This window comes from Pseudomonas sp. H3(2019), from assembly GCF_007713465.1.
GTDB lineage: Bacteria > Pseudomonadota > Gammaproteobacteria > Pseudomonadales > Pseudomonadaceae > Aquipseudomonas.
Genome location: NZ_VMSG01000021.1, coordinates 57,672 through 108,569, shown reverse-complemented (window position 1 = coordinate 108,569; position 50,898 = coordinate 57,672). Strand labels below are relative to the sequence as shown.

Annotated in this window: 42 protein-coding genes and 1 pseudogene; 18 read left to right on the top strand and 25 right to left on the bottom strand. The window is 59.0% G+C overall.

Annotated features, from left to right (window positions below):
* Together FPT12_RS20515 and FPT12_RS20510 are read left to right on the top strand one after the other, a co-directional pair.
* Positions 1–527: pseudogene (locus FPT12_RS20515) on the top strand (hypothetical protein); the annotation flags it as partial.
* A 122-nt stretch (positions 528–649) separates the two neighbouring features.
* Positions 650–3,421 (top strand): RHS repeat-associated core domain-containing protein, encoded by a 2,772-nt coding sequence (locus tag FPT12_RS20510; protein ID WP_145019258.1) that lies wholly within the window; start codon positions 650–652, stop codon positions 3,419–3,421.
* 109 nt (positions 3,422–3,530) lie between these two features.
* On the opposite strand, the gene FPT12_RS20505 is transcribed toward FPT12_RS20510, so the two are convergent.
* The 13 genes from FPT12_RS20505 to yaaA form a co-directional block, all read right to left on the bottom strand.
* Complete coding sequence (locus FPT12_RS20505) at positions 3,531–4,982, bottom strand: mannose-1-phosphate guanylyltransferase/mannose-6-phosphate isomerase (RefSeq protein ID WP_145019255.1); 1,452 nt, start codon at positions 4,980–4,982, stop codon at positions 3,531–3,533.
* A gap of 102 nt (positions 4,983–5,084) precedes the next feature.
* Positions 5,085–5,738 (bottom strand): alginate O-acetyltransferase AlgF, encoded by a 654-nt coding sequence (locus FPT12_RS20500; RefSeq protein ID WP_145019252.1) that lies wholly within the window; start codon positions 5,736–5,738, stop codon positions 5,085–5,087.
* A gap of 14 nt (positions 5,739–5,752) precedes the next feature.
* Complete coding sequence (locus FPT12_RS20495; RefSeq protein WP_145019249.1) at positions 5,753–6,928, bottom strand: alginate O-acetyltransferase; 1,176 nt, start codon at positions 6,926–6,928, stop codon at positions 5,753–5,755.
* An 11-nt stretch (positions 6,929–6,939) separates the two neighbouring features.
* The gene (locus tag FPT12_RS20490; protein ID WP_145019246.1) at positions 6,940–8,418 is read right to left on the bottom strand and encodes an MBOAT family protein; all 1,479 of its coding nucleotides are present in this window, start codon (positions 8,416–8,418) and stop codon (positions 6,940–6,942) included.
* 212 nt (positions 8,419–8,630) lie between these two features.
* A complete protein-coding gene (locus FPT12_RS20480; RefSeq protein ID WP_145019240.1) occupies positions 8,631–9,755 on the bottom strand; it encodes a mannuronate-specific alginate lyase in 1,125 nt (374 codons plus the stop codon).
* An 8-nt stretch (positions 9,756–9,763) separates the two neighbouring features.
* Entirely contained in the window at positions 9,764–11,212 is a 1,449-nt protein-coding gene (locus FPT12_RS20475; protein WP_145019237.1) for an alginate O-acetyltransferase, read from the bottom strand.
* An 11-nt stretch (positions 11,213–11,223) separates the two neighbouring features.
* Positions 11,224–12,816 (bottom strand): mannuronan 5-epimerase AlgG, encoded by a 1,593-nt coding sequence (algG, locus tag FPT12_RS20470; protein WP_145019234.1) that lies wholly within the window; start codon positions 12,814–12,816, stop codon positions 11,224–11,226.
* A 26-nt stretch (positions 12,817–12,842) separates the two neighbouring features.
* Positions 12,843–14,327: an alginate export family protein gene (locus FPT12_RS20465; RefSeq protein WP_145019231.1), complete on the bottom strand. Its 1,485-nt coding sequence runs from the start codon at positions 14,325–14,327 to the stop codon at positions 12,843–12,845.
* Positions 14,324–15,748, bottom strand: a complete 1,425-nt coding sequence (gene algK / locus FPT12_RS20460; RefSeq protein WP_178098824.1) for an alginate biosynthesis TPR repeat lipoprotein AlgK — start codon at positions 15,746–15,748, stop codon at positions 14,324–14,326. The genes FPT12_RS20465 and algK overlap by 4 nt, the downstream gene beginning before the upstream one ends.
* Positions 15,749–15,757: 9 nt before the next feature.
* Complete coding sequence (locus FPT12_RS20455; protein ID WP_145019228.1) at positions 15,758–16,927, bottom strand: alginate biosynthesis protein Alg44; 1,170 nt, start codon at positions 16,925–16,927, stop codon at positions 15,758–15,760.
* Positions 16,928–16,962: 35 nt separating this feature from the next.
* Positions 16,963–18,444, bottom strand: a complete 1,482-nt coding sequence (alg8, locus tag FPT12_RS20450; RefSeq protein ID WP_178098823.1) for a mannuronan synthase — start codon at positions 18,442–18,444, stop codon at positions 16,963–16,965.
* A 73-nt stretch (positions 18,445–18,517) separates the two neighbouring features.
* The gene (locus FPT12_RS20445; protein WP_145019222.1) at positions 18,518–19,834 is read right to left on the bottom strand and encodes a nucleotide sugar dehydrogenase; all 1,317 of its coding nucleotides are present in this window, start codon (positions 19,832–19,834) and stop codon (positions 18,518–18,520) included.
* Between the two features lie 804 nt (positions 19,835–20,638).
* The gene (yaaA, locus tag FPT12_RS20440; RefSeq protein ID WP_145019219.1) at positions 20,639–21,418 is read right to left on the bottom strand and encodes a peroxide stress protein YaaA; all 780 of its coding nucleotides are present in this window, start codon (positions 21,416–21,418) and stop codon (positions 20,639–20,641) included.
* Positions 21,419–21,597: 179 nt separating this feature from the next.
* Between yaaA and FPT12_RS20435 the strand changes: the two genes are divergently transcribed.
* From FPT12_RS20435 to moaE, 5 genes are all read left to right on the top strand, one after another.
* The gene (locus tag FPT12_RS20435; RefSeq protein ID WP_145019216.1) at positions 21,598–22,722 is read left to right on the top strand and encodes a polysaccharide deacetylase family protein; all 1,125 of its coding nucleotides are present in this window, start codon (positions 21,598–21,600) and stop codon (positions 22,720–22,722) included.
* Positions 22,723–23,071: 349 nt separating this feature from the next.
* Positions 23,072–24,463 (top strand): PhoH family protein, encoded by a 1,392-nt coding sequence (locus tag FPT12_RS20430; RefSeq protein WP_145019213.1) that lies wholly within the window; start codon positions 23,072–23,074, stop codon positions 24,461–24,463.
* Positions 24,464–24,613: 150 nt separating this feature from the next.
* On the top strand, positions 24,614–25,087 hold the full coding sequence (gene moaC, locus FPT12_RS20425) for a cyclic pyranopterin monophosphate synthase MoaC (protein WP_145019209.1): 474 nt from the start codon (positions 24,614–24,616) through the stop codon (positions 25,085–25,087).
* Positions 25,084–25,326 (top strand): MoaD/ThiS family protein, encoded by a 243-nt coding sequence (locus FPT12_RS20420; RefSeq protein WP_145019206.1) that lies wholly within the window; start codon positions 25,084–25,086, stop codon positions 25,324–25,326. The genes moaC and FPT12_RS20420 overlap by 4 nt, the downstream gene beginning before the upstream one ends.
* A 3-nt stretch (positions 25,327–25,329) precedes the next feature.
* On the top strand, positions 25,330–25,779 hold the full coding sequence (gene moaE, locus FPT12_RS20415) for a molybdopterin synthase catalytic subunit MoaE (protein ID WP_145019203.1): 450 nt from the start codon (positions 25,330–25,332) through the stop codon (positions 25,777–25,779).
* Positions 25,780–25,880: 101 nt separating this feature from the next.
* Here the strand turns inward: moaE and rhlB are convergent, their stop codons facing one another.
* Positions 25,881–27,368 carry an ATP-dependent RNA helicase RhlB gene (gene rhlB / locus FPT12_RS20410; RefSeq protein WP_145019200.1) on the bottom strand — a complete coding sequence of 496 codons (1,488 nt, stop codon included), beginning with the start codon at positions 27,366–27,368 and terminating at the stop codon, positions 25,881–25,883.
* A gap of 96 nt (positions 27,369–27,464) precedes the next feature.
* Positions 27,465–28,121, bottom strand: a complete 657-nt coding sequence (locus FPT12_RS20405) for an alpha/beta hydrolase (protein WP_145019196.1) — start codon at positions 28,119–28,121, stop codon at positions 27,465–27,467.
* Positions 28,122–28,587: 466 nt separating this feature from the next.
* Between FPT12_RS20405 and FPT12_RS20400 the strand changes: the two genes are divergently transcribed.
* From FPT12_RS20400 to FPT12_RS20375, 6 genes are all read left to right on the top strand, one after another.
* On the top strand, positions 28,588–29,619 hold the full coding sequence (locus tag FPT12_RS20400) for an amino acid ABC transporter substrate-binding protein (RefSeq protein WP_145019193.1): 1,032 nt from the start codon (positions 28,588–28,590) through the stop codon (positions 29,617–29,619).
* A 65-nt stretch (positions 29,620–29,684) separates the two neighbouring features.
* Entirely contained in the window at positions 29,685–30,866 is a 1,182-nt protein-coding gene (locus FPT12_RS20395) for an amino acid ABC transporter permease (RefSeq protein ID WP_145019190.1), read from the top strand.
* 10 nt (positions 30,867–30,876) lie between these two features.
* A complete protein-coding gene (locus tag FPT12_RS20390; RefSeq protein ID WP_145019187.1) occupies positions 30,877–31,974 on the top strand; it encodes an amino acid ABC transporter permease in 1,098 nt (365 codons plus the stop codon).
* A gap of 11 nt (positions 31,975–31,985) precedes the next feature.
* Positions 31,986–32,750, top strand: coding sequence for an amino acid ABC transporter ATP-binding protein (locus FPT12_RS20385; RefSeq protein ID WP_010444394.1), 765 nt, complete (start codon positions 31,986–31,988; stop codon positions 32,748–32,750).
* Positions 32,751–33,057: 307 nt separating this feature from the next.
* On the top strand, positions 33,058–33,717 hold the full coding sequence (locus tag FPT12_RS20380; protein ID WP_145019184.1) for a FadR/GntR family transcriptional regulator: 660 nt from the start codon (positions 33,058–33,060) through the stop codon (positions 33,715–33,717).
* Positions 33,707–35,023, top strand: coding sequence for a CynX/NimT family MFS transporter (locus FPT12_RS20375; RefSeq protein WP_145019181.1), 1,317 nt, complete (start codon positions 33,707–33,709; stop codon positions 35,021–35,023). Before FPT12_RS20380 ends, FPT12_RS20375 begins: the two co-directional genes overlap by 11 nt.
* Before the next feature lie 7 nt (positions 35,024–35,030).
* Here FPT12_RS20375 and FPT12_RS20370 read toward each other — a convergent pair whose 3' ends face one another.
* The 6 genes from FPT12_RS20370 to FPT12_RS20345 form a co-directional block, all read right to left on the bottom strand.
* Complete coding sequence (locus FPT12_RS20370) at positions 35,031–35,681, bottom strand: DUF1120 domain-containing protein (RefSeq protein ID WP_145019178.1); 651 nt, start codon at positions 35,679–35,681, stop codon at positions 35,031–35,033.
* An 84-nt stretch (positions 35,682–35,765) separates the two neighbouring features.
* The gene (locus FPT12_RS20365; RefSeq protein ID WP_145019174.1) at positions 35,766–36,386 is read right to left on the bottom strand and encodes a DUF1120 domain-containing protein; all 621 of its coding nucleotides are present in this window, start codon (positions 36,384–36,386) and stop codon (positions 35,766–35,768) included.
* An 84-nt stretch (positions 36,387–36,470) separates the two neighbouring features.
* The gene (locus FPT12_RS20360; RefSeq protein ID WP_145019171.1) at positions 36,471–37,613 is read right to left on the bottom strand and encodes a DUF1120 domain-containing protein; all 1,143 of its coding nucleotides are present in this window, start codon (positions 37,611–37,613) and stop codon (positions 36,471–36,473) included.
* A gap of 10 nt (positions 37,614–37,623) precedes the next feature.
* Positions 37,624–40,092, bottom strand: a complete 2,469-nt coding sequence (locus FPT12_RS20355) for a fimbria/pilus outer membrane usher protein (RefSeq protein WP_145019168.1) — start codon at positions 40,090–40,092, stop codon at positions 37,624–37,626.
* A gap of 137 nt (positions 40,093–40,229) precedes the next feature.
* Positions 40,230–40,946 (bottom strand): fimbria/pilus chaperone family protein, encoded by a 717-nt coding sequence (locus tag FPT12_RS20350; protein WP_145019165.1) that lies wholly within the window; start codon positions 40,944–40,946, stop codon positions 40,230–40,232.
* 74 nt (positions 40,947–41,020) lie between these two features.
* On the bottom strand, positions 41,021–41,650 hold the full coding sequence (locus FPT12_RS20345; protein ID WP_145019162.1) for a DUF1120 domain-containing protein: 630 nt from the start codon (positions 41,648–41,650) through the stop codon (positions 41,021–41,023).
* A 339-nt stretch (positions 41,651–41,989) separates the two neighbouring features.
* On the opposite strand from FPT12_RS20345, the gene FPT12_RS20340 reads away from it, so the two are divergent.
* The 4 genes from FPT12_RS20340 to FPT12_RS20325 all read left to right on the top strand — a co-directional run bounded on the left by FPT12_RS20340 (position 41,990) and on the right by FPT12_RS20325 (position 44,600).
* A complete protein-coding gene (locus FPT12_RS20340; protein ID WP_145019159.1) occupies positions 41,990–42,622 on the top strand; it encodes a response regulator in 633 nt (210 codons plus the stop codon).
* Between the two features lie 123 nt (positions 42,623–42,745).
* Positions 42,746–43,216 carry a nuclear transport factor 2 family protein gene (locus FPT12_RS20335; protein WP_145019156.1) on the top strand — a complete coding sequence of 157 codons (471 nt, stop codon included), beginning with the start codon at positions 42,746–42,748 and terminating at the stop codon, positions 43,214–43,216.
* Positions 43,217–43,255: 39 nt separating this feature from the next.
* Complete coding sequence (locus tag FPT12_RS20330; protein WP_145019153.1) at positions 43,256–43,576, top strand: GIY-YIG nuclease family protein; 321 nt, start codon at positions 43,256–43,258, stop codon at positions 43,574–43,576.
* 88 nt (positions 43,577–43,664) lie between these two features.
* Positions 43,665–44,600 carry a glutathione S-transferase family protein gene (locus tag FPT12_RS20325; RefSeq protein ID WP_145019150.1) on the top strand — a complete coding sequence of 312 codons (936 nt, stop codon included), beginning with the start codon at positions 43,665–43,667 and terminating at the stop codon, positions 44,598–44,600.
* A gap of 19 nt (positions 44,601–44,619) precedes the next feature.
* On the opposite strand, the gene FPT12_RS20320 is transcribed toward FPT12_RS20325, so the two are convergent.
* Together FPT12_RS20320 and yejK are read right to left on the bottom strand one after the other, a co-directional pair.
* Positions 44,620–44,970, bottom strand: a complete 351-nt coding sequence (locus tag FPT12_RS20320) for a glutaredoxin family protein (protein WP_054593884.1) — start codon at positions 44,968–44,970, stop codon at positions 44,620–44,622.
* Entirely contained in the window at positions 44,970–45,974 is a 1,005-nt protein-coding gene (gene yejK, locus FPT12_RS20315) for a nucleoid-associated protein YejK (RefSeq protein ID WP_054593883.1), read from the bottom strand. Before yejK ends, FPT12_RS20320 begins: the two co-directional genes overlap by 1 nt.
* 395 nt (positions 45,975–46,369) lie before the next feature.
* Here yejK and FPT12_RS20310 point away from each other — a divergent pair, with 395 nt between their 5' ends.
* On the top strand, positions 46,370–46,651 hold the full coding sequence (locus tag FPT12_RS20310) for an HU family DNA-binding protein (protein ID WP_007905514.1): 282 nt from the start codon (positions 46,370–46,372) through the stop codon (positions 46,649–46,651).
* A 103-nt stretch (positions 46,652–46,754) separates the two neighbouring features.
* Here FPT12_RS20310 and rlmF read toward each other — a convergent pair whose 3' ends face one another.
* Positions 46,755–47,777 carry a 23S rRNA (adenine(1618)-N(6))-methyltransferase RlmF gene (rlmF, locus tag FPT12_RS20305; protein WP_145019147.1) on the bottom strand — a complete coding sequence of 341 codons (1,023 nt, stop codon included), beginning with the start codon at positions 47,775–47,777 and terminating at the stop codon, positions 46,755–46,757.
* Positions 47,778–48,029: 252 nt separating this feature from the next.
* Positions 48,030–50,876, bottom strand: a complete 2,847-nt coding sequence (locus tag FPT12_RS20300; RefSeq protein ID WP_145019144.1) for a valine--tRNA ligase — start codon at positions 50,874–50,876, stop codon at positions 48,030–48,032.
* Positions 50,877–50,898: the final 22 nt, after the last annotated feature.

Below are 50,898 nucleotides of genomic sequence, written 5' to 3'. Positions count from 1 at the left end.
GCAGTGGCATCAATTTAACGGGGAGTTGGTGTCCGGTTTTGAAGGGGCAAGTCCACTTACTGGAAAGAACCAACTTTGGCGGCAAGGTGTACCGGACAGATCTACGTGAGCCTGAAGAGATACTACGGGAGGGGTTCAACCCTACAGGGGACTTCACAGCCATTTCAAACATGCTCAATAACCCCAGTCGCAATCATGGAAGAGACGCCCTGGTTGTGGCTGAGACCCTTGAAGGAGCAATTTTTTATGCTACTCAAGGGAGTCTTGATCCCTATTTTTACGAAATAGATGCCTCCGACGTGGGAGGAGTGTCGCTGCTTGAAAACCTGGTATTAAACAAAGAAGGAATGCTTGCACATCTTGAGGTCGGCCCGGATGGCAGTCTGTCCGATCAGACGGGATTGGCCAACAGAATGCATGAAGCACATTTGAGCTTCGATGATCTGAAACTTCAAGGGCGCCCTATTGTTCCATTGGGGCGACTGACAAAGGAAGTGGAACACATGCGCCATATCATGAACCTCTGAGTAGTCATCCTGGCCACCGATCGGCACTGTAATTTCTGACAGTAGCCATTATCGCCTGCAATAAGTTACATCCTGTAAGCAAACAAGGGTGAGGATGCGCTATGAAGGCTAGGACCATTGGTATGCATTTCAAGACACCCCGACTCGCAGTCAATGATCCGCGAGGCTTGCCTGTATGCGCAGTGGACTTTTATCGGGGTGAAGAAGGGGCTGCGGCGCAAGCACGGATCAGTCGTAGCGTGTTCGATAAGCTTGGACGTGCCATCGAGCAGTGGGATCCGCGGCTGGTGAAGGACGCTTCGGCCCCGGCCAACCTGGCCAACATATACTCCCTGTCCGGCAAGGCGCTGAGCACGACCAGCGTCGATGCCGGCTGGCGGGTCAGTCTGTTGGGGGAGGCGGATCAGCCGGTGCAGGGCTGGGATGGTCGGGGCAGTCAGCGCTGGACTGAATACGACGATCAGTTGCGACCGCTGGCGCTGTTCGAACAGGCCGTTGATGGCGAGCCTTTGTGTACCGAGCGTTACGGCTATGGCGGGGCTGATCCAGCATTCGCCGCGCACAACCAATGCGGGCAACTGATTCGTCACGATGACCCGGCTGGCACCCAGCTGTTCGCGGCGTTTGGCGTGAACGGCGGACTGCTGGAGCAGACGCGGCATTTTCTGCGCGCGCTGGATTCCGCCGACTGGCCGGAGCCTGTGGCGGATCGTGACTCGCTGCTTGAACCCGGCGCCGGGGCAACGAACCGCTCGCGCTTCAACGCGCTGGGCGAGGCGATCGAGCAGACCGATGCCCAAGGTCACCGACAGCTGTTCAGTCAGACCGTCGCCGGTCAGTTGCACGAGGTTCGGCTACAACTGGCGAAAGACACCGCGCCGACAACCCTGGTCAGCGCCATCCAGTACAACGCTCACGGCCAGACCGAGCGCGAAACCGCTGGCAACGGTGTGATCACCACACTGGAGTACGGTTTGGCGGATGGTCGCCTGAGTCGGCTTCAAGCCAAACGTAGCAACGATGTCCTGCAAGACTTGCGCTATGAATACGATGCGGTGGGCAACGTGCTCAGTATCGAAGACGCCGCGCTGCCGATTCGCTATTTCGCCAACCAGCGTATCGAGCCGATCAACCATTACCGCTATGACAGTCTTTACCAGTTGATCGAAGCCACCGGTTGGGAGGTGGGTGCTGCCAACCAAGGCCCATCTTTATCCACGACCGCCAATCCCGCCGCCGTTGGCCATTACCGCCAGACCTATCGTTACGACGCCGGCAACAACCTGCTGGAACTGACCCACGAGGGCCCGCAAAGCCATGGCCATCGGCTGGTCGCGGCGGCGCACAGCAATCATTGTTTGCCGGTGCTCGATAACGTGGAGCCGACCGAGGAGGACTTTCGCCAAGGTTTCGACGCCAACGGCAATTTGCTCAACCTGCAACCGGGGCAAGCCTTGAGTTGGGATTTGCGCAACCAGTTGCGCGAAGTTCGATCAGTAGAGCGCGACTCCGGTCCTGACGATAGTGAGCGTTATATCTACGGCGCCGACGGCCTGCGCGTGCGCAAAGTCCGCTCGACGCAAACCAAGACCCAAACGGTGACCACAGAAGTCCGTTATCTGCCGGGCTTGGAACTGCGCACCCACAGCGGTACCGGCGAAGCGTTTCATGTAATCAACGTGCAGACCGGGCGCGGCAGTGTGCGGGTGTTGCACTGGGAAGCGAAGCGCCCTGCGGAAATTGCCAACGACCAGCAGCGTTACAGCCTGACCGATCATCTTGGCTCGGCCACGTTGGAGCTGGATCAGGACGCGAAGATCATCAGCCAGGAACGTTACTACCCATTCGGCGGCACGGCGTGGGCGGATGGCGAGGCGGTGCAGGTCAGTTATAAAACTGTGCGGTATTCGGGCAAGGAGAGGGATGCGACGGGGTTTTATTATTATGGGTTTCGGTATTACGTGGCGGGGTGGCAGCGCTGGTTGAATCCGGATCCGGCGGGTCAAGTTGATGGGCTTAATCTTTATAGGATGGTTGGAAATAATCCGCTTGGTTACACAGATACAAGTGGACTGGAGTTAGAGCCTACTAATAAAAAAACAGACCGGTTTGTTTCGAAAAGCGCTAATGAGATGGTAGTGGATGTGGATATTTTTAAAAGGTTTTTCTTTAGGGCGAGGTTGTCGCAAACAAGGGTAAAGGTATTGGATGAGGGGTCAGGTATATATGAGGTTAGTGATGATTTTGAGGTTGTCGAAGTTGGGGTAGGCTCTAGGGAGGAACTTCTTAGGCGAAACCGAAAAGGCGTCGTGGCCAGCAATGAGGTGAAAGATACGTTGAAGGGTTACAGACAAAAATATACAAACTTGATGAGCGAATCCAGTCATAAGTGGTATGAGTGGGGTGGGGACGCTGCGAAGCAGAGAAGAAATTATACGGCTGGAGAGTATGTTTCTCGGCAATTTGAGACGTGGTTTATTCGGGGTGAGCAAACGCGGCAGATGGAGGTGGATCTTGGTGGGGCGCCGAATAACAGGCTGTTTGCATTAATTAAAAAGTCTGATCGGGTTAAAGAGCCTGCTGATAGAAAATTGTATGGCCTCACTCTGATATCTTTGAGTCGCGAGGAGGGTAGTAATGATACTGATCTGGCAGTCGACTTCACTATTATTGACCCTGATTCGCAACTAGGCAGTACGCAATTGCATCATGCGGTGAGCGAAGTGGGTACTTCGGAAAACACATTGAGGCTCCGTGGAGCCGGAACGTACTTGACAATGAACGCTTTGAGTCAAGTTGATAGAACTGTCAACATGAAAACAATTCGAGCAAACGCTATAAACCCTCGTTCGGCAGCTATTGCCATGGGGTGGGGAGAAAGCTCGCCCTACTAAACCGGACACCAACTCCCTCGTTAAACGGACACCAGCAAAAGCCCCCACCCAACCCACTGCGGATAGGAACGCAGTCGGCTGGACGGGGGCTTCCTATTTTACCGTTCACTCATTGCGCGATGGTTTTCACCGAAACCCCACGCTCAATCGGCGTAGACCGACCATAGATATCCTCAAACCGCTCGATATCGTCTTCGCCGAGGTAGCTCCCCGATTGCACTTCGATAATCTCCAGCGGAATCTTCCCCGGATTACGCAAACGGTGGACCGAAGCGATCGGGATGTAGGTCGACTGGTTCTCGGTCAGCAGGAACACGTTTTCGTCGCAGGTCACTTCGGCGGTGCCGCTGACCACGATCCAGTGTTCGGCGCGGTGGTGGTGCATTTGCAGCGACAGGCACGCGCCCGGTTTGACCGAGATGTGCTTGACCTGAAAGCGTCCGCCCATGTCCACCGAGTCGTAGGAGCCCCACGGACGGTAGACCTCGCAGTGGTTCTGGGTTTCGCTGCGGCCTTGTTCGTTGAGGGTGTTGACCATCTGCTTGACGCCTTGGACCTTGTCCTTGTGGGCGATCATCATGGCGTCCTTGGTTTCGACCACCACGATGTTCTCAAGGCCAATCACCGACACCAGTTTTCCGTTGCCGTGGATCATGCAATTGCGGCTGTCCTGGATCACCACATCGCCTTTGGTGACGTTGCCGTTGGCGTCTTTTTCATGCACGTCCCACAGCGACGACCAGCAACCGACGTCGCTCCAGCCAGCCGAGAGTGGCACCACGCAGGCGCGCCGGGTTTTTTCCATCACTGCGTAGTCGATGGAATTGTCCGGGCAGCAGGCGAAGGTGGCGTCGTCGAAGGTGAGGGTGTCGGCGTCCTGTTCACTGCGCTCCAGGGTCAGCAGGCAGGTGTCGTAGATGTCCGGGTCGTGTTTTTTCAGCTCTTCGAGGAAGCGGCTGGCGCGGAACAGGAACATGCCGCTGTTCCAAAAATAACCGCCGGCCTCGACGAACTCGGTGGCGCGTTTCACGTCGGGCTTTTCGACGAAATGCGAGACGCGGCTGACGCCTTCGGGCAGCAAGGCATCGTTAGTGGATTTGATGTAGCCGTACCCGGTTTCCGGTTTGGTTGCCGGTACGCCGAACAGCACCAGTTCACCGCGCTCGGCAGCCACGGTGGCCAGAGCCAGGGCGCGTTGCAGGGCTTTCTGGTCTTCCAGCACGTGGTCGGCCGGCAGCACCAGCATCAGTTCGTCACGACCTTCATTGACCAGCATCATCGCGGTCATCGCCACGGCGGGTGCGGTGTTACGGCCGAAAGGCTCCATGAGGATGCGCTGGGCTTCCAGTTTGCGGCTGCTCAGTTGCTCGTTGACGATGAAACGGTGGTCCTTGTTGCAGACCACGATCGGGCTGTCCATGCCGTCGAACACCAGGCGCTCGAGGGTTTGCTGGAACAGCGTTTGTTCGCCCGTCAGGGCGAGGAATTGCTTGGGGAACTGCTTGCGCGAAAGCGGCCAAAGACGTGAGCCGCTACCACCTGACAAGATCACTGGAATCATGGTGTTACTCCTATTAAATGCAGTTAGGAGCTGCAAGCTACAAGCGGCAAGTTGAAAGCTCTTCACTTGCAGCTTGAGGCTTGTAGCTATTAGCTCGCGCGATTAGCGTGTCGAGACCGGGCGTTTTACCCAGACCGGCGACAGGCTGCTGCCGTTGCCGGTGACGTAGAGCACTGCCGCTTCACCGCGCTCCAGGGCAACCGGCTTCACGTCGCTGACTTTCTTGTCGCCCTCGAACAGCGCCAGGCTGACTTTCACCGGGTTGATTTCACGCTCGCCGCGGCTCTTGGCCGCGACGGCCTGGACCACTTCGGTCTTGCCGTCGGCGGTCTTCAGGGTCAGTGTCTTGTCACTGAGGTTCTGCACGCGGACCAGGGATTTCTGCTTGTTCTTGAACGGTGGTTCTTCGATCAGTAGCGGTTGACCGCTGGCGTTGTTGACCAGGGTGTAATAGTGCTCGGCGGCGAGTTTCAGGGGCAGGCTCTGACTGCCGACCTTGGCGCTGTAGTCGCCACCGGGCATGAAGCTGAAGTCACTGCTGCCCAGTGGCGCGACATCGCTGATGGCGGTGCTGCCGACGCTGGCGCTGATTTCGGCGTTGCTGGCGTTGTAGATCCGCACAAAGGTCGAACCTTTCGGTGCGACTGGGCCGTAGAGCGCCGCGTCACCGCCAGCGAAGGCCTGGGACAGCAGACCCATACCTGCTACGAGGACAAAGGTCTTGGCGAGACGACGAGGAGTTTTGGTGAAAGTCATAGGAGTTACCTCTTTCAGTTTTGCGCCCGGTCGGGCGTCTCGGATTTGCGGTTAATTGCTAGGTTTTGCTGGCGGGCACCGGCTTGTTTGAGCTCTGCAACCCACTGCGGGTCGGCGTCGCCGATTTCGTTGTTCACAGGCAGATAGCGTTCAGGAAACTCCCAGATCAGCACTTGTGGCGGGCTGTTCTTGAAGGCATCGCTGTTCAGGTAGCTGAGCATCGGCAGGATCGGGCCATGGCCGTCTTCGGCGTAATTGACCACGTCGCTGTGCAGCGCTTGCTTGAGCGCGCCGACAAAGTTCCAGTTCGGGTTGGCGCTGTAGCTGGTGCCGATCAGCGCTACCGGCACTTCGTTGTTGGCGAACAAGGCGTCGTCACCGGCAGGCTGGTTCTCAACCGCGTGGGTGTTGCGCTTTTGCAGGGGCTCTGGCGCCGGCATCAGGTTTTCGAACAGCGGGTCCAGCGGCAGGAACAGTCTCAGGTCGCCCTTGTGGCTGACTTGCTCCGCCGGTTCGGTGACAAAGCGCTGCGGCTGGCCGCTGAGCGGGGTTTTGTCGGCGATGGTTTTGGCCAATTGCTCGGCGGCAATTTGCGCGCCCTCGGGCGTCCAGTGCGTGTCGGTGCGCAGGAACACTTGCTGGCCGTTCTGCTTGGCTTTTTGCAGCGGGCCGAGCAGGTCAGGGGCGAGGATTTTGTCGGCGGCGACACGGGCGTGGAAATCCTTGTAGAGGTCGGCGTGGATGCGCGCCGGTTTCACTTCACCCAGGTGTTCCGGGTACAGGCGAGTCTTGGACGGGACAATTGCCATCACCAGTTGCACGCCTTTGGTTTTCAAGGTTTGGCGTACGCCTTCGACCAGCGCGTAGTTGCCTTGCAGGTTCAGCTCTTCATTGACCACCGGGTTGAATTCTTCATCGCTGTACAACCACTGGTCGCGACCGAGCACCACGCCCGGACGACCTTCGTTGAACAGTTTGAAGTCCAGCGCCGCCCAGAGGTTGGTGCCCAGGCGTTTGATCGGGAAATGCTCGTCGTAGTGAGTCTCTACGGCTTTGCTCCAGCGACCGTTGAGCACGGTTGCGTCGGCGTTGGTGTTGAAACCAAAGAAGCTGCGCATCGACCACAGGCCCAGGACCAACAGGGTCACCAGGAACAGGGCGATGTAGAACAGACGTAATGAGCGGGTCATGGTCAGATCCCTCAGAACTGGAAGTAAAGGAACGGCGAGAAGCTTTGCGCCGAGAGTTTCAGGATCGACGCGATGAACAGCAGCAGCACCAGCGCGCGCATGGCGTAACGCGGCCAGTCCGCAACCCAACCGGCCGCCAACACCTGGGCGTCGCCGCTGACAGGGTTGTTCGCCGTGGCGTCGAGCCGCGCCGCAGGCTGATTGCGGTAAAAATCCCGCAGGCCAAAGAACGCCAGCGTGGCGTACGCCACCGCCAGGGTCGCGACTTGCAGACCGGTGAGGCTGGCGCGGTTGAGCTCCGACAGCGACCACTCGCTGAAGCTGAACATCGCGCCGTACATGCGAGCGGCAACGTGCAGGTTTTCCGCACGGAAAATCACCCAGCCCATCACCACCAGCAGGAAGGTCAGCGCCCAGCGGATCGGGTTGAAGCGGCGTGGCGAGGTGTTCAGGCCAATGGCTTTTTCAATCGCCAGCCACATGCCGTGCCACGCACCCCAGACGATGTAGGTGATGTTCGCACCGTGCCATAGACCACCGAGCAGCATGGTCAGGAACAGGTTGCGGTAGGTGATCAGCATGCCTTTGCGGTTACCGCCCAAGGTGATGTAGAGGTAGTCGCGCAGCCAGGTCGACAGGCTGATGTGCCAGCGGCGCCAGAACTCGGTGATCGACTGGCTGATGTACGGCTGCTTGAAGTTTTCCATGAAGCGAAAGCCCATCATCAAGCCCAAACCGATGGCCATGTCGCTGTAGCCGGAGAAGTCGAAATACAGCTGCGCGGTATAGGCCAGAGCGCCGAGCCAGGCATCGCCGGTGGTCGGGTTTTGCAGGGCGAAGCAATGGTCGGCGACCACCGCCAGAGTGTCGGCGATGAAGACTTTTTTGACGAAGCCCTGCATGAACCTCGTGCAGCCCTCGGAGAATTTGTCGAGGGTGTGGGTGCGGTTGTTGAACTGGTCGGCCAGGTCGCGAAAGCGCAGCACGGGGCCGGCGATCAGGTGCGGGAAGATCGCCACGAACGCCGCGAAGTCGATCAGGTTGCGGGTCGCCGGGGTATCGCCACGGTAGACGTCGATGATGTAGCTGATGGACTCGAAGATGTAGAACGAGATACCGATCGGCAACAGCACGTGGGTCAGGATGAACGGCGACAGGCCCATGGAGCCCATGATCGCGTTGAGGTTGTCGACCCCGAAGTTGGCGTACTTGAAGTAGCCGAGGATGCACAGGTCCACCGCCACACCGAGCAACAGCCAGCGCTGCGCCGGTCGGGTCCGCACGCCGGCGGCACCGACTTTCAGGCCGATCCAGTAGTTCCACAACGTGACGCCGGCGAACAGTGCCAGGAAGTCCACGCGCCACCAGGCATAAAACACATAGCTGGCGATCAGCAGTAGCAGGTTGCGATAGCGTTGCCCGCTCAAGTAGTACAAGCCGAGAAAGATCGGCAAGAACAAAAACAGGAACACATTGGATGAAAACACCATCCTGATCTCTCCTTGTTTAACCAACAGTCAAGGGCCAACGGCCCCCCCCAAACCCCCCGTGAAAATCTGGGGGCATATCACTCAACTCACGTCTTGCACTGACCCTGTGGGAGCGAGCCTGCTCGCGATGAGGGTGTGTCAGTCGACATCGATGTTGAATGTCAGACCGCAATCGCGAGCAGGCTCGCTCCCACAGGGGATTTGTGTTCGGTTTATGAACCCTTGTTGCCTTTCTCATGGCTCGGGTCGTAGACCTTGGTCAAATCCCCACCCAGTCGAAAGCTCTTGAACGGCTGCATCGCATGCTTGCGTTCCAGCACATCGACCGGGCAGGTGTAGAGCGTGCAGAAGGGTTCGAGCCAGGCGAATTTCGAGTCGACTTTGAGGTCGGTCATGTCCTGTTCCTTGCCATTTTTCTGCTCGAACGTTTGCGGGTCTTTCACCCCGGCGAGCACCCGGTCACCGAGGCGCTTCAGCGCACCGTTGTTTTCCTGGCGCAAGTCGACACCGTTGACCTGCGCAAAACTGGCGATCATCGCCAGTGGTGGCAGGGCGTAGTTGTGATAGGCCAGCGCCCGTTGCTGGCGCTTGAGTTCGTTGGGCAAGAAGCCCTGCGCGTCGACCTGATGGGCGCCGACCTTGTATTCCTTCACGGCCCAGTCAAACAGGTCGTGGCGGTTGGTCGCGACCGACGTTGCCATCACCGACCAGGCGGCCCAGTACGAGTGGTTGTTGGTTTGCTCGAGCGGCAGGTTGTCCCAGTCGCTGACCACCTGATCGGCCATCTTGCTGAACCACGCCTCGATCACTTGGGCTTCCTGCTGATGCGTTGCCAGCGGATGAGAGTCGGAGAACTTCAGGCGGATGTAGGCCGAAGCCATGCTGCCCAGCGCCCATTTGCGCATCGACTTGCCGGTGTGGTTGAAGTCCCTGGACATCAACGCATCGGCCTTGGCCCAGGCGGTGAGCCAATTGAGCGTGCACTCCAGCTGTTCCGGGCGACCGTCGCGCATGAACTGCATCACCCGTTTGCTGGTGCCGCGTTCGAGTGTGGTGATGTCGGCGGTGGTGTCGCGAAAGGCTTTTTCCGATGCGACGTTCAGGGTCGCCCGGGACTTGTCGGAGCCTTCGTATTTGCTGCGAAATTGCAGGGCGCCGGTGTACGGCGCCGGCATCGCATCGCAGCCTTCGCTGTTGCCGTCGGTCTTGAACTTATCCACAGGCGCGAAATAGCCCTGAGGCGGACGCAGCGGCGCGGCGGCCTGAGTTGCCCCGGCGAACATCGCCAGGCTCAAAAGCGTAGGTGCAAGCAGGGTTTTCAGTTTCGAATTTCGCATGACTGACCTCATTGCCCGGCCTGAGCGGTACGTTGCTCAGCCCCCGGGAACACGTTGCGTTTGCAGATTTTTGCGTCGACTTTTTGTGGCGCGGCACCCGCTTCCGGGCCCTGGATTTCGACGGCCAGCAGGTTCTGCGTGGCCCAGTCTTTATCGGTGCGCAATTCAAAGGCGAAACGCCCGTCAGTGTCGGCGGTATGGGGTTTGTCGATCTTGATGTCCTCGTGACGGCCGTTCATGTACCAGAGGGTGGCTTGCAGGGTTTTCACCGACGGATCGGCGAAGCGGATGTCGACCTGATGGTCGCTGTTGCGCAGGTCCATGTTCTTGCTATTGACCATCAACTCGTTTTTGCCCGGCTTGAGCGTGGTGCTGCCGGACATCTGCGCGTCTTTGCCTTCGCAGCCGTTATCGAGCAGCGCCATCATCTGGCGGTAGATGGTTTGCTGGTCCAGGCGATAGAGCGGCGAGAACTCCCAGATGAGGATTTTCGGCGGCTTCTTCTGGAAGTCGTCACTGCCCAGGTACTGCAGCATCGAACCTTCCAGACCGCCGCCGGGGAAGGCGACGTTGAGAATGTCGGCGCCAATGGCCTCTTCGAGGAACCCGGCGAAGTTGTAGTTCTTGCCACTGTGGCTGGTGCCGACCAGGGTGATCTGCGGGTTGCCGGAATCGCCGAACAGGTCGCCATCCGCCGCTTCGCCTTTAGGCTCGGTGGTGAACTGGTCCATGTACTGGATCGCGTAACTGGTACCGCAGAGCTGCCCGGCCATGTTGTGCAGGGTGCCGGTCTTGCCCATGCGCCCGGACCTTTTGGTCTCGAATTCGCGCTTGGGAATGCCGGCGAAAGCCGGGAGCTGCTTGACCTTCTCGGCGACGATTTTCGCCGTGCGCTGGGCACCGTAAGGGGTCCAGTGCTGGTCGCCACGGAAGTAGAAATCGTGGGCGGGCAGGGTGTCCGGCAGCGACTCGTTGGTCAGCGGTGACAGGTCCGGCACCACGTAACCCATGTCGGCGAAACGCCCGAGCATGCCCTGGTAGTTTTTCAGCGCCTTGTCGTAGTCGAACGCGGCTTTTTCTTGCGGATTGAGTTTGTTGCGGTTCACCAGACCACGGGTCGGCTGATACACCACCACCAGTTCAACACCTTTGCTCTTGAACGCGTCGTGCAGTTGCTTGAGCCGGCGATAGCCTTCGGGCGTGGTGTTGAATTCGGTGCGCAGGTCTTCCTGGGTGCGGAACAACCAGTCGCCTTGGGCTTGCACCAGGGTGGTGAAGTTTTGCTGATAACGCGTGGTGTAATTCTTCGCGTCGAGCGCTTGCGGGCACAGGTTGCAGCACGGCTCGGCGCTGAAGCTCGGGGCCTTGGCGTCGTCTGCACTCGCCGCATCGCTGGCGGCAAACATCGCGGCAGTCAGACCGGCGAGGCTGAACAGTTTGATCAAATGGGCTTTCATGAAAGTCATCCTCAGTCGCGCATTTCGGTCTGGCGTTCGACGGGGTCGATCAGCACGGCTTTCTGTTGGCGCACCAGCAGGTCGAGGATTTCGTCCTGGCGTTCGCCAAGGATCCCCGAGAAGCTGATGCCGCTGGACTTGGTCGGGGCGAGCATCGACACCCGGTACAACTCGACGCTCAATGGCGAGTCGATGGACAGCGGTCCGCTGCCATTGGCCGCCAGTTCGCCGCCGACGACGATCAGCGACACCTCGGTATCGAACGGGTCGAGCTTGATGTCGCGGTCGGTGTCGGTGAGGTCCTTGATGTGTCCGTAGACCCCGGTCAGGCCGTTGTTCATGGCGAGGTTTTCGTAGAGGCGAATGTTCACGCTGTTACGAATGCGGATGCCGTGGCGCTGGTTGCTGATCACCTTGTTGCCCCACAGCAGGTTGTCGGCACTCTCGTAGAGGGTGATGCCGTCGGTGTGGTTGCGGTAGATCTCGTTGTAGGCGATCAGGTTGTTGACGCTGTTACGGTCGATCACCAGCCCCGAGAGATGGTTGTCGTAGCTGCGGTTGTTGAAGATGAAGCTGTCGTTCACTTCGCGGGAAATGATGATGCCGTGCTTCTTCTTCGTTCCATGCACCGTGTTGTCGGCGATGATCAGCCCGTGGGAACGGTCATGGGGGTCGATGCCGTAGACGATGTTGTCGCGGTAGGTGTTGCCCTTGACCACGAAGTCGCGGGTTTCATAGCAGTAGAAGCCGTACCACATGTCCGAGAACTCGGAACCGATGATCCAGCCGGTCGGTTCCGGGCGCTTGAGCACCTTGGCCATGTTCGGCGTGTACTGGGAAATACTCACCCCGTAGGACTTACTGTTGGAGTAACCGAAACTGGCCAGCTTGCTGTTGACGATGTAGGTCTGGGTGCCGCCCCAGGCCAGCAGGAACGGGCGGAACTCCTTGGGCGAACGGAAGGTCGCCGGGCCATTGTCCTTCTCGCGCCAGCCAGTGATTTTGCTGTCACGCACAAACAGCTGGCCGTCGTTGACCATGAACGAACCGGCCTCTTCGGACAGACGCAACTCTTGGGTCTGTTGGTCGATTTCGAGGATGCCTTTTTGCCCGACCACGATCGGCAGCCTGGCGAGGAACACGCCGGCTGAGGTCTCGCTGAAGTATTGCTTGGGCAGCTTCTGAGTCAGGTCCTTGAGGTTGACGTAGCCGTCGTCGATGAAGATCGCCTGGGGAATGCCGTGTTGACGTACCACCCATTCAGCCATCTTGTTATCGCCACTGACGAAGTCCTTCAAGGCGTCTTCCTGCATCATCCGGCGCATGCTGACTTTGCCGGCCTTGCTGCGCACGATCTTCGCCGCGACGGTTTGTGCGGTGTAGCCGGACAGGTCGGGCAGTTTCGGTGCAGCCAGTTTCAGTGATGCGCTCGGCGCGCTGCTGACGGTGTATGTCTTGGCCTGTTGCAGTCCTTTGGCCACGGTCGCTTGCGGCCCTTTTGGGGCAGGCACCGCCGGTTCAACGCTGGCGAACACCGCTGAGCTTGTCAGCAGCATCGCGCCGACCAGCAGGCTGAGCGAGCCTTTGAGCGCAGGGTGGTTCATCTGGGGCACTCCCTTGGCGGCTCGCATCAGAAGCGCCAGATCACGTCGACGAACGCACGGTGCATGTACGAGTCGACCTGTTTGCCGTAGGCATCGCCCGGCTTGAACACCCCGCCACGAAAGCGCACCAGCGCCGAAGGTTCATCGATCGACTGACTCAGGCCAGCCGGTAACAGGCCCTGCTTGAAGTACTTGGTGACCACCAGATCCACTTCCTGGCCGAGGTCGGTCTTGCCGTCTACCAGTGGCAGCGAGGTGCTGGACAGCAGTGCACCAGTGACGTCGTCGTAGTTGTTCTCTACCGCGTTGATGCCGTTGTTGCCGACCGGTTTGTTGCCGTCGACGCGCCAGAACTTGTGGTAGACCAGGCTGGCATCGTAATCGTCCTGCAGCATCCAGGAGCCGAACAGCGTGGCGCTCTGCATGTTGTTCATGTCGCTACGGAAGGCCTCGCCAAAACGGTGAACCCGCGAGCGCGTACCGGTGTAGTTCGAGCGGTTACTCTGTAAACCGTTTTGCTCGTAGTCCGCGCTGGCACGGGCGTAGGCCGCGCCGACTTGCCATTGCGGATCGAGGCGCAGACGCACGCCGAGGTCGGTGGCCCAGCCGCTGACGTCGCCGTTTTTCGAGGCATCGATCGGGCGGCTGCCATCAGCGTTCAATGGATTGACGGTGTCACGGTTGCCGCTCATGCCGGTGAGGCTGGCCCAGTAGTTGACCGTGTTTCTGTTTTTCAAGCTGTAGGCGTCGCTGTTGGCTTCGACACCGAGCCAGCTCAGGTCGCCGTTTTGTTTCTTGGCGAGCGAGTCAGGGGCTTCGCCGGGTGTCGGGAAGTCGAGCTTGCCGTCATCATGGGTGTGATGAGCACGCAGCCCGACCCATTGACCGGGTGTCCATTGGGTCGCGATATCACCAAAGACGTGCAGGCGATCCTTGTCCTTGGGCGCCAGTTCGGTGAGGTCGGTGCGGTACTCGCTGAAGCGTTCGGCGACGCCGACGTTGGCCCGCAACAGGGTGGTGTCGAAGGTCCAGTTCAGCGCTTCGATGTTGGTGTCGCGCCATTGGCCGTCGTCGTTGCGCAGGCGTTGGCGACCGAGCTTCAGTTGCTCGCCAGGGTAGGGTGTGAGGCCGCTGTAACCGATCCAGAACTCACGCATTGCCAGGTAGTTTTTCTTGCTCTGGCGGCCGTTGTTGCCGCTGCTTTGGGCGCCTTGCGTATCGGACTGCAAGGTGTCGGTTTCGATGATGTCGGTCGCGGTCACGGCCTGGCCCATGGCGTAGGCGCTCCAGTTGCCGCTTTCACCGTAGACCCATGGACGCAGGTCCAGGCCCACACCGTTGACGTCGCCGCCGGACTTGGTGCCGAGGTCGCTGTCGTCTTCGGACTGGCCGGTGACTTTCACTTCCAGGCCGTAGTTCCTGGTGTCAGTCATCGCGGCCAATGTCGGGCAGGACCACAACAGGGCGAAGGTCAGGCCGATTCCGGCTTGAACGAATGGATTGAGCTTCATAGGGATTCCTCGCCGTCTTTTTCTTGCAGGGCCTCAACTTGCAGTGCGCTTTGGCTCGGGGCGCCACGCATGGCCTGTTCCTGTTTCAACAGGCGTTGGGCCTCGGCCAGCTGCGCAGGCGGCAATTGGGTTTCGAGTGTTTGCGCCAGCTCAGTGGCTTGCGGGGTGTTTTGTGTCTTGGCCAACTGGCTGAAGACATAGGCGTTGAGCGGGTTGGGCTGGGTACCCTTGCCTTGGGAAAACAACTGGGCGATGGCGAAGTCGGCACTGTTCTGGCCGTTGCGCGCCGCGGTCAGCAAGTGCTCCAGGGCTTTTTGTGAATAGACCTTGCCCAGATAACCACGGCGGTAGATCTGGCCGAGGTAGTAATCGGCGGCGACTTCCTTGCCCACGGCTTTCTGGAAGTGTTGTTCGGCGACCTTGGCGTCGGCCGGCACCCATTTGCCTTCGTAGTAGAGCTTGCCCAGCAACAGTTCGGCGCGTGGCTGATCGGCGGCGCGGCCGTTTTCGAGGTATTCCATCATCTTGGCGACGTCACCCAGCTCGGGGAAGTCGTAGAGCAACTGCGCCAGGCTGACCCAGGACGCCGGGTAGCCGGGGGCGATCTGCTCGAGCATGGCTTGCGCGGTTTTTTCGTCCGGTTTGCCCAGGCTGGCATCGCCGAGTACGCGGGCCACGCTGTCCATCCGCTGGGCAGAGACTTTGCCGAGGCTGTAGCCGGTTTGCAGTTGCTTGAGCAGTTGCGCCTGTTGATCCGGTTGGGCACGTTTCTGATAGACCGTGGCCAGCTCGACATAGCAGATGTCGGTAGTGTTCAGCGCCGCTTTGCAGATGCGCTCGACGTCGTCCAGGTGCTGGTCGTAAGTGCCTTGCGTGCGGTACAGCAGCACCTGGGCCAGGCCGGCTTCCGGGTAACGGGCGGCGCGCCATTGGCTGATCTGCTGCTGGGCGTTGATGTTCGGGAAACTGTGGGGATATTGCAGGTACAGCATGGCCAACGGAATCAGCGTGCCGCCCTCGTGATTGGCAAAGGCTTTCTTCAACAGACCTTCAGCCTCGTGTTGCTCGGCTTCGGTCGAACCCGGTTTGGCCACCAGCAGACGGCCCAGGCGCGCTTGCGCTCGCGGCGAGGTATCGGCGGCGGCACGGTAGGTCGCTTCGGCGGCTTTGAGCTGCGCCGGGTCGCGGCTTTCCACCTGAATATCGGCCAGACCGACCTGTGCTTCGCTGTAACCCAAGAGAGCCAGTTGTTTGTAGTTCTGCTGCGCGAGCGCGGTGTCGCCACGCTTCAGGGCTTCATTGGCCAGGCGCTGGTCGGGCAGGCCGGCGCAACCGGCCAGGCTCACCGCAAGGGCGACTGCGCACAGTGTTCCCATGTGGGAGCGCGGTGTTCTGAGGATGGGTGGAGTGGTCACAGGCATGTCCTCCGCTTAAAGACCTGCGGCCATGGCTTTGTCGATCAGCCAGTTCACGGAGGGGCCGCGGTCGCTGCTGACTTCCACTGGGCGACCGGCGAAGGTGCTGTCCAGCGGCGCGTCAGGTTTGATCTGCACGCGGATGTCGGACGACAGGTCTTCGCTTTTCAGGCTGGTGCTGCTGACGATGGTGCCGGTGCGTTTGGTGTCTTCGCCGGCGATCTGGAAGCTGACCTTCGTCCCCGGACGCACATCAGCGAACTGGCGATAGGAGAAGCGCGCTTCGACACTGGCCTGGCTGCCCTGTGGCACCAATTTGAAGATCACGTCGCCTTTGCTGGCGTACTGACCGTCGGCGACCATTTGTTGAGCCACGGTGCAATCGCAGGGTGAGGTCAGGGTGCCAGTCATCTGCTTGCCGAACAGCTCTTCAACCTTGGCCGGCTGCAACTGGTTTTCGTCCAGATGACCCTTGAGCACGTCGAGCATACTGGTACTGAACGTCGCCAGTGGCGCGCCCTTGGCCGCAACGCCATCGGTCTTGATCAGGCTTTGTACGGTGCCGTCGCGGGGCATCGTGACGTTCATGCCGGAAACGCTGACCAGACCGGCCTGGGCGTGGCTGACGAAGTACATGCCGTACACCGATTTGAAAACGAAACCGAACGCCGCGAGGCCGACGACGAAAATCCCCAGGCTGAAGGTCACTGCCCGCAAGCGCCCGAAAGCGCTCATGCCGTGACCACTGTCCTTGAGCTTGCGTGCCTTGGTGAAGTTGTCGCGTTGCAGGGTCGCCAGCACGTCGCCCATGGTCACGATGTCACCGGACAGGTGCGACGTGATCAGCTGGCGCAGGGTCGAGATGTCCTGCGGTTCGAGGTTCTGGAATTGGCAACCGGTGCGGCCGGTCTGGCGGTCGAACGAGCGAATCTGTATTTCGACGTCCATGGCCAGGCCGAGGTTGTCGATCAGGAATTGCAGGCGGCCCTTGTGCACGTCGCCGACCTTGAGCGGTATCTGCCCGGCATTGAAGCTCAGGCCACCGGCGGACAGATCGATGATCCGTGCGTCCACGGGCGTACGGTCGGGTCCGAGGAAGCGCAGCTTGGCCGGGATTTTCACGCGGGCGTGTTGGCGTTGGGCTTCGGATTCATGCACTACGTTGATGTTCGCGGCGGTATTCATAGGGGGTATTTCCTCGTTAATTCAGGCAAGGCAGGTCAGACCATCAACAGCAGCACGGCGACGAAGATGCTGCCGGCGGAGAAGGTCATGGTCCGAGACGACCAGGTGTTGAACAAACGCTGTGCGCTTTCCAGATCACGGGTCAATTTGGTGTCCTGACGGGTCCAGGACTGTTGGTCGAGGCGGAAGAACACGTAGATCTTCACCAGCGCGCCAACGATCTGGTTGTAATAAAGAATCGCCGGGTAGGCCGGGCCGATCTTGTGTCCCGAACAGGAGAGCAACAGGGTCAGGATCAGGCGGGTGATGCCGATCCACAGCAGGTACACGAGGATGAACGCGGTGCCGTATTTGAAGCTGGCGATCAGTGCCACGGTCAGGCCCAGCAGCGAGGTCCACATCGACACGCGTTGGTCGAACAGCACCACCGAGGTGAACAGGCCCAGGCGTTTCATCCCCAGGCCCAGTGCCCGGGAGTTCTGCCGCAGGTTGTTGCCGTACCAGCGAAACATCAGCTTGCGGCTGGCCTTGATGAAGCTCTTTTCCGGCGGGTGTTCAACGGTGTTGATCGCCGCGTCCGGCACGTAGAAGGTGTCGTAACCCAGGCGCATCAGGCTGAACCAGCTGGACTTGTCGTCACCGGTGAGAAACTTGAAACGGCCCAGGCGCCAGTGTTGCAGCGAGTCACTTTCGACGTCGGCGATAAAGTCCGGATTGGTGACCACGGAGGCGCGAAACACCGACATGCGTCCGGTCATGGTCAGCACGCGCTTGGACAGGGCCATCGAGCACATGTTGATGTGGCGCTGGGCGAAGCGCAGCTTGTGCCATTCGCTCATGATGTAGCCGCCGCGCACTTCGCAAAATTCGTTGGTGGTCAGGCCGCCGACATTGCCGAACAGCTGGAACCACGGCACGGTTTTGCGCACCACGCCTTCGGCGAGCACGGTGTCGCCATCGATCACCGCCACGACCGCGCGGTCGTCCGGCAGGTGGCGTGAGATGGCGCGGAAACCGAAGGCCAGGCCATCGCGTTTGCCGGTGCCGGGGATGCGCACGAAGTCGAGCTTGACCCGGTCCGGCGGGTTCATTTTGGCCCAGAGGCTTTTCACCAGCAGCTCATCGGACATTTCCACGATCGAGCAGACCACGGTGGTCGGGAGCTCGCACTCGATGGCCTCGCGAATCACCGAGCTGTAGACCTGCGCGGTGGTCAGCGCGTCGATACGAAAACTGGTGACCATCAAAAAGACGTGGGACGGGTCCGCCGCCTTGCCGAGCTTGCGCACTTTGCGCCGCAGGTGCGGGTAGACCACGTAGAGAAACAGCATGCCGCGCAGAAAGTGCGTGGCACCCATCGAATAGCGCCAGATACCGACGGCGCCAATCAGGAAAATGAAGTCCCTGGACTGCGAGTCGAAGGTGCTCACAGGCAGCGCCATGGCGATGCCCATCAGTAAACTGAGGTAAAACAGCCAACCGGCAGCCTGAAGTAGGCGGTGCTTTAGCCTGTGCATAATCTGCATCCATTGTGTTTCGGCGATGAGCAGTCGTAGGCGCTGGCAGAGCCAGCGCCTACGGGAACGGCGGTTACCAGCAGATCCCTTCGGTGCGGCCACTGACGCTGGTGGCTTTGGACATGAAGCCGACCAGGTCGACCACTTGCTTGCCGTGCGGCGCGGTCTCGGCCAGGGCGCGGAACTTTTCGTCGCGGTTGCCGAGGATGATCACGTCGGAGTTGTCGATCACCGAGTCGAAGTCGGCGTTGAGCAAGGACGAGACGTGAGGAATCTTCGACTCGATGTAATCCTTGTTCGCACCGTGGACGCGGGCGTATTCGACGTTGCTGTCGTAGATGCTCAGGTCGTAACCCTTGCCGATCAGCATTTCCGCCAGCTCCACCAGCGGGCTTTCGCGCAGGTCATCGGTGCCGGCCTTGAAGCTCAGGCCGAGCAGGGCGACTTTGCGTTTGTCGTGACTGGAAACGATGTCGAAGGCGTTCTGCACCTGAGATTCGTTACTGCGCATCAGCGAATTGAGCAGTGGCGCTTCGATGTCCAGGGAGCTGGCGCGGTAGGTCAGGGCGCGCACGTCCTTCGGCAGGCACGAGCCACCAAATGCGAAGCCCGGGCGCATGTAGTACTGGGACAGGTTGAGGGTCTTGTCCTGGCAGACCACTTCCATTACTTCGCGACCATCGACGCCGACCGCTTTGGCGATGTTGCCGATCTCGTTGGCGAAGGTCACTTTGGTGGCGTGCCAGACGTTGCAGGTGTACTTGATCATCTCGGCGACTTCGATGTCCTTGCGGATGATCGGCGCGTCGAGCTCTTCGTACAGCGATTGCAGAACGTCACCGCTGGCTTTGTCGAACTCGCCGATGACCGTCATCGGTGGCAGGTCGTAGTCCTTGATCGCGGTGCTTTCACGCAGGAACTCGGGGTTCACCGCAACGCCGAAGTCGACGCCGGCCTTTTTGCCCGAGCAGTCTTCGAGGATCGGGATCACCACGTTCTTCACGGTGCCCGGTAACACGGTGCTGCGTACCACGATGGTGTGGCGGGTGGTTTTGTCACGCAGGACAAAGCCGATCTCGCGGCACACCGATTCGATGTAGTTGAGTTCCAGATCGCCGTTCTTCTTGCTCGGCGTACCGACGCAGATCATCGACAGGTCGGTGTCACGGATGGCTTCTGCGAAGTGGGTAGTGCCGCGCAGACGACCGGTCTGAATGCCCTGGGTCAGCAGCTCGCCCAGACCCGGTTCAACGATCGGAGATTTACCGGCATTGATCAGGTCGATCTTGTCTTTGGAAATGTCCACGCCAACCACTTCGTGGCCTCGTGCAGACAGGCAACCGGCACAGACTGCGCCGACGTAACCTAAACCAAATATGCTGATGCGCATCGCAATTACCTCTGTATTTATCACGCCGTTAAAGGCGCGAAGTTAATAGTGTTCAGCGGTCGAAGTGCACTCGGAAGTGTGGATGGCAGGCGCCACAATACCGTGTGCAGGCATGCTCAATTCCGAGTGTCTAAATAAGTGCACTCAAGGTGTGCGAAACTTGGCCTGAGGGTAAAGGCGTGCCCTGAACTGCGGCCGGCATTTCTTTTGAATACCGTGGTGCAAAAGGCTGGAGGTACTTGAAAGTCGGTATAAAGCCAGCAATATCAAGCGCTCAGGTGCTCAGATGAGCACGTTTACAGGGGGGGCAGCCTTTGCCTTGTAGGGGATAGTAATGGTGCGTTATCTCCTGTTATTCCTAATAAGTGGCCTGAAAGCCAAGTTGAACATGACAACTTGGCGATAGGGTCGACACTCTGTGTAAGTTATCTCGTACACGCTCAGAGATAATCGTTACCGGTGGTATGAGCGGTGTATTTTCAGATAGTTCATGGCGGCTTATCCCGATTTTTGAAATTTCCTGAAATATTGCAAAAGATGGCACTGCTCTCATATTGATAGCACTTACCGTTTCGGCCTTTATTTATGGGGAGTTAATTAGCGTGAATGGTTTTTTGCCACTACGCTTGAAAAAAATGCGTGCCACTACTGAAAAAATTCACGCTTGTCGAGTGAAAGAAATTTCATAAATGGAAAGGATGTGTTTTTGTCGCCAAGATAATGACGAATTGGGCGGGGGAGATGTAGGGGAAACCACGTTTCGGCGCACGCACATTGATCAATACCGTGCGCCATTGTGATGCGTTATTCGGGGGCGTGGTCGCGCAGGAAAACCAGGTTGTCGGGTTTCGACTGTTCGGCGCTGTAGCGGTAACCCTGCACGTCAAATTGCTTGAGCGCAGCCGGGTCGTTGATGCGTTCCTGGATCACGAAACGGCTCATCATCCCGCGGGCTTTCTTCGCGTAGAAGCTGATGATCTTGTACTGGCCGTTCTTCAGGTCCTTGAACTCGGTGTTGATGATCCGGGCGTTCAAGGCGCTGCGTTTGACCGCCGAGAAGTACTCGTTGGAGGCCAGGTTGAGCAGCACGTCATCGCCTTGCCCGGCCAGGGCTTCGTTCAACCATTCGCTGATTTGCGTGTCCCAGAAGGCGTACAAATCCTTGCCGCGGGCATTGGCCAGTTTGGTGCCCATCTCCAGCCGATACGGCTGCATCAGGTCCAGCGGGCGCAGCAGGCCGTAGAGGCCCGAGAGCATGCGCAAGTGTTGTTGGGCGTAATCGAAATCGGCTTCGCTGAAGGTCTGGGCATTCATGCCGGTGTACACGTCACCCTTGAACGCCAGCAGCGCCTGCTTGGCGTTGGCTGGCGTGAACGCCGGGGTCCAGCTGCCGAAGCGTGCAGCGTTGAGGCCGCCGATCTTGTCGGAAACGTGCATCAACTCGCTGATCTGTGCCGGGCTCAGCTCGCGCAGTTGCAGGATCAGCTCCTGGGAATGGTCCAGGTATTGCGGTTGAGTGAAACGCTGGGTGGCCGGCGGTGTTTCGTAATCGAGGGTCTTGGCGGGGGAAATCACCATCAGCATGAAGTCGTCTCCTTTAATCGTGCGGGGATTCTAGGGGGTTGTCCCCTTTGACTCCAGCTATGGAGGCGATAGGTGCTGGACGGTTCGGCGTTTGATCGTTCCCACGCTCCCGCGTGGGAACGATCATGTAGACGAGATCAGCTATAGTGCCGCGCGGGTTTTGTTATGGAGACATCCCTTTGCGTATCGCTTTACTGTTTTGTGCCTGGTTGTTCAGCATAAGTGCCTATGCCGCGCCCAACGACCTCGCCACCCTGGACCGCAGCACCTGGCCAGAGCAACTGGGCAACCCGACCCTGTTCGATGTCGCTTCACGCGCGGAAATCCTCACCTTCGCCCGGGCCTTGCTCGCCAGTGAGTCGCTGGATGAAGCTGCTTTAAAGCAGCGCCTGGGGTTGCGCATGATCAACCTCGAGTCGATCAACACGCTGCGCGCACGCATGTGGCAGCGCTTGCTGGCCAACTATAATTTTGCCCAGCGCAGCTGCGATCAGGATGCGTCGTTCTGTTTTCTGGTCGAAGACATGGACACCCTGCGCGAGCAGGCCGCCAAGTTCGAACTCGGCGAAGACTCCTATTACGCCCGCTGGGCCGAGCCGAGCCGGCATTTTCACGAGCGCTATCTGGACGAGCAATTGCGCAAGGCCGCGCTGTTTCCGCAGACCAGCAGCGAAGTCGAACTGTTCGGCGACTACGAGCGTAACGGCGATGAGCTCAACGATCGGCTGTTTGTGCTGAGTTTCGACAGCGCCGCCAACCTCGCGCCGGACAACACCGCGTGGCTGGCCGAGTACCTGCGCAAGGCGAACCTGAGCGGGACCTTCTTTGTACTGGGCAGCGATATCCAGAACCGCTTGGCACAGCATTCGGTGGCCGAGCTGCAAACGTTGTACTCAAAGCAATGCATCGGCGTGCAGGGCTGGGAATTCCGCTCCCACAGCCATTGGCAGGATTGGCAGTATTCAGTGACTCGCAGCGTCGAACTGGTGAAGAGCAAACTTCCGGAAAACTTCGTGCCGTTGTTCCGCCCGCCGAATGGCCAGCGTCGCGCCGATGCGCAGGGTTTCTTCAAGGCTCAGGGGTTGCAGGTTGCGCTGTGGGACATCGATCCTGCGGACGGCAGTCGTCAGCTCACGGCTGAGCAGAGCGCGCAGCGGGTGCTGACATTGATGCTGTTGTGGCGCCACGGGGTGATCAATTTCAACGTCAAACAGGACGTGGTGAAAACGGCAATGCCCTGGCTGTTGACGCACACTGCGCAAAGCGGTATCGGCTGGGAAGATTGTCAGGAGGCTTTTCGCTGAAACGCGGAACCCAGTAAACAGTGGGACAGGGGGAATTTCAGGAGGAATTTCGATACAGACGGACTTCCGACTTTAACGGTGCAGGCGCGGCGCGCCAAGGGCTTTTCGTCACTCTGAAAAATAAACTTCAAAAAAGCGTCAAAGTGCTTTTTTCTGTCATGGGTTTTGGAGTATTACGAAGACAGACCGCCGAAACCTGCAACACAGGTGGCGTCTTCCAAGACCCCGTGTGTGCAGTTCACTTCAGTCGTGCAGTTCATTTGAGTACGACAGGTGAATTCGGTGGCCACTTCGAGGCGCAGCACTGTCATGGTATTGCGTCGACTGGCTCCCACAAAGGTGACCGAGTATGGATGATCACGGACGTAGCCCCTCCAACCTGCCAATCCTTTATGTACTCGATACCAACGTATTGATCCACGATCCAAACGCGCTCCTGAACTTCGAAGAACACCACGTTGCCATCCCGATGACCGTCCTTGAAGAGCTGGACAAGCTCAAGAGTGGCCATCACAGCGTTGCGGCCGAATGTCGTCAGGCCATTCGGCTGATCGACAACACACTGGGCGACGCCTCTCCCGAAGACGTTGAACAGGGTGTACCGATCCAGCGCGGAAAAAGCGGGCCCAAGGGTTTGCTGTCGATTCTGATGAGCAAGCGTACCGAGCCGAACATCGTTCTGCCCGAACACCTGAACGACAACATCATCATCAACCAGTTGATCGACCTGCACGCGCGTGACAAGGATCTGCGTGTGGTGCTGGTGACCAAAGACATCAACATGCGCCTCAAGGCCCGGGCCTGCGGGATTGCGGCCGAGGACTACAGCACTGACCAGTTGGTTGACGACGTGTCGTTGCTGCCCAACGGCTATCACAACATGACGGGCTCGTTCTGGGACCGTGTGAGCAAGGTCGAAACCCGTCAGGACCATGGCCGCACCTGGCACCAGGTGCAACTGATCGACAACCTGCCGGCCGTGCATATCAACGAGTTCATCATCGACGAACAGGGCTTTGTCGGCTGGATCAAGGAAATCCAGGTCGATAAGCTGCTGATCCTCGACCTGCATCAGGAACCCCTGTTGCACCAGGAAGCCTGGGGCCTGAAACCACGCGACATCTATCAGAGCCTGGCGCTGTACGCCTTGCTCGACCCGGACATTCACCTGGTCAACCTGTCGGGTGCTGCGGGTTCGGGTAAAACCATCCTGGCGCTGGCTGCGGCCATCGAGCAGACCATGGTCAGCAAACGCTACCGGCGCATCATCGCCACCCGTAGCGTGCAGGGGCTGGACCAGGAGATCGGTTTCCTGCCGGGCACCGAAGCAGAAAAAATGGAGCCTTGGCTGGGCGCCATCACCGATAACCTCGAAGCCTTGCACATGGATGATGAAAGCACCCATGGCAGCGTCGACTACATCCTCAGCAAAGTGCCGTTGCAGTTCAAATCCCTCAACTACATTCGGGGCCGCAGCTTCCAGCAGAGCCTGATCCTGATCGACGAATGCCAGAACCTCACGCCGCACCAGATGAAAACCATCATCACCCGTGCCGGCGCCGGTTCCAAAGTGGTGTGCCTGGGCAACCTGGCGCAGATCGACACCCCTTACCTGTCCGCGACCAGCTCCGGGCTGACCTACCTGACTGAACGCTTCAAGGACTTCCCCAACGGTGTACACATCACCCTGCAAGGGGTGCCACGTTCGATTCTGGCCGAATACGCCGAATCTCATCTTTAAGAGCAGCTGCAAGATTTAAGCTGTAAGCGGCAAGTTACAGGCGGACGGAGTACTTCTCTCTTGCCGCTTGTAGCTTGTAGCTTGCCGCTTAAAGCTGCTTTTTTCTGACCCGCGGGTTTACAATCGGTGCTCCTGATCAGGAGTAAGGCTGTGCTGACTCATCTCGATTCCCAAGGTCGCGCCAATATGGTCGACGTCACCGACAAAGCCGTGACGTTCCGTGAAGCCACGGCCGAAGCGCTTGTGCGTATGCTCCCTGAAACCCTGCAGATGATTGTCAGCGGCGGTCACCCCAAAGGTGACGTGTTTGCCGTGGCGCGCATTGCCGGCATTCAGGCGGCGAAGAAAACCTCTGATTTGATCCCGCTGTGCCATCCGTTGATGCTCACCAGCGTCAAGGTCGAACTGAGTGCCGAAGGCCTCGATGCGGTGCGCATCGTCGCCCGCTGCAAACTGTCCGGGCAGACCGGGGTGGAAATGGAAGCACTGACCGCGGCCAGTGTTGCCGCGCTGACGATCTACGACATGTGCAAGGCCGTGGACCGTGGCATGGTGATCGAAACCGTGCGCCTGCTGGAGAAACTCGGCGGTAAGAGCGGGCATTATCAGGTGGCTGATCAATGAAATTGACGGTGAAGTTTTTTGCCCGTTACCGCGAGGCGCTGGGCGTTGATTCGTTGAGTGTCGAAGGCGATTTCGCCACGGTCGGCGATGTGCGTTTGCTGTTGGCGCAACGCGAGGGCGCCGAGGTGCTGAGCGAGCAGAATCTGATGTGCGCGCGCAATGAAGACTTGTGCCAGCTCGACGAACCGCTCGTCGACGGCGATGAAGTGGCGTTTTTCCCCACCGTTACCGGAGGCTGATCCATGGCGATTCGCGTGCAGTCCACGGCGTTCGACCCCGGCGCTGAAGTCAATGCGATGCACGCGGCGAATGTCGGTGTCGGTGCGGTGGTGAGTTTTGTCGGTTATGTCCGCGACTTCAACGACGGGCTCGATGTCGCCGGGATGTTTCTTGAACACTACCCGGGCATGACCGAAAAGGCCCTCGGCAAGATTGTCGTCGAGGCCGAGCAACGCTGGCCGTTGCTCAAACTGGAAGTGCTGCATCGCATCGGCGCATTGGAACCGGGCGAACCGATCGTCTTTGTCGGCGCGGCGAGTGCCCATCGCCAGGCGGCATTCGACGCCTGCGCCTTTGTCATGGACTACCTGAAAACTCGTGCACCGTTCTGGAAGAAGGAAAACACCAGCGACGGCCCGCGTTGGGTGGAAGGGCGCGACAGCGATCACGCGGCGGCTGATCGCTGGAAGTAAACTGATTTGTCCGTTATGGACTTATTGTTCCGCTTGGCAATATCCAGGCGTAAAAAAAGCGCAGTCCGTTTCCGGCTGCGCTTTGTCGTTGCTACGCGTGCTTAAGGGCGTTTGCGTTCAACCACTCGCAACAGATGCGTCGGTGGGGTTTCGCAACTGATCTTGCGACCCAGCAACGCCTCGATGGACGGTAGCTGGTAGGAGTCATCCTCACCGGCAAAGCTGATGGACACGCCATCGGCACCCGCTCGACCGGTACGACCAATGCGGTGGACGTAGTCGTCCGGGACTTCCGGCAGGGTGAAGTTGATCACGTGGCTGATGCCGTCGATGTGAATCCCGCGACCGGCGACATCGGTGGCCACCAGTACGCGGATCTTGCCTTCGCGGAATCCTTCCAGGGTCTTGATGCGCTTGTGCTGCGGAACGTCACCCGACAGTTGGGCCGCGTTGACGCCGTCACGTACCAGGCGTTCTTCGATGCGCCGCACTTCGTCCTTGCGGTTGGCGAAGACCATCACCCGTTCCCAGCCGTTGTCGGTGATCAGGTTGTAGAGCAGTTTGTATTTATCGGCGCCGGCAACGGCGTAGATGTGCTGTTCGACGTTTTCGCTGGCAACGTTCTCGGATTCGATTTCAACGATGGACGGGTCGGTGGTCCATTGCTTGGCCAGGTTCATCACGTCTTCGGTGAAGGTGGCGGAGAACAGCAGGGTCTGACGTTCGCTTTTCGGTGGGGTCTGGCGAATGATCTGACGCACTTGTGGGATGAAACCCATGTCGAGCATCCGGTCGGCTTCGTCGAGCACCATCACTTCGATCATGTCCAGGTGCACATCACCGCGCTGGTTGAAGTCCAGCAGGCGGCCCGGAGTGGCCACGAGGATGTCGCAGTGGCGGGCTTCGAGGTGCTTGAGTTGCTTGTCGAAGTCCATGCCGCCAACGAAGGTCATGACGTTGAGACCGGTGTACTTGGTCAGGTCGGCCGCGTCCTTGGCGATCTGCACCACCAGTTCACGGGTCGGTGCAATGATCAGCGCCCGCGGCTCGCCCATGTAGCGCTCTTTCGGCGGCGGGGTTTGCAGCAGCTGGGTGATGATCGAGATCAGGAATGCGGCGGTTTTGCCGGTGCCGGTCTGGGCGCGACCGATGGCGTCTTTGCCGGCCAGGGTGAAACCCAATACCTGCGCCTGGATCGGCGTGCAGTACGGGAAACCCAGGTCCTGGATGGCGTGCATCAGTTCCGGGGCCAGTTTGAAATCATGGAAACGGGTTTTGCCTTCCTGGGGTTCGACGACGAAGTCTTCGAGTTTCCAGGCGACTACGGGCGGTTTCGGCGCGCGTTCGCGGCGCGGTTGCGCAGGTTTTGGCGTCTCGCTGCGCGGTTGCTGTGTAACAGGTTCGGCAACAGACTCGCTGGCCGGAGTGTTCACAGGCTTTTGTTTCGGTGCCGCGACAGCTGCGGTCCGGCCAGGCTGATGACCGTCGGTGCGGTTGCTGGGTGTGTGGGAAGGTGCGCTGGAGCTGGGCGCGAGCTGCTCAGCCTCGCTTTTACCGAACATTTTCTTGAGTGCTTTGAGCACGGTCATCTCATCAATTGGTTAAGGAATGTACGCCGGCCAGTGTAATGCAAGAAACGGGCGCGGCGTAGTGTGTTGCTCATACAGCTACAGGAAGTTTCCGTATTAGCGCAAGCGGTCCGCGAGCCAGACGCCAATATCACGAATTTCTTCGGGTAACACTTCGTGACCCATTGGGTATTCCTGCCATGTCGCGGTGACACCTCGCGTCTTCAAGTGCTCGTACGCACTGCGTCCCATGGCGTTCTGCACGACATCATCGTACTGGCCATGCAGGCACAGCACTGGAATCCGCTGTTGGCTGGCAGAAAGTTGCAGCTCATCGCTGAACGTCGGCGCATAGGTGGAGAGGGCAAGTACGCCACCCAGCGGTCCCTGCCATTTCAGGAAAGCGCTGTGCAGCACCACGGCGCCGCCCTGGGAAAACCCTGCAAGAAATATCCGCGAGGCGTCTATTCCGCTGGCTCGCTGCTCTTCGATCAGCGTTATGACGGTTTGGGCTGACACCTCCAGCTCTTCGTGACTGATGCTCCGCGCGGGTTTCATGGCCTTGATGTCGTACCAGCTTGGCATCTCGTAACCACCGTTAATGGTCACTGCGCGGGTCGGCGCCTGGGGCAGAACGAAGCGGGTGGTTAACAGGCTTTCCTGCAGGGCTTCGGCCACCGGCAAGAAATCGTAACGATCGGCGCCCAGGCCGTGCAGCCATATAACGCAGGCGTCAACAGGCTTGCTGGGCTGAAGAATCAAGGGCTCGGTCATGCTTGCTCCATTGTGGTGCGCGGACTCCCATGCAGTGCAAGAAGATGGGGCGCACCAGGCTGATTGGTGAATAAAATGTCGCAAATATATAAGTTTTTCTATTGACCCGTGGCTGAAACGCTTTAGCCGCAACTGTGGTACGGGCCTTGCTATGGGAAAAGCGAAGTGATTGTTCTCAGCCACGGCGGTAACACTATCAGTCACTGTCGGCTGTGGGATAGCAAGAATCCGGTGATGGATGTTCGCCAGTGGCCGTTACGGGCTTCGCGAACGTAAAAGGGCTATAGCCCGTTCGGCCGATTGGTGAGACGTGAGTTTTCCATTATGTGGATTATCTCCTACTAGACTCATAGCTAATGTCTTACGCCGCTTGACCCAAAGAAAGGCCAACACGGGTCAACAGCGCCTCATAAGGGTGCGGCAGGACTCAAGCTCCGACACAACAAGAGCAAAACTGGAGGTTTGAATGAAGATGTTGAAATCCACCCTGGCAGTCGTGACTGCGGCCGCAGTACTCGGTGTCAGTGGGTTCGCTCAGGCGGGTGCAACCCTGGATGCGGTACAGAAGAAAGGCTTTGTGCAATGTGGCGTGAGCGACGGTTTGCCAGGTTTTTCGGTTCCGGACTCCACCGGCAAGATCGTCGGTATCGATGCTGATTACTGCCGCGCCGTTGCCGCTGCCGTATTCGGCGACGCGACCAAGGTCAAATTCAGCCAGTTGAATGCCAAGGAGCGTTTCACCGCGCTTCAATCCGGCGAAATCGACATGTTGTCGCGTAACTCCACCATGACCAGTTCCCGTGACGCGGGCATGGGCCTGAAGTTTCCTGGCTTCATTACCTATTACGACGGCGTAGGCTTCCTGGCCAACAGCAAGCTGGGCGTGAAAAGTGCCAAGGAACTGGATGGTGCAACCATCTGTATTCAAGCCGGTACCACCACCGAGCTGAACGTGTCCGACTACTTCCGTGCCAACAACCTGAAGTACACCCCGATTACTTTCGACACCTCCGATGAAAGCGCCAAGTCGCTGGAATCCGGTCGTTGCGACGTGCTGACCTCCGACAAGTCCCAGTTGTATGCACAGCGCAGCAAACTGGCTTCGCCTAAAGATTATGTGGTGCTGCCTGAAACCATCTCCAAAGAGCCTCTGGGGCCAGTCGTACGTAACGGTGACGATGAGTGGCTGGCGATCGTTCGTTGGGTTGGCTACGCGATGCTCAACGCCGAAGAAGCCGGTATCACTTCGAAAAACGTGGTTGAACAAGCCAAGTCGACCAAGAACCCGGACACCGCCCGTCTGCTGGGCGGCGACGGTGAATACGGCAAGGACCTGAAACTGCCGAAGGACTGGGTCGTCAAGATCGTCAGCCAGGTCGGTAACTACGGTGAAGTCTTCGAGAAAAACCTCGGCAAGAGCACTCCGCTGGAAATTGACCGTGGCCTGAATGCGCTGTGGACCAACGGCGGTATCCAATACGCACCACCAGTGCGCTGATGGTTCTATCACCCGGTGGGCCAACCACCGGGTGATGTTCTGTACCATTATTTCTGGGGCACTTCATGCAAAATTCAATCGGCGCACCAAAGCAGAGGCTCAGCCTCAGCGATCCGCGAGTGCGTGCGTGGCTGTTTCAGATCATCACGGTTGTCGCGGTGATCTCGATGGGTTGGTACCTGTTCAACAACACTCAAACCAACCTGCAACACCGGGGCATTACCTCCGGTTTCAGCTTTCTGGAGCGCAGCGCCGGGTTCGGCATCGCGCAACACCTGATCGACTACACCGAATCGGACAGCTATGCCCGGGTGTTTGTCATCGGTTTGCTCAATACCCTGTTGGTGACCGTTATCGGCGTGATCCTGGCGACGATTCTGGGGTTCATCGTTGGCGTGGCACGGCTGTCGAAGAACTGGATCATCAACAAGCTGGCAACAGTTTACGTTGAGACTTTCCGTAACATTCCGCCGCTGCTGCAAATCCTGTTCTGGTACTTTGCGGTGTTCCTGACCATGCCAGGGCCACGCAATAGCCATAACTTCGCCGACACCTTCTTTGTCAGCAGTCGTGGCCTGAACATGCCGGCTGCACAGATGGCGGGTGGGTTCTGGGCGTTTGTAATCAGCGTCGTGGTGGCAATCGTCGCCATCGTGCTGATGTGCCGTTGGGCCAACAAGCGTTTTGAAGCGACCGGCGTACCGTTCCATAAATTCTGGGCCGGTCTGGCGCTGTTTCTGCTGATTCCAGCCTTGTGCGCGCTGATCTTTGGTGCGCCACTGCATTGGGAAATGCCGAAGCTGCAAGGCTTCAACTTTGTCGGTGGCTGGGTGCTGATTCCGGAACTGCTGGCCCTGACCCTGGCCCTGACGGTGTACACCGCGGCGTTCATCGCCGAGATCGTGCGCTCCGGGATCAACTCGGTCAGCCATGGTCAGACCGAAGCGGCGCGTTCGCTGGGACTGCGCAACGGCCCAACCCTGCGCAAGGTCATCATCCCGCAAGCCCTGCGGGTAATCATTCCGCCGCTGACCAGCCAATACCTGAACCTGGCGAAGAACTCCTCGCTGGCCGCCGGTATCGGTTATCCGGAAATGGTTTCGTTGTTTGCCGGCACGGTGCTGAACCAGACCGGGCAGGCCATCGAAGTTATTGCCATCACCATGAGCGTGTACCTGGCGATCAGTATCAGCATTTCCCTGCTGATGAACTGGTACAACAAGCGCATTGCGCTGATCGAGCGGTGAGGAAAAGCGCATGACGACTCATATTTTCAAACCTGACATGCCACCGCCAGGTACCAGAATCGGTATCTTGGCGTGGATGCGCGAGCACATGTTTTCCAGTTGGATCAACACGCTGCTCACGCTGTTCGCGTTCTACCTGATTTACCTGATAGTGCCGCCGATCCTGCACTGGGCGATTCTGGATGCCAACTGGGTGGGCACCACGCGCGCCGATTGCACCAAGGAAGGCGCTTGCTGGGTGTTCATTCAACAGCGTTTCGGCCAGTTCATGTACGGGTATTACCCGCCCGAACTGCGCTGGCGCGTCGACCTGACCGTGTTGCTGGCGATTGTCGGCGTGGCGCCGTTGTTCATCTCGCGCTTCCCGCGTAAAGCGGTGTACGGGCTGAGCTTTCTGGTGCTCTATCCGATTGTTGCCTACATCCTGCTGCACGGTGACATTCTGGGCCTGACCAACGTTGCGACCAGTCAATGGGGCGGCCTGATGCTGACCCTGGTGATCGCCACCGTCGGTATTGTCGGTGCGTTGCCGCTGGGGATCATGCTGGCGCTGGGCCGTCGCTCGAACATGCCGGCGATTCGCGTGGTCTGCGTGACCTTCATCGAGTTCTGGCGCGGCGTGCCGTTGATCACGGTGCTGTTTATGTCCTCGGTGATGCTGCCGTTGTTCCTGCCTGAAGGCATGAACTTCGACAAGTTGCTGCGGGCCTTGATCGGGGTGATCCTGTTCCAGTCGGCTTACGTGGCCGAAGTGGTGCGCGGTGGTCTGCAAGCGATTCCCAAAGGTCAGTACGAAGCCGCAGCAGCGATGGGCCTCGGTTACTGGCGCAGCATGGGCCTGGTGATTCTGCCGCAAGCCCTGAAGCTGGTGATTCCGGGCATCGTCAACACCTTCATTGCGCTGTTCAAGGACACGAGCCTGGTGATCATCATCGGTTTGTTCGACTTGCTCAACAGCGTCAAGCAAGCCGCCGCCGACCCGAAATGGCTGGGCATGGCTACCGAAGGCTATGTGTTTGCAGCCCTGGTGTTCTGGATTTTCTGTTTTGGTATGTCCCGCTATTCCATGCATTTGGAACGCAAGCTGGACACAGGCCACAAGCGTTAGGAGCGTAGTTTATGAGTGAAGCGATCAAACAGCCTGTGAGCCCTGAAGGCATTATTCAGATGCAGGGCGTGAACAAGTGGTACGGCCAGTTCCACGTACTGAAAGACATCAACCTGAACGTCAAGCAAGGCGAGCGTATCGTTCTGTGCGGGCCGTCGGGTTCCGGCAAGTCGACCACCATTCGCTGTCTCAACCGTCTGGAAGAGCACCAGCAGGGCCGCATCGTGGTCGATGGCGTAGAGCTGACCAACGACCTGAAACAGATCGAGGCGATTCGCCGTGAAGTCGGCATGGTGTTCCAGCACTTCAACCTGTTCCCGCACCTGACCATCCTGCAGAATTGCACGCTGGCGCCGATGTGGGTGCGCAAGATGCCCAAGCGCAAGGCTGAAGAAATTGCCATGCATTACCTGGAACGCGTACGCATTCCAGAGCAGGCGCACAAGTTCCCGGGGCAATTGTCCGGCGGTCAGCAACAGCGTGTGGCGATTGCGCGCGCGCTGTGCATGAAGCCGAAAATCATGCTGTTCGACGAACCGACTTCGGCACTCGACCCAGAGATGGTGAAAGAGGTTCTGGACACCATGATCGGCCTGGCCGAAGACGGCATGACCATGCTCTGCGTGACCCACGAAATGGGCTTCGCACGGACCGTGGCCAACCGCGTGATCTTCATGGACAAGGGCGAAATCGTCGAACAGGCTGCGCCGAACGACTTCTTCGACAACCCGCAGAACGAACGCACCAAGCTGTTCCTGAGCCAGATCCTGCATTGATGCCGGGCTGACTCGCAAAAACAAACCCGGCCTCGTGCCGGGTTTGTTTTTTCGATCAGGAAACCGAGATTACTGGCGGACCACCGTCCGGGCGGCAGGTCACCTGGAGGTAAATCTCCACAAGGGGTGTGCTCTTTTCCATAAGAAACCCTGACCTCGCTCCTAAAATCACCCTTAAAGGGTAATTTTGAATAATCGAAAAGCCCGCTCCTTTTCCACTTTGTAACCCCAGCCCGTTGCCCTCTCGGACGAAGCTGACTAACATGTCAGAAAATTCATCCTATGATTGGATGACAGGGCGAATTCAATGACAGGCACATCCCCACTGGTTAAGCGTTCTCTGGTCGATCAGGCTCTTGAACAGTTGCGCCTGCGCATCAACAACGGCGCCTGGTCAGTCGGTCAGCGCCTGCCCACTGAACCTGAGCTGGCGACCGAGCTGGGTATCAGCCGCAACACCGTGCGCGAAGCCATGCGGGTGTTGGCGTTTTCCGGGTTGATCGAGATCCGGCAGGGCGACGGCAGTTACCTGCGGGCGGTCGTCGACCCGCTCGACACGATGAAAGCCTTGTCCCGTTGTTCCCACGAACAGGCCCGGGAAACCCGGCACATCCTCGAGGTCGAGGCCATCGGTCTGGCGGCGTTGCGTCGTACCGATGAAGACCTCATCGCACTGCGTGAAGCCCTGGGTGTCAGCGGCAGTCACTACCACGGCGATCTCGATAGCTACATTGCCTGCGACCTGGTGTTCCACCGGCGTTTGGTGGACGCCGCGCATAACCCGACGCTGAGCGAGTTGTATCGCTATTTCTCCAGCATCATCGGCGCGCAACTGCGCCAGACCCTCAACATCACTCCCAGACGTCAGGAGGTGTTCGATCTGCATATCGAACTGCTCGATGCCGTCGAGCAGCGCGATCCGGAACGGGCCAAAGCCATTTCCAGGCAGTTGATCAATGAACCTTGAAACCGAGAACCTCATGTCCAGCCAGCAGGCGAATACCAGCAGCACGACCCAACTCAAACGCGCGACTGAGCTCGAAGAGCTATTGATCGATGCCGAGGCTGATGACGAACAGGTCCAGCAAAGTCATCCGGTTTTACGTCGTCCGTGGTTGTTGCTGCTGGGGCTGATTCTGGTGGCGCTGAACCTGCGCCCGGCGCTGTCGAGCATGGCGCCGCTGCTCAGCGATGTGTCGAAAAGTCTCGGGCTGTCGGCGGCCCAGGCCGGTTTGCTGACCACCTTGCCGGTGCTTTGCCTTGGGCTGTTCGCGCCGCTGGCACCGCTGCTGGCGCGGCGCTTTGGCGCTGAGCGAGTGGTGCTGGGGATTTTGCTGGCGCTGGCCGGCGGGATCATTCTGCGCAGTTCGTTCGGTGAGATCGGACTGTTTGCCGGCAGCATTCTGGCCGGCGCGAGCATTGGCGTAATCGGTGTGCTGCTACCGGGCATCGTCAAACGTGATTTTGCCAAACACGCGGGCACCATGACCGGCGTTTACACCATGGCCCTGTGCCTTGGCGCGGCCATGGCGGCTGGTGCAACGGTGCCTTTGAGCCAGCATTTCGACGAAAGCTGGGCGCTCGGTCTGGGCTTCTGGGTGATCCCGGCGCTGGTCGCGGCGATGTTCTGGTTGCCGCAAGTTGGCCAGAAACACGGCGCGCACAATGTGGCGTATCGGGTACGCGGTTTGCTGCGTGATCCACTGGCCTGGCAAGTGACCCTGTACATGGGCCTGCAATCCTCGCTGGCTTACATCGTCTTCGGCTGGTTGCCGTCGATCCTGATCGGCCGCGGCCTGACCCCGACCCAAGCCGGGCTGGTGCTGTCCGGTTCGGTGATCATCCAGTTGGCCAGTTCGCTGGCTGCGCCATGGCTGGCGACGCGCGGCAAGGATCAGCGGCTGGCGATCGTCGTCGTCATGCTCCTGACCCTCGGCGGTCTGTTCGGCTGCCTCTATGCACCGATCGAAGGGCTGTGGGGCTGGGCGATTCTGCTCGGGCTGGGGCAGGGCGGTACGTTCAGCCTGGCGCTGACCTTGATCGTGCTGCGTTCGCGCGATGCCCACGTGGCGGCCAACCTGTCGAGCATGGCCCAGGGGTTCGGTTATACGTTGGCCTCAATGGGACCCTTTGCGGTCGGTTTGGTACACGACTGGACAGGTGGCTGGACTGCACTGGGCTGGATCTTCGGGGTTATTGGCCTCGGCGCGATCATCGCCGGTCTCGGTGCCGGGCGTTCGCTGTACGTACAGGTCACCAGCGAAAAACTCTAGGCTCACGCTATAAGTAAACAACCTCCAGTATCGCCGAACCGTCGAGCAGCACATCGTCACTCAGATCCAGGGTGGAGGTTGGCGCGATGACTGTTTGCAGGGTCACCCGACTGCTCAGGTGCTGAATCGCTATCGGGCCTGCGGTACTGCCTGACACATCGGTGAATCCCAGATAGCTTCTGGCGGCAATCGGTAGGGTGTCGGCTCTCGATGTGCTCCAGGCCAGGCCACCGGTGGTGGAGTCGGTTCGGTAGACCTGAGGCCAGGTGTTCACCACGGTACTGGCGGGATCGAAGTGCAGCGAATACAGGCCGACTTTGTTGCGGCTGTGGTCGAGGTTCAGGCCGTAATCGATCTCGCTGTTGACGATGGCTGAACCGTCACGGTTATCCCGCATGCGCAGTGCGAAACGTGCGGGTGCATTGCAATTGATGCTGAGTTCTAGCGTTTCATCGCGAAGTCGTGTGCGCTTGTCGACGCTCAGAGCCTGCCGGGATATTTTTCCGTAATCGACGAGGCCAGCGCTGGATAGCGTTGGTGTACAGGCAGTCGGAGTGATAAGGCCTTTGACGCTTAAGTCCACCTTCGACGTGGCGAAGGCGCAAGTCAAGGGGCTGATCAATAGAGCTGCCGCAAGGGCCGTGAGTGCATGTTTCACCTATAAATTCCTTTTTCGGGTGGTGGGTATTGACGCTGAACTGCTCTCTCGCATTACCGCAACGAGCGGTTCAGCGTCATAGCCTTACAGGTACTTCATTTCAAACGTCGCGGAGCCGTCCATGGTGACTTCGTCGGTCAAGGTCAGGCTGTCGGCGCGGGCGATAAAGGTGATGACCTCCAGGTCCATGCTGAGGTCCTTCACGGCAATCGGGATGCTGTTATCAGCAGTAGTGCCAACCGCTACAAGCACGCTAGGGTCTATGTATCTCGCACGTTCCCAACTGGTGCCGCTATCGTCCGACATGATCGGCTGGACCTCCTGTCCATCTGCCGAGGCATACTTGGTAGTTACATAAACGAAGCCGAGCTTTTCACCTGCGTCTGTCAATCCCAACCCAAAATAGCTAATTGTTGATCCTGTTCCGGCCTTGTTGTCGATTGATTTCAGTGCAAACACAATCGGTGCATCACAGGTGACGGTCAGTTGAAGAGGATAAGTTTTTAATTGGGTGCTTCTGACCGGATCGAGGTCTCTGGCCGATATCTTGCCGTTGTCGATGACCCCTCCATTGGACAGGGTCGGCGTACAAGCCACTGGGGTGATGGTGCCCTTGACGGTCAGGTCGGTGCTCGAAGCCGCGAGAGCATAAGGCGCGCTGCAGATCAGCGCGGTGGTCGAGAGTGCTGCGAAGTACTTTTTCATCAATGTTTACTCACTTTCAGGTTGTTTTCCTTGCTGGCCCAAGGTGCTCAAGAGCGCCCCGGGTTCGAAAGGATGGGGTGGGTGTTACAGGTAAATAATCTCGATCGTCCCCGAGCCGTCGAGGTCGATGGCAGTGCTCAGGTCCAGACTCCTGGTGGGGGCGATGACGGCCTCGACAGTCACAGTGGCGCTGAGGTTCTGGATCGCGATCGGGCCCGCGGTGCTGCCGGCGCTGTCGGTAAAGCCCAGGTAGCTGTTGCTGCCGATCGGAATCGGGCTCGAATTGGCCGTACTCCAGGCCGCGCCGCTGGTGGTGGAGTCGGTTCGATACAGGCGGGCGAAGCTGTCGGCAGTCGCTTCGGCCGGGTCGAAATTCAGCGAATACAGGCCAATCTTGTTCTTGCGGTTATCGACATTCAGGCCGTAGTAAATCTCGCTGTTGACCGTCGCCGTGCCGTCGCGGTTGTCCTGCATGCGCAGGGCAAAATGGGTCGGCGCATCGCAGCCGACCCGTAACGTCAGGGTCTTGGGCGGTAGTCGGGTGCTCTTGTCGGTGTTCAGGTCGTTCCTGGACAGTGTGCCGAAGTCCACCAGGCCAGCATTGGACAGCACGGGTACGCAGGCGGCGGGAGCGAAGTTGGCTCGCAGGGTGGTTTCCCGGGTGCGGCCCGCAGCGACTGCATCGAACAAGCCGGTGGTCTCCCAGACGACCGCGTCACGTACTTGCATTGCTTGCTCCTGAGCCCAGGCCGTCAGTTCAAGCTGCGCCGAAAAATTTCGCCCTTGCAGAGGGACGCCGGCCCTTACCGGAACGACCCCGTGCTCCGGTTTCCAGATCAGGCTCGAAGCGATTTCTGCGGGGGCCTGGCCGACACTGGCAAGCAACCCCAGATCTACCGATTGACTATCGAGTACGGCATCGCGAATACGCATTTCATAGCTGCCGTGCTCGGTAAAGCGAAAGCGCTCGGCGGTGGCGGCCATGGCTCGGTAGAACAGGCTCATGTCGACGGGCTGTGAACAACTCAGGTTCAGGCTCAGACGGCGCTCGCCCAAGGTGCGCATGGGTGTCGTATCAGGGCGAATCGCCCGGTTCATCAGCCCGTAATCGAGCACCGGTTGACTCAGGTTGAACTGACAATCGTCGGCGAGCGCCCAGGCGAATGGCATGAATCCACTCAGCGGCAGGGGCGCGAGGGTCAGCAGCAAATAACGGGACAGGTTCATGAAATCATCCTCAGAGGGCTCGGCACTTGGCGGCGGTAGTCTCGTAGTACGCCTCGGTGTCGGCCCTGGCCGGCAGTTCGAAACGAAGTTCGCAGCGGTCCAGCCCCGGCGCGGTTATCCACAGCGCACGGGGATCGAGGACGTTGGGCAGAAACACCAGGCCGCCGTCCTGCACCAGGGTGACGAACTCGCCATCCTCGGTATTCACGGTCGCGCCACGGGGCAGTGGCACGCCGTTACCGGTGGTGACCTTAAGCAAGGCCCTGCGGGTCATCGTGATTCCGAACTCGATCTTGTCGACGGCACCGCGACCGGCAGAAATCACCGCCAAGCCGTTGTTGATATCGGCGTTGCGCGGCAGCGAACGGGTGTCGACTTCCACGGGGCTACGGCCGTAAGCGGCAACCTGGGAGACCACCGCCTGGCCTTGCCAGTCGGTCCAGACCGGACCGCTGGGCGTCGAGACTTTGATAGCGCCCATGTCGCCCACCGATAGCAACGCGAAGGTGTCGCGCACGGGATACGGCGACAGCGTCAGGCCGCCGCTGTGCAGCACAGCAGCACCACGGGCGCTGGCCTGATAGCTGGAGCGTTCGGCATCGGAGCGGGTGTAGTTCAGGTCCAACTGGCTGTAGCGCGGCAGCAGCGAAACACCGGCGGAGGACTGGACCTGCTTGTCGCGTGTGTCGTGTTCGACGCCGACCCTGTAACTCAGTTGATCGTTGATTTGCTCACTCAAGCCCACACCACTGCGATATTCGCCACCGGAACTGCGCACCCAGGTTCGAGCCCGGCGGCTTTCGCCCAACGGAATGCTGACATTCAGGTAAAGGCTGTCGTCGCTACGATTCGTACCACTGACTTGCCATTCGGCGGTTGCCGAGACCGATACGTTGCCAATGCTGGTGCCCCAGGACGCGAGGGCACGGCTGCTGCTTTGGCCGTCGAAGGCGGTTGAACGGCTCATGCCGCTGCTGAATGCGCCTAACCAAGGGTGCGACCATGACACTGCTGCGCTTTGTTGGTCGCGGTAACGGGATTTGCTGCTGTCTGATTTGGCGTCGAAAACCGCGTCCTCGAGCTCACGATAGCCAAAGGTTCGGTACGAGCTTCCCGCATTAAGCGACCATTGTTCGTTCAAGCGTTGCGACAGGGTCAGGTCGGCCTGAAGCCCTCGAGTGTGTTCGTTGCGACTGGCTTGAGCGCCTTGAAGGGTGGCTTGAGCCTGCGTGTCGGGCCAAGGCAACAAACCCAGGCTTGCGCCCGCCGCGCGATAATCGGCGGCGCCTGTCAGGCCTGCGCTGAGCAGTGCCTGTGGATTGAGTGCGCCGCTCCAGCCACCACTGATCACCCAGGGGGCGCTGTCCTGTGCATCGCCGATACTGCGCACTTGGCCAGCCGCCAGCGAATAGCCAGGTGCCGACAGGCCGATGCCGAGCATGGCGGCGGGGACGGTGAAGCGTCGCTCGCTGCCATCAGCTTCCTTGACCGTGACTTCAACGTCGGAGCGACTGTTGAGCCGACGCACGTTGTTCAGGGAAAACGGCCCCGCGGGAACCACTGTAGAGTGGATCAGCGCACCGTTCTGCCGAACCTCGACCTGCGCCTGGCTGTGTGCAATGCCTTCGATGGCAGCACTTTGTCCCTCGACCTGCAGCGCCTGCTCGGTCATCACCTGTACACCGGTGATCTGCGCGCCGGCCAGTACCGGGTTATAGAGGTTGATCTGACCGGCCTGCAGCACCGCTTGCTGACTGGCGAACGTGCGTTGGGCGTAAGCCGCCAGGTGGGTGGTGCGGGAAACATCGTCCTGCCAGGTCTGCACCTGACGACTGCGCACGATCCAGTCACCGGCATTGAAACCGAGCTCGGTGTTCGCTGAGGCGTAGCGACTCGATTGGTCGCCATAACGGCTCTGTAAACCGGTGACGTCGTAGTTGAGCAAACCGGCAATGCCGCCAGTTTGATAGCCCGAGAAGTCCCGGGTAACCGGCCGTATGGCATCGGTGGGCACGATCAATGACAGGCCAAGGCTTGTCGGGTCCGCTTCGATCAGGGCTTGCGGCCAGGTTCCGAGGAAGTCGTGGCAGCGAATATCGTCCAGCGTACGAGCGGGGACACTCAAGTTTGCAGCGTCGAGCAGGGCACGATCAAAGCACAACCCGCCATCGCGATTGAACGTGACATCCACCCGGCCGTGGCGCTGGCCATTGACTGTGAGGGTGACCGGATGTTTTCCGGCGGTGAAGCGCGGTGCTGCCAGCAACAAGGTTGCCAGCGCCGGATCGATACCGCGCTGTTGCAACGTGTTTTTGTCGAACGATGCCGACGACGAAACTTCGCCATGGGCATCGAGCAACATCAGCATGTTGCTCAGCAGTAACGCTGCCTTGACCCAGAGCCGTGACACGTAAGGACGAGCGGTGACCCGAATAGCGGGCACGGCTTCGCCATCACGGTAAATCAATACTGTGTTCATGGGGTTCACTTGGGTTATGCCTGCGTGCTGGGCGATTGCGCTGTGGCTTCAGTCACGCGTTTGGCGACCGTCAAACGGCTGTCGCTCTGATACATCGGCGCTCGCTGTTCCTTTGTGGCGCTGTTGGTGGTGGTTGTTCAGGATTTGATCGGTGCGTCATAGTGCGGCACCGCAAAACCGTAGACGGTGGCCGGTTGAAAGCGCAGGTGCGTGGCTTCCCCTTCAGGCACCGAAACGCTGATGTGCTCGCCGGGCAGCACGTAAGTCCTCGGCAACATCGCTTGGCCCGCCGACGGAAGCAGTTGCACCTCCTGGGCCAGGCGCACCACGTACGGGGTGTCGTTGCGCACGGTCAGTTGGCCGTTTCGCAGTGACCATTGCAGGTCCGTCCACGGTGTGCGATTGGGCGCCAGGCCCTTGGGGTGAAGAATCAGCGGCAGGTTCTGGCGCACCGTCACCCCCACTCGGGCATGTCCGGCTTCTGCGGCGGGTTTTCCTTGTGGTATGCCCTCAAAGATCACTCGTTTCAAACGCTGCGTGAGCAAGGGTTTTTCCGATTGAAGAATGAAACGCACCAATTGTGTTTTCGAGGCTTCGACGCGGGCCAGTGGTGGGGTCACGAATACCAGGGATTCGGAGTCCTCCGGGATGTCTTCAATGGAGACGTGCAGCAGAGCAAGGCTGGTGTCGGAGTTGGTCACTGAGACAGAGGCCTCGCCGTCGGCCTCGTGGACGATCACCACCGAGGTGTTCGGGATCATGCCGTCGGCCTGAACCTGCGAGGCCAGCAATAGAGCGAACGCGCCGATACCGGTGTGGATCAGATGGAGCGCGAATGTAAAAAACATCGTCATGACGTGTCTCGTTGAGTGTTTCGAATTGAAAGGGGGATAGCGGGTGGCAGGCTGTTGTTGGTGTGAGCGACGATCTACAGGTACTTGACTTCGAGGGTCGCCGAACCGTCGATGAGCACTTCGTCGGTCAGGGTCAGGCTGTCAGCACGGGCGATAAATGTACCCACCTCCATATTCACCGTCAGATTCTTGATCGACACTGGCAACCAGGTTCCTGTGGAGCGATCGCCAAAGGCAGCCCACGTGGCGGGAGGGAATCCGCTACCGTCGTAGTTCTTCCATGTTTTGCCTTGATCGATGGAACCGAGCACTTCCTTCGATCCGTTTTCTGTGATTGCGCCGGTGTACGAAAGGTCGTAGCCGCCGAGCTTCTGGTTGGTGTTAATCAGGCCCAGGCCATACATACCCGAAACAGCTGTTGAGTTTGGGCGGTTGTCTGCCAGGTTCAGCGCAAACGGAGTTGCGGCATCGCAATCAACGTTCAGCTGCAAGGCGGTGCGACCTAGAAACGTCGTTTTGGTTGCGTTTAGATCCTTGGCCGAAATTTTTCCGTAATCAATGACACCGCCGTTGGCCAGGCTGGGTGTACAGGCTGTCGGAGTGATAGTGCCCTTGACGGTCAGGTCAGTGCTGGACGCTGCGAACGTAGATGACGCAGTGGTGAGCAGCAAGGCAGCGGTCAGGAGGGATAACTGCTTGTTCATGTGTTGGCTCTTCCGTGATGTGATAGATGGGAGTTGCCCTAAGCGGGCACGGCGCAATCTATCGGCCGGGGTAGCCGGGTGGAATGCAACTAATACGAAAACGGGAGGCTCGATGTATGAAGTAGTGTTGCAGGTGAAAGTTTGTCCTCTTTCGGAACGTTCCCGTGTGGGCTGCATAGCTTGAAAATGTAAGGTTCTTCTCTTTGTTTTATAGGGGAAAAGACTAGGCCCCGAAGTCATTGGGCGAAGCGGCATTGCGATCGAGAGGGGGCATTGTGGTCGGTTCGGGGCAGCGCTATTTTTCGCGTATTTCAGTTACCAAGCAGGATAAATCCGACAATGCGCGTAATTATTGCTGACGACCATCCTGTCGTTCTCATCGGCTTGCGAATGCTCATCGATCTGAGCAGAACCTGTGTGGTCGTAGGGGAAGCCGATGGTCCAGACAGTTTGTTGAGCCTTCTTTCAACAACACGTTGCGATCTGTTGATCACCGACTTCTCGATGCCAGGCAACCAACAGGCCGACGGGCTGACGATGTTGAGCATGGTGCGACGGCGCTATCCGTCAATGCCGATCATCCTGGTGACCATGTTTGCCAACGTTGCGACGCTGAGAGCGGCATTTGCTCAAGGGGTGATGGCAATCGTTGCCAAAGGTGCCTCCGCGACGGAGCTGCCCCTGGCTATCCGGGCCGTGGGCGAAGGGCAGCGTTTTGTCAGCGAGTCCTTGCGCACAGCAATGGCTCAGTCTGGCAGCGGCAGCGCATCACCGGAACCTTCACTGTCAGCCAAGGAACATGAGGTGGTGAGAATGCTCGCCAGCGGCATGACCGTCAGTGAAATCGCCGGCCACTTCAACCGCAGCGTTTCGACTATCAGCAAACAGAAAAACATGGCCATGCACAGGCTCGGTTTATCCACGGATGTGGATCTCTTTGCCTACGCTCGCGAGAGCGGCATAGTGCATTAGGTTTTCGGTGGGCCTGGGCAGTCACGGTATTCGGCTCACGAATGCCGATAGTCTTCCGCGCGTTTGTTGACTATCGTGCAGGCATCTTTCGACGCCATTTTTGCCAATGCAGGGAGCCTGCCCATGAGTGATGCCAACCGCGCCTTGATCACCCAGTTCTATCAAGCTTTCCAGCGGCTGGATGCCGAAGCCATGAGCGCCTGCTACACCGAGGACGTGGTGTTCAGTGATCCGGCGTTCGGCGAACTGCGTGGACGCGATGCCGGCGATATGTGGCGCATGCTCACGACTCGCGCCAAAGACTTTTCCCTGACCTTCGATAACGTCCGCGCCGACGAGCGTACGGGCGGTGCGCATTGGGTGGCGACCTACCTGTTCAGCCAGACCGGCAACACGGTGGTCAACGACATTCAGGCGCGTTTTGTCTTCCGTGACGGCAAGATCTGCGAGCACCACGACCATTTCGATCTGTGGCGCTGGTCGCGTCAGGCATTGGGTTTCAAAGGTCTGTTGCTGGGCTGGACACCGTTGGTGAGCAATGCCGTTCGCGCGCAGGCCTTGAAGGGGCTGAGGGCATTTCAGGCCAGTCGCTGATAAGATCTCGGCTTGTTTCCTACAAGCCTTGATCGTCACGTGAACACCCTGAGCGAAGTTTCCGTCAGCGAACCTGCAACCCTAGCCACGCAGAGCAAACCCTGGTTCGTCTATCTGGTTCGCGCGGCCAACGGTTCGCTGTACTGCGGGATCAGCGACGACCCTGTCCGGCGTTTTGCCACTCATCAAAGCGGTAAAGGTGCGCGTTTTTTCCTCTCCAGCCCGGCTGTTGCGCTGGTGTACACCGAAGCCTGCCGCGACAAGAGCGAAGCACTGCGTCAGGAACGTCTGATCAAAAAACTCAAGAAAAGCGCCAAGGAGTGCCTGGTGGCGAGTGCTGCTGCAGGCTTATCAATCTGACTGATAAGGGCTCATCAGGCGGATGGGTAGGCCGCTAATCGATTGCGCGCTAAGCTGCTGACTTCTAACACTTGCAGCGGGTTCCAGCATGTCAGAGTTGATTCTCCATAATTACCCGACTTCTCCTTTCGCGGAAAAGACCCGGTTGTTGCTCGGTTTCAAAGGCTTGTCCTGGCGTTCGGTGATGATCCCGCGTGTGATGCCAAAACCTGATTTGACCGCACTGACCGGTGGTTACCGCAAGACCCCGGTGTTGCAGATTGGCGCCGATATCTACTGCGACACAGCGTTGATTGCTCGCCGTCTGGAGCAGGAAAAAGCTTCGCCTGCATTGTTCCCGGAAGGTCGGGAGATGATCGCTGCAAGCTTCGCCGCCTGGGCTGATTCGGTGGTGTTTCAGCACGCGGTGAGCCTGGTGTTCCAGCCAGAATCGGTGGCGGTGCGTTTTGCCAAGTTGTCTCCAGAAGCGATCAAGGCTTTTGTTGCTGACCGTGCCGGGCTGTTCAGCGGTGGCAGTGCTACGCGGTTGTCGGCCGAGCAGGCCATGCACCAATGGCCGACGATCATGGCGCGGCTTGAGCAGCAGTTAGAGCGCGAGGACGGTGACTATTTGTTCGGCGAGCCTTCGATTGCCGACTTCGCCATGGCTCACCCGTTGTGGTTCCTCAAGGGCACACCAGTGACGGCGTCGTTGGTCGATGTTTATCCGGCGGTGTCGGCGTGGTTGGCTCGGGTCATGGGCTTCGGGCATGGGGCGTTCAGCGAGATGACCTCTGAAGAGGCGCTGGAGGTTTCGCGTCATTCAACACCAGCGGCCTTGCCGGATGAACAATTCGATGAGCCCAACGGCTTCAAGGTCGGCCAGCAAGTGGTGGTCGCCGCGGTTGACTATGGTGTTGATCCGGTCGCGGGCGAGTTGCTGTTTGCAGGACGCGAAGAGCTGATCCTGCGCCGTGAAGATGAGCGCGGTGGGCGGGTGCATGTGCACTTCCCGCGGTTTGGCTTTCGCATCGACGCGAGCTGACCCGTAGGAGACGTGCGGGTTATTTCAGGGCAGTGAGGATCGCCTCAGGCTCATAACCGCGAATCAATGTGCCGTTCACGTCCAGCATCGGAATTCCACGTCCGCCCAGCGCTTCATAAGTCTTGCGTGCTTCGGCATCTTTCTCGATGTCGAATTCGCGGTAAGGAATGCCTTTCTGGTCGAGAAAGCGCCGGGTCAGTTTGCAGTAACCGCACCAGTCGGTGGCGTAGAGCACGACTCTGGCGTTGGCCTGGGTCTGCTCGGACACCACTTGCGAAGGATTGAACACCCGCTCGATCTTGCCCCAGTTCTGGTAGGCCACAACCACCAGCAGGATCAGCAGGAATTTCTTCAGTACTCCGTTCAGCATCAGTTGCGGCGCTTCAGCTGATCGGTCAGCTGGGTCGGCAGGCCCTTGATGATCAGCGTGCCGGCTTCTTCGTCGTATTCGATCTTCGAGCCCAGCAGGTGCGCTTCGAAGCTGATGGACAGGCCTTCGGCGCGGCCGGTGAAGCGGCGGAACTGGTTCAGGGTGCGTTTGTCTGCCGGAATCTCTGGCGACAGGCCGTAATCCTTGTTACGGATGTGATCGTAGAAAGCTTTCGGGCGTTCTTCGTCGATCAATTCCGACAACTCTTCGAGGCCCATCGGTTCGCCGAGTTTTGCCTGGCTGCTGGCGTAGTCGACCAGGGTCTTGGTCTTCTCGCGGGCGGACTCTTCCGGCAGGTCTTCGCTTTCAACGAAGTCACTGAACGCCTTGAGCAGGGTACGGGTTTCGCCCGGACCGTCGACGCCTTCCTGGCAGCCGATGAAGTCGCGGAAATACTCCGAAACCTTCTTGCCGTTCTTGCCCTTGATGAACGAAATGTACTGCTTGGACTGCTTGTTGTTCTGCCACTCGGACACGTTGATTCGTGCTGCCAGGTGCAACTGGCCAAGATCCAGGTGGCGGGACGGTGTTACATCAAGCTGGTCAGTCACTGCCACGCCTTCGCTGTGGTGCAGCAGGGCGATGGCCAGGTAGTCGGTCATGCCTTGCTGATAGTGCGCAAACAGCACATGGCCGCCGGTCGACAGGTTCGACTCTTCCATCAGCTTTTGCAGGTGTTCCACGGCAACGCGGCTGAACGCCGTGAAGTCCTTGCCGCCGTCGAGGTATTCCTTCAGCCAGCCGCTGAACGGGTGCGCGCCGGACTCGGCATGGAACAAACCCCAGGCCTTGCCTTGTTTGGCGTTATAGCTTTCGTTGAGGTCGGCGAGCATGTTCTCGATGGCCGTGGACTCTGCAAGTTCCGAGTCGCGGGCGTGGAGAACTGCAGGAGTGCCGTCGGGTTTTTTGTCGATCAGGTGGACGATGCAATGACGGATCGGCATGGGCTTCTCGGCTGATTGAAGAGAGGAGGGCGTGCTCCCCGAAAAAGTGCCCAGTGTACCGCACCTGCTGGTTTTGGCGGTGCTTGAAGGGTATTCGAGGCGTGTCTGATCGGGCTTATGCGCTTTTTTCCGGATTTAGAGCAATAAAGCTGACCAAATGGGTAGGTAGAGGCGGATATTTCCCCGTCTCTGTGCTAGTTTTGCCCGGTCTTACGCGAAGTCACTGCGTTAAGCGTGCATTCAGCATTTGTCAGGTCGAACCAAACCCTGATTTCGGCATCTATAACCCCGACCTGTCGGTGTTATAGCCGAGGGTGCCAGATCCAGAAGATCGGGCTCGATGGCTGACACTGCACTCTGCAATCCATATGAATTTGATAGGGAAGGAACACCACATGGCTCTTACTAAAGACCAACTGATCGCCGATATCGCTGAAGCTATCGACGCGCCAAAAACCACCGCGCGTAACGCTCTGGACCAACTGGGCCAAATCGTTGCTGATCAACTGGAAAACGGCGGCGAAATCACTCTGCCAGGTATCGGCAAGCTGAAAGTGACCGAGCGTCCTGCCCGTACCGGCCGCAACCCTTCGACTGGCGCTGCCATCGAAATCGCTGCCAAGAAAGTTATCAAGCTGGTCGTGGCTAAAGGCCTGACTGACGCTGTTAACAAGTAAGACCGCAGTAAAAAAAACCGTGCGCCGGGACAACCCGGGCACGGTTTTTTTGTACCTGCGATTTCTGCGATTGGTCCAGGGCCAATCGCTGTTCAGCCGCTACTCAGCTCTTGCGAACCCAGCGTTCGCGCCAGACCTGCTGCTCGGATTTAGTCTGGAAGGTCCAGGCGACAAAACGGCTTTGCTTCTGGCCCTGAGACATCTCCACAACCTGGCTTTCCAGCACGCCGGCCTTTTTCAGCGCGGTCTGGATCGCAGGCAGGTTTGAGGCTTTCGAGACCAGGGTGCTGAACCACAGCACTTTGTGTTGGAAGTGCGCGCTCTCGGCGATCAGTTGCGTCACAAACCGTGCTTCGCCACCTTCACACCACAGCTCGGCCGATTGACCACCAAAGTTCAGCACCGGCAGTTTGCGCTTCGGGTCGGCGCGGCCCAGCGCACGCCATTTACGCTCGCTGCCTCGGGTAGCCTCGTCCATCGAGGCGTGGAACGGCGGGTTGCACATGGTCAGGTCAAAGCGTTCGCCGGGTTCGAGCAGGCCCAGCAAAATGTGCTTGGGATTGCTTTGCTGGCGCAACTGAATGGCTTTGTTCAGCCCGTTGGACTGCACGATGGCTTTGGCGGCGGCGAGGGCCGTCGGGTCGATTTCCGAGCCGAGGAAGTGCCAGCGATAGTCGCTGTAGCCGATCAACGGATAGACGCAGTTGGCGCCCATGCCGATATCGAGCACCTTGACCGGTGCGCCCCGAGGGATCTCGCCATCGTTGACGCTGGCCAGCAGGTCCGCGAGGAAGTGCACATAGTCGGCACGCCCCGGCACCGGTGGGCACAGGTAATCGGCCGGAATGTCCCAATGGGCAATGCCGTAGAACGACTTGAGCAGCGCCCGGTTGAACACCCGCACGGCATCCGGGCTGGCAAAGTCGATGCTCTCTTTGCCATAGGGATTGATGATCACGAACTTCGCCAGCTCAGGCGTGGTCTTGATCAGCGCCGGGAAGTCGTAACGGCCCTGGTGGCGGTTGCGCGGGTGCAGGCTGGCCTTCTCGCGCGGTTCGACGGCTTTGGCCGGGGTCGCAGGTTTTGGCTTTTGGCGCGGGGCTTTGGGTTTGCTAGGGGCGGTCATGGGGAGTCGATTCAGGGTTTTGGCTCAAAGTGGGGGCATTGTCCCACATCAGCTCAGGATTGATGACAAAAGTGCAGATAGCACCGATCAAGTGTGGGAGCGGGCTTGCTCGCGAAGGCGGTTTAACATTCAACATTCATGTTGGCTGACACACTGCTTCGCGAGCAAGCCCGCTTGTATGTTTAGGGGAATGTGCAGGCAAAAAAAGGGAGGCCTTCGCAGGCCTCCCTTTTTAACCGCTGGAGTTACCAGTTACAAACTGGCAATCCGCGCATGCTGCTCGGCCAGCTTGCCCAAAGCCTGTTCGGCTTCAGCCAGTTTGGCGCGTTCCTTCTCGATAACGTCGGCCGGGGCCTTGTCGACGAAGCCAGCGTTGGACAGCTTGCCGCCGACACGCTGGACTTCGCCTTGCAGGCGCTGGATTTCCTTGTCCAGGCGCGCCAGTTCGGCGTTTTTGTCGATCAGACCGGCCATCGGCACCAGCACTTCCATCTCGCCCACCAGTGCGGTCGCAGACAGCGGTGCTTCTTCGCCTGCAGCCAATACGGTGATCGACTCGAGCTTGGCCAGCTTCTTCAGCAGGACTTCGTTCTCGGTGAGGCGACGCTGATCTTCGGCGCTGACGTTCTTCAGGAACAACGGCAATGGCTTGCCCGGGCCGATGTTCATTTCGCCACGAATGTTACGCGTGCCGAGCATCAGGCCCTTGAGCCATTCAATGTCGTCTTCGGCGGCCTGGTCGATGCGTGCCTCAACGGCCACTGGCCAAGGTTGCAGCATGATCGTCTTGCCTTCGATACCGGCCAGCGGCGCAATACGCTGCCAGATTTCTTCGGTGATGAACGGCATGAACGGGTGGGCCAGACGCAAGGCGACTTCCAGCACGCGAACCAGCGTGCGACGGGTGCCGCGTTGGCGCTCTACGGCTGCGTTTTCGTCCCACAGCACAGGCTTGGAGAGTTCCAGGTACCAGTCGCAATACTGGTTCCAGATGAACTCGTACAAGGCCTGTGCCGCCAGGTCGAAGCGGAACTGGTCGAGTTGACGGGTCACTTCGGCTTCGGTGCGTTGCAGCTGCGAAATGATCCAGCGATCCGCCAGCGACAACTCGTAGGCTTCGCCGTTCTGGCCGCAGTCTTCGCCCTTGTCCAGCACGTAGCGCGCGGCGTTCCAGATCTTGTTGCAGAAGTTGCGATAGCCTTCGACGCGGCCCATATCGAACTTGATGTCGCGACCGGTCGAGGCCAGCGAGCAGAACGTGAAGCGCAGGGCGTCGGTGCCGTAGCTGGCGATGCCGTCGGCGAACTCGTCGCGGGTCTGCTTCTCGATCTTCTTCGCGAGTTTCGGCTGCATCATGCCCGAGGTGCGTTTTTCCACCAGTGCTTCGAGCTCGATACCGTCGATGATGTCCAGCGGGTCCAGGACGTTGCCCTTGGACTTGGACATCTTCTGGCCCTGGCCATCACGCACCAGGCCGTGCACATACACGGTCTTGAACGGAACCTGCGGCGTGCCATCTTCGTTTTTCACCAAATGCATGGTGAGCATGATCATCCGGGCAACCCAGAAGAAAATGATGTCGAAGCCGGTCACCAGCACGTCGGTGGAGTGGAACTTCTTCAGGAATTCAGTCTGCTGCGGCCAACCGAGCGTGGAGAAGGTCCACAGGCCTGAGCTGAACCAGGTGTCGAGCACGTCATTGTCCTGTTGCAGCGCAACGTCGGGACCCAAGTTGTGCTTGGCACGCACTTCGGCTTCGTCGCGACCGACGTAGACCTTGCCCGACTCGTCGTACCAGGCCGGAATCCGGTGGCCCCACCACAGCTGACGGCTGATGCACCAGTCCTGGATGTCGCGCATCCACGAGAAGTACATGTTTTCGTACTGCTTGGGCACGAACGCGATACGGCCGTCTTCAACGGCGGCAATCGCAGGCTCGGCCAGCGGCTTGGTGGAAACGTACCATTGGTCGGTCAGCCACGGCTCGATGATGGTGCCGGAGCGGTCGCCTTTCGGTACTTTCAGGGCGTGATCGTCGACGCTGACCAGCAGGCCGGCCGCTTCGAACGCGGCAACGATTTCCTTACGGGCCTGGAAACGGTTGAGGCCGGCGTATTCAGCGGGCAGTGTGCCGTCGATCTCTTCGTTGACGCTGCCATCGAGATTGAAGACCTGGGCAACTGCCAGCACTTCGGCGTTCTTGTCGAAGATGTTCAGCAGCGGCAGGTTGTGGCGCTTGCCGACTTCATAGTCGTTGAAATCGTGGGCCGGGGTGATTTTCACGCAACCGGTGCCGAATTCAGGGTCGCAGTAATCGTCAGCGATGATCGGGATGCGGCGGCCAACCAGTGGCAGCTCGACATACTTGCCGATCAGCGCTTTGTAGCGTTCATCGTTCGGGTTAACCGCCACGGCAGCGTCGCCGAGCATGGTTTCCGGGCGAGTGGTCGCGACGATCAGGTAATCGTTGCCTTCAGCGGTCTTGGCGCCGTCGGCCAGTGGGTACTTGAGGTTCCACAGGAAACCTTTTTCGTCGTGGTTTTCCACTTCGAGGTCGGAAATCGCCGTGTGCAGCTTGGTGTCCCAGTTGACCAGGCGCTTGCCGCGGTAGATCAGGCCGTCTTCGTGCAGGCGTACGAAGGCTTCCTTGACCGCTTCCGAGAGGCCGTCGTCCATGGTGAAGCGCTCGCGACTCCAGTCGACGGACGAGCCGAGGCGGCGGATTTGACGGCTGATGTTGCCGCCGGACTCATCCTTCCACTCCCAGACTTTCTCGAGGAATTTCTCGCGGCCCAGATCGTGGCGATTCTGGCCCTTGGCTTCGAGCTGACGCTCCACCAGCATTTGCGTGGCGATACCAGCGTGGTCGGTGCCCGGTTGCCACAGGGTGTTGCGACCCTGCATGCGGCGGAAACGGATCAGTGCGTCCATGATCGCGTTGTTGAAGCCATGACCCATGTGCAGGCTGCCAGTGACGTTCGGCGGCGGGATCATGATGGTGTAGGACTCGCCCGCGCCTTGCGGGGCGAAGTAATTCTCAGACTCCCAGGTGTTGTACCAGGAAGTTTCAATGGCGTGCGGCTGGTAGGTCTTATCCATGCGCGGCGGGACCCTATTGGCA

Coding starts and splice junctions, on each gene's coding strand:
- FPT12_RS20510 (WP_145019258.1), top strand. CDS start 650: ATGCATTTCAAGACACCCCGACTCGCAGTCAATGATCCGCGAGGCTTG.
- FPT12_RS20505 (WP_145019255.1), bottom strand. CDS start 4,982: ATGATTCCAGTGATCTTGTCAGGTGGTAGCGGCTCACGTCTTTGGCCG.
- FPT12_RS20500 (WP_145019252.1), bottom strand. CDS start 5,738: ATGACTTTCACCAAAACTCCTCGTCGTCTCGCCAAGACCTTTGTCCTC.
- FPT12_RS20495 (WP_145019249.1), bottom strand. CDS start 6,928: ATGACCCGCTCATTACGTCTGTTCTACATCGCCCTGTTCCTGGTGACC.
- FPT12_RS20490 (WP_145019246.1), bottom strand. CDS start 8,418: ATGGTGTTTTCATCCAATGTGTTCCTGTTTTTGTTCTTGCCGATCTTT.
- FPT12_RS20480 (WP_145019240.1), bottom strand. CDS start 9,755: ATGCGAAATTCGAAACTGAAAACCCTGCTTGCACCTACGCTTTTGAGC.
- FPT12_RS20475 (WP_145019237.1), bottom strand. CDS start 11,212: ATGAAAGCCCATTTGATCAAACTGTTCAGCCTCGCCGGTCTGACTGCC.
- algG (WP_145019234.1), bottom strand. CDS start 12,816: ATGAACCACCCTGCGCTCAAAGGCTCGCTCAGCCTGCTGGTCGGCGCG.
- FPT12_RS20465 (WP_145019231.1), bottom strand. CDS start 14,327: ATGAAGCTCAATCCATTCGTTCAAGCCGGAATCGGCCTGACCTTCGCC.
- algK (WP_178098824.1), bottom strand. CDS start 15,748: ATGCCTGTGACCACTCCACCCATCCTCAGAACACCGCGCTCCCACATG.
- FPT12_RS20455 (WP_145019228.1), bottom strand. CDS start 16,927: ATGAATACCGCCGCGAACATCAACGTAGTGCATGAATCCGAAGCCCAA.
- alg8 (WP_178098823.1), bottom strand. CDS start 18,444: ATGCACAGGCTAAAGCACCGCCTACTTCAGGCTGCCGGTTGGCTGTTT.
- FPT12_RS20445 (WP_145019222.1), bottom strand. CDS start 19,834: ATGCGCATCAGCATATTTGGTTTAGGTTACGTCGGCGCAGTCTGTGCC.
- yaaA (WP_145019219.1), bottom strand. CDS start 21,418: ATGCTGATGGTGATTTCCCCCGCCAAGACCCTCGATTACGAAACACCG.
- FPT12_RS20430 (WP_145019213.1), top strand. CDS start 23,072: ATGGATGATCACGGACGTAGCCCCTCCAACCTGCCAATCCTTTATGTA.
- FPT12_RS20420 (WP_145019206.1), top strand. CDS start 25,084: ATGAAATTGACGGTGAAGTTTTTTGCCCGTTACCGCGAGGCGCTGGGC.
- moaE (WP_145019203.1), top strand. CDS start 25,330: ATGGCGATTCGCGTGCAGTCCACGGCGTTCGACCCCGGCGCTGAAGTC.
- rhlB (WP_145019200.1), bottom strand. CDS start 27,368: ATGACCGTGCTCAAAGCACTCAAGAAAATGTTCGGTAAAAGCGAGGCT.
- FPT12_RS20405 (WP_145019196.1), bottom strand. CDS start 28,121: ATGACCGAGCCCTTGATTCTTCAGCCCAGCAAGCCTGTTGACGCCTGC.
- FPT12_RS20400 (WP_145019193.1), top strand. CDS start 28,588: ATGAAGATGTTGAAATCCACCCTGGCAGTCGTGACTGCGGCCGCAGTA.
- FPT12_RS20395 (WP_145019190.1), top strand. CDS start 29,685: ATGCAAAATTCAATCGGCGCACCAAAGCAGAGGCTCAGCCTCAGCGAT.
- FPT12_RS20390 (WP_145019187.1), top strand. CDS start 30,877: ATGACGACTCATATTTTCAAACCTGACATGCCACCGCCAGGTACCAGA.
- FPT12_RS20385 (WP_010444394.1), top strand. CDS start 31,986: ATGAGTGAAGCGATCAAACAGCCTGTGAGCCCTGAAGGCATTATTCAG.
- FPT12_RS20380 (WP_145019184.1), top strand. CDS start 33,058: ATGACAGGCACATCCCCACTGGTTAAGCGTTCTCTGGTCGATCAGGCT.
- FPT12_RS20375 (WP_145019181.1), top strand. CDS start 33,707: ATGAACCTTGAAACCGAGAACCTCATGTCCAGCCAGCAGGCGAATACC.
- FPT12_RS20365 (WP_145019174.1), bottom strand. CDS start 36,386: ATGAAAAAGTACTTCGCAGCACTCTCGACCACCGCGCTGATCTGCAGC.
- FPT12_RS20360 (WP_145019171.1), bottom strand. CDS start 37,613: ATGAACCTGTCCCGTTATTTGCTGCTGACCCTCGCGCCCCTGCCGCTG.
- FPT12_RS20355 (WP_145019168.1), bottom strand. CDS start 40,092: ATGAACACAGTATTGATTTACCGTGATGGCGAAGCCGTGCCCGCTATT.
- FPT12_RS20350 (WP_145019165.1), bottom strand. CDS start 40,946: ATGACGATGTTTTTTACATTCGCGCTCCATCTGATCCACACCGGTATC.
- FPT12_RS20345 (WP_145019162.1), bottom strand. CDS start 41,650: ATGAACAAGCAGTTATCCCTCCTGACCGCTGCCTTGCTGCTCACCACT.
- FPT12_RS20340 (WP_145019159.1), top strand. CDS start 41,990: ATGCGCGTAATTATTGCTGACGACCATCCTGTCGTTCTCATCGGCTTG.
- FPT12_RS20335 (WP_145019156.1), top strand. CDS start 42,746: ATGAGTGATGCCAACCGCGCCTTGATCACCCAGTTCTATCAAGCTTTC.
- FPT12_RS20325 (WP_145019150.1), top strand. CDS start 43,665: ATGTCAGAGTTGATTCTCCATAATTACCCGACTTCTCCTTTCGCGGAA.
- FPT12_RS20320 (WP_054593884.1), bottom strand. CDS start 44,970: ATGCTGAACGGAGTACTGAAGAAATTCCTGCTGATCCTGCTGGTGGTT.
- yejK (WP_054593883.1), bottom strand. CDS start 45,974: ATGCCGATCCGTCATTGCATCGTCCACCTGATCGACAAAAAACCCGAC.
- FPT12_RS20310 (WP_007905514.1), top strand. CDS start 46,370: ATGGCTCTTACTAAAGACCAACTGATCGCCGATATCGCTGAAGCTATC.
- rlmF (WP_145019147.1), bottom strand. CDS start 47,777: ATGACCGCCCCTAGCAAACCCAAAGCCCCGCGCCAAAAGCCAAAACCT.
- FPT12_RS20300 (WP_145019144.1), bottom strand. CDS start 50,876: ATGGATAAGACCTACCAGCCGCACGCCATTGAAACTTCCTGGTACAAC.